Raw genomic sequence first — 57,671 nt, forward strand, 5'->3', positions numbered from 1 at the left:
TAGATATCATCAGATTGTGCGGCTACTGACATAGCCATGCCCGTAGCGAAATAAATAACGAGGAGAAACTTTCGCAATACAATCCTGTTTGAATCCTAAAATTAGGAATTAATTAACACCAATCAATTGAATTTCAAAGATTAAAGGCTCATATGGGCCAACTTTCGCAATGTACGCTGGTACAATTTCAAGATCTATCATCTCGTTGGTCAGAAACGGAGGGATCACTTGAGCACTCTCGCGATAGGCAAGGTAAGATGGCATAATAACTAAAGCCGCTTCCTGAACAGCCATACGTCCTATTCCTATTTCAAAACCAGGGATTGTCTGCTCCTGGCCGTAGAAAAACTCAAACGCATCTGCATTGGGTGCCCTATCAAACACTTCATTGCTCAAAAACCTGCCTTCATAAGTAACCGTGATTAGGCTGTCAGGTGCAGGACGCAGCGAGCCACCCGCACGCAATCGCTTGAATACCATTCCATTAGGAAGTAATTCTGGCTGATTTAAGGGATTAGCTACAGTATCTCTCAATGCCTCCGTGCTGATGTACGAGTTGATCCGATCCAATTCATCATCAAGGATGTCTTCCTCCGACAGTATTTCCAATAGCTCAATATCTACCCGAACTATGGCATTTTCCGGAATGAGGCTGGAATAAGAAAAAGCACCAAATGCTATGCGCGATGGTAGAATAAAACCCCACTTCTCTCCTTCCTTCAGATAACTCAACGCATAGTCAACTCCTACTGGATAGATGGCATTGGCTCCTTGTTTGACCATCAGGGTGTCTGCATCAAGGGAATCGTAGCTATCGATGATGGTACTATCCAATAAAGACATCTGATAAAAGAACCTTAGCACTTTACCTTCGGCCTGGCTTTTACCTCCTGGATTGAGTGTGATTGGATAAGCATATAAGCCGGACGTATCCTGACCTACTATGGCCGATAACCCAGCTTCATCCAGATAGGCCTCTATCTGGTTAGCTTCCTGATCGTCTATAAGTATCTCAGGATCCTTTTTGCAGGAGAGAACGCATACAATAAGTCCAAATAATACAAGCGGTGAAAATCGATTCATTGAGGCTTTAACGATGCAATCATCAAAAGATTATACCGCAAAATTAGGCCTTTTGATCAAAGGTCTTGCAAAACATCTGGAATATTGGCAGCTTATCAATACCGATTTGTTCACCAATTTTTAGCATTTGCAAGTATTCGTTTCTGCCGATATGCCTGTTGATGCTGATGATTTCCTCATCGTTTTCCAAAAAGAATGAAGCTATAAATCGGATCAAGATGTAAGGAGTGTTGAGTACCGCTCTTCTATATTCTTCATCAGTTACCTCCTTATCGGAATCAAATTTGGTTTTTTCAAGAGCATCCATATCAAACGACGCGTGCATGGCTACATTCAATACATGGAAGAACTTGTCCGACCAAATATCATATTTCTTCAGGAGAAATTTCATGGCATAAACCACCGGGTCCTTTTTCATGAAATAACCTCCTTTGGAGAGTTTTCGAGCCTTTTTATTTAGGGCCAATTCCTCGAAAAGGCTCACTGTTCCATCAGCCAGGGCCACACCCACAGTCGGGGACATCATGATCAGGGAAAAGAAATCATGTTCACTTATTTCAAGATACGGAGCTTCCGTTTTACAAAAATCTTTTCTTAAGGCTTGAGTCGCTTCTAACACTTCAGGTAGCGCAACCATGGTTTCTATTTCGTATTCTGTGAACATCTATGCTTTCAGTTAGGATGATTGCCTGAAAATAAGTAAAAAGATCTAGTAATGAAAAAGGGCCGGAGTGATCCGGCCCTTTTTCCTGATGTATGGTACTATGATCAGACGATTATGACTCCTGATTCAAAGCCAAACCACCTTTAATTTCATCATATCTAGCCTTGAGGTCCGCATCAGAACTTAAAGCAGCCTTGATTGATTTGTACACTTTACCACCATCTCCCAGCATCTTAGTGGCTAGTGTGGTATTGACCGATTTCAAAGCTTCAATGCGCTCATTTTTTTCATCTTCTACCAGCGACAAAAATTTCTTTTCGAATTCGTTCGCATCCAGTTCAGCCAGCTTAGCTTCATCACCTTTAGCTTTCGACAATTCTACATACCTTTTGCCATCAATTCCTTCTTGATTTTTGATCATATCATTAACGACACTGCTGATTTCCGCCTTCATTTCATCCACCACAGTTTCCAACAGTGCATACTTGTAAAGCTGCTCATCCGTGATATCCTGTGCTTGTGTAAATGATGTGAAGCCTAGAAAAAGCACCAAGGCCATTAAAACAGTTTTTCTCATTGTATTCGAATTTTTGTTATGAATAATTTCATTAATAACTCGCAATACTATCATCCGTTTGAAAAAAACGCAAGAAAATTGTGTTTATCTCTCTGTTTCGAGGGAATGGTACATATGAAACACCGTTTCATTCCTACTCACTTCAAAAGTGAAATCGGTCACAGCTGTGCTGCCTCGTGGACCGATCGTCTTCAGGCTTACCTGGTTCACACCCACACTCATGGGCACTCTGGAGTAGTAAATACTGTGTGGAATGGTCTGCCAGTTGCGGGTATCCGCCTTTTCTGTAGCTGCATTTACCACTCCCATTAGGAAGGACAATCCTTCGCGAATAGCCTCTTCCTGCTGTTCTTCTTTGGATTGTTTTTCATCACTATCACTCTGCGAACCTCTTATAGCAGCTTCCACAGCTTTTTTGGTGGCTGCTCTCAGCAATCCTTTGCCGAACTCCTGAATCATTCGCTCATCCAGTGTCTTATGTGCAATGGCGTTAACATCTTCCCCCAGCTGCAGGTTGTACCTTTGATTGCCAGCTTCAAGAACAGCACGGTTAAAATAGGCTCCCCGATCCTGATATTTAGGAAATGCTACTCGGAAAAAACGCAAATCTGTCAACTGGCTCTTTTCATCGCTACTGGAGATTTGATATGGAAAGCTAAAGTCGTACTCATCGTTGACAAAGGTGACAAATCCATCGCCTCCATCCATGGCCGTAAAATTCACGGACCACTCGTCCTTAACCGGTCCTAGTCCATTGTGCCAAAAGAAAACCAATTCTTCAGAGTTTGCTGATTTTGGGTTATACCTTAAGTCAAACTGCCGTTCATAGAAATCCAGCTCTGTGTCAAATCCATTGAGGTATGCAGTACGCAACAGATCATGCTTCAACTGCAGCGGCACTTCCAGACCAAACAGCTCCTGATAGTCATCTTGGTAGATGGTTAATGCATTGCGGTAAGCGATAAAGGCATTATTTACATCACCAGAAGCTTCATAGATAATCCCCATGAGGTTGTTGACAAAGGCATCTCTTTTATACTTTTTGTCGCCCTTATACTTATCACTGAGTTCGTTGAGACGCAGGTTCAATCTGCGGCATTCTACCAATGCTGCGGAGTAATCATTGAGTTTTAAATAATTAAGCGCTTTGTAATACAGTAGAAGTAATTGTTCGTGATCTTCTCCCTGATAGGTAATAGTGGTTGGGTTTACCAAAAAGGATGCGGCAATATTGGCATAGTTTTTTTGATAGTCCTCACCAAACAGGTAAGCCTTTTCCAGCCATTCATTACTCTTCTCGTAATTACCCAGCATGGTATTGACCACACCTTGATTGGCAAAATAGAGAAACTGAGCTTTCTTTCGGGCTTGCTTCTTATTCTGATCCAGGATTTTTTTGGCTGCCTCAATACTGCCACTCTCGAAATCCTGATTGAATTCTGAGTTGACCTGATAATAGGTAGCACACGAAAATGAAAAGAATATCAACAGGCCAATAGCAGAACTATTGACCCATTTGCGATTCCAATACAAGATGGTAGGTGTTTTTAGTTTTTGATGTATTTCTTGATCTCCTTGTCGCCAATCCACACTTTTTCGTTGGTCTCCAGGTTAGCCAACTCCAGATTGACTTTGTAGTTTACAACCTTCTCTTTCTTGTAGGAGTCGGTTACTGAAGTGATCACACCAAACATCATGAAATCAGCGCCAAGTTCTCTACCCCATTTGGATTGAGTTTCCGGTGACGCAAATTCATTTTGGTCAGCTCTCTCCTCTCGCAGCTTCTCACGAAACACGGAGTTTTGCACTACACGAACCATTCCAGAGTTGATGAACTCACGCTCCACATCTTTAATGAAAGTCTCAGGCTCTATGTGCTCGGTTGTCTTATTTTGGATCATACCGACGATCACCACTGGCTTCTCTCCTGTAGCTCGATAAAAATCATCTCTCCATGGACGAGACAGTACATCGTTGATCATTTCTTCAGCTACAAGTTTGGAATCGGTATCATTCCAACGACCACTCAAATCGATCTGCTGGTCAGGACTCACTCGAGTCACAGTTCTATTGGCACATGCTGTGGCTAATAAGATAACTACAGCAAAAGTGAAGGCGTTTGATAGTTTTTTCATTTTTCAATTTGTATTCAAGGTTTTACAATCAGACTTAGACGGATTTGAATGTCTAAAGTTCTGCTGAAATTTTAATATTCAAAAACCTTGCCGATAATGAATTGGGGATAGCAAACTGCGCTCCATAGACATCCTCAATCCAGGTGTAAGAGAGCGTGTTATCCGCAGCCAGCGCATTAAGCACCTCGGCTCTTAGCCAAATGTGCGTGAAGAAATTGTTGATATTCAGGTCAAACTTCTTACTCAAGCCTAAATCAGCACGGTAGTATTCGTCCCCGCTAAAGGCATTGCGCAAGTCTGGCCTATTCGGTGGACCAAATGGATATCCCGATCCAAAAACGAGATTGAGGTAAACTCTGAGTGTGGGATCTCTCGGCATGTGATCCTCAAAGTAAGCAGCAATATTGATTCGCTGGTCCATGGGTCTTCGGATGTAGCCCTGAGCATCACCAGTCACATCTTCCTTCGTCTGTAAAAAACCTACACTAAACCATGACTGGGTTCCTTTGACAAACTCTCCATGCACCCGAAAGTCAATCCCCTGAGCAAAGCCCTTACCTGACTGATCAGGATAATACCGCAAACGCACATTGTCAATGTCATAAGGAATAATATCATAAAGCTGCTTTCTGTACACATCAGAGGTGAACAAAAATGGTCGCCCCCACATGTAAAACAAGCGAGTGCTTCCAAAAATAAAATGTAGGGAACGCTGGGCATTGACATCCGTACGAAGTGTACCGTCATAACCTCTCAACTCTCGATAAAACGGTGGCTGCTGATACATCCCAACCGAAAACTTAAACGTGGTGATCTTGTCCCACTTGGGCGCAAGTCGATATGAAACACGAGGACTTACCAATAACTGATTGTTATAATCCCATAGCGTAACTCTTCCTCCAATGTTGATAGCATGAATGGAGTCTTTCCAAAGTATCGTTGACTGAGCATAAGCATAGTACTGGTTGGCATTGAGACTCAAGTCATTGAAAATAGAGCTTTCTAGCTGCACATAGTCCGCCGAGTCTACATAGCTATATTCGTTGATATGATCATCGATGCTCTGAATGGTGACTCCTACTCCTGCTTCGAGTACGTGGTTGGTATTGAGCAAATACTCCCAACGGCTCTCAGCAGTATATAAGTCGGCCTCCAGGCTGTTTCGTCCATAGTCATAGTTGGTGCCAATTCCGCGTTCAATCACGCACTGATCAAAAGACGATTCGCTAGGGTTGGTGTTGACATCACAGAGTCGGTAGAAACCTTCCACATCAAACTGCTCCTTTTCAAAGGTGAACAATGAGGATCCAATGAAGTGCGTTCTTAAACGCTGATTGAATCGGTGTGTCAAGCGGAAACCAGCTTGATACGTATCGTATCGCATGATCTCCGCTCCTTCAAATGCGGTTTGCAGTCGAAAGTTTTTCTGTACCGATCCAAAATCTGTAGACTGAGAAACGGGTTCGGTCATGTAGCGATTGCGACCGTATGAGGCGAGAATGTTCAACTTGGTCTTGTTAATGTAGACTGATTTGTCCGAAGTAAGATCAAAGGTCAAAAAAGCCTGCACATCCGTGTAAGTCGGAAAGTACTGCCCTTTGGTTTCTAATGTGTTCAGCAAGTAACGGGAATCACGGTGTCTTGCTCCTATAAGGTAAGAAAGCTTATTTGTCTTCCCGCCGGTGTAAGCTGTACCACCAAGTAGTCCTAAAGTCACAGCAGCCTCAATACTGTCTGGTTCTTTGTACTCAATGTTCAGGCTGCTACTTAGTTTATCGCCATACTTGGCCTCCCAACCACCAGCATAAAACTCAATGTCGCTAACCATGTCTGGATTGACAAAGCTGAGCCCTTCCTGACGGCCTGCATTGGCTAAAAAAGGTCGGTACACTGGAATGTCATTGACATAGACTAAGTTTTCATCAAAGTTCCCACCCCGAACAGAGTAGGCAGAACTCAACTCATTGTTGCTGGAAACTCCAGGTAGTGTGACCAATACCTTGTTAAAATCTCCAAAAGTAGATGGCAGACTTTTGGCTGATTTGGCACTGATGCGCTGTACCGTATTGACCTGTTCATCCAGAATAGAGCGATCACTTATCTCCACATCCTGTAGCTGTGTGGTGGCCTCTTGAAGGATGATATTCCATTGGTAGTCTTCGGTAAGCGTGTGAGATTCCTGCAGCGCTTTGTATTGTACATGGGAAAAAGAAAGCGTCACCACACCAGACGGTACTCTTAGTTTAAAACTTCCTTCATTGTTTGTAATAGTGCCCTGCTGCGTTCCCTTTAGCAGTATGGAAACCCCGGGAATTGGTTGATTGGATTCATCGCTAACCACACCTGAAATCAGGATCGTCTCCTGGGCAAACGCATGAAAGGATAAGAGGAATAAAAGAAGGAAATAGGCCGGTTTGAATTGCATTCCGGTAATCAAACGTTTTTCAGTGCAGATATTGTCTCAGCCGGGTTTTCAGATTTGAAAACAAAGCTTCCGGCAACCAGTAAATTTGCTCCTTTTTGTACCAGCTCTCCGGCATTCTCGGAGGTCACTCCTCCATCCACCTCTATCAACAGATCAGGGTTAACATTAGCCGCCATACTGGCCAGTTTCTCCACTTTGGAGAAGGTATGCGGAATGAACTTCTGGCCTCCGAACCCTGGATTTACACTCATGATCAATACCAGATCAATATCCGATAAGATCTCTGAAAGCAATTCTACCGGTGTATGTGGATTTAAGGCCACACCAGCCTTCATCCCCAAATCTTTGATTGCAGATATGGTGCGATGCAGGTGATTGCAAGCCTCATAATGTACTGATACGATTGCTGCACCACTTGCCTTGCATTGCTCCAGATAAGGATCTGCATCCTGAATCATCAAATGAAAATCCAATGGCTTTTTGGCATGCCTGGCTATGGCTTCAGTGACTGGAAACCCAAACGAAATATTTGGAACAAAAACACCGTCCATGATATCGATATGGATGTAATCAGCCTCGCTTTGATTCAGCATTTCCACATCTCGTTGGATGTTGGCAAAATCAGAAGCCAACATAGACGGAGACACCAGACACTTTTTCATTGAATTTAGATTTTGATCAGTTTGACTGTTTTATTGAATCGCTTGGAACGCAAGATTAAATAATACACGCCATTTCCTGTAGGTCGAAAGCTGATTTCTAATGTAGAAGGGATTTTTGACCCATCCAATTGCCCTTCAAATAGTTTTTTTCCATTGCCATCTTGCACCAGGATCTCCATCTTACCGCGAATCACCATTCCGTCAAAATCCAGTGTGATCTTGTCGTCAGAGAATGGGTTGGGATACACTTTAAGTTTATCATCCAGCACATCTATTGCATCAATAGTGGCTCCATTCACGGCTAGCTGGTATTTAGGAACTCCGTAACCAAGTAGCGTGTCTGGCTGCAACGAACTGGTTCCTGACAACTTCAAGGACTCAATGACCTCTAAATTGGTCCAATGTGGATTGGCCTGCCAGATACCCGCCGCAAAACCTGCAATCTGCGGAGACGAAAAACTTGTTCCATTCCCCGTAGTGATCCGACCCCCTACTGCTTCTCCCCCTGAAAGACTGGTAGAAAAAATGGATGCCATAGTACCCATCGCACATACATCTGGTTTGATACGTCCATCGGCCGTTGGGCCAATAGAACTGAAGCCAGACTTGCTGTAGCCAGAGGTCACACTGCCCACTGTCAGGATGTTTTCGGCATCTGCGGGACTGGTGATGTATTTCCAGGAGCCATTTCCTTCGTTACCGGCACTTACTACTACGAGTATTCCCCGGTCAGATGCCATTTTGGCTGCTTGACTAACCACAGTCGTATGACCGTCTAAATCTTCGTAGCTGTAGTTCATTTCTGAGTCACTGAAAGTGGAGTAACCAAGGGAGCCATTGATGATGTCTACACCAATGCTATCGGCGAATTCTGCTGCAAACAACCAGTTGTATTCTTCTATGCGGTACTCATTGGATACATCTTCGGTTACACAGAGCACATAGGAGGCCTTTGGTGCCGTACCGATGACCTTGTTGTAGTCTGAGGCAATGTTGGAAAGAACCGAAGTGCCGTGGGTGTGGTACTGGAACACATCTCCCGAGTTTCTGATGAAATCTTTAGTTGCCACCAGACGCTCCTCTTCAAAGATGTGCTCGAATGGTTTGTACTTGTTTACTCCAGGAAATCCACTATCAAAAACGGCAATGATCATGCCCTCACCACGATAGCCATCCTCATGCATGTCATCAGCACCCAGCATGAGCAATTGCAGTCTGGTGTCACTATTGACGTTATCTGGCTCTTCAAAGGTCTCCGCAATGCTGTAGGTGCCGGGACTGCTAGTTAGCTTGGCGCCGGCGGCCACATAATCCACTCGGTCTACAAAAGACAGATTAGCCACCTGAGTCGCTTGAGCGCTGGTCATTTCAGCCAAAACACCATTGAACCATTTGGAGGTAAAAAAAACTTCCGCCCCAGAATCGGCCACCTGGTTAATATAACTCTGATCAACGGGCAAATCCATCTCAGTGATGGGAATGTCCATGCGATCACGACGATCAATTGCTCGCTGTGAAAGGAACGCCTCCGGCGCATCGATTGTAAATGGAACGTTATCCTTATCGGTAAAGAATACCATGTATCGATCCTGAGCAAAAGTGCTCAGAGAGATCAACCAAACGACTGCACTAAAAACGATTCTACTCCTTACCATATCTGATCAACTCCTGTAGCAGGATTTTTCCTTTTTCGATTTCTCCAACCTCGGATCCTTTGCCTTCACAATTGACCGTGCAAAACGACAACTGAACGTAGTTTTTTAGAGCAAGCCCGACATTTCTTAAATATACTTCAGAACGCTCGTCCTGACTGACCAAATTTCGTTCAACGTCCGCTATTATTACTCGAATGGTATGATCTGTATCAAAAACCTCACCATTTAGCTCATAATTGTCATCTTGCTGGAAAGTGTATAATTGCTCTTCCGAAGTGTTGTACGCATTGCCATCCCATGAGGTGTTGTCCTCCACCGGGAAGACCAGCTTCACATAATCCCGGTTGTTTTCCGAACGGATCACCGAACGATCTGTCTTTCTTACTGCCCAGATCGAATCAAGTGTGAGTGCAGTGCTGTCCTCACCCTTGTAGCGATTGATCAGATACTTGACACTGCCATCACCGGATACCAACGAATCGGAAACTACTTCCCTAAGGTAGTAGGTAGCAGTATCCGGTTCAAATACCTCATAAGTGATCTCCTGAACCTGGTAGAGGTGGTACTGCCCAATCTCCAATGGATAGAAGTCATATCCAGGGTCCAATTCCAACTCATTGATCTCATCAGAGCAGGAAATCCCCGTTAACCATACCAGGCAGATGATTGCGCGTTTCATAACCTTAAATCTCGCTTATTTTGATTTAATAGCTGGCATTCCGGCATAGGCTGGTTGCTGATGTTGATGGAAGCTGGACTTGATCCATCCACCACCAATCACGTCATTGCCTTCGTAGAAAACGGCTGCTTGCCCAGGAGCAATTGCACTCACTCCATTGCCAAAGAATACCTTCATAGTGTCTCCTACCTGCTCGATGACTGCTGGTGTACCTGAGTCGTTGTAACGCACTTTGGTAACGGTGTCTTTACGTTCCCCTTCTATAGAGGCATATTTCTGCATGGTGAGGTTTTTCACATACATACCGTCTCTGGACAGCTCATCAAAAGTACCCAACACCACACGGTTTTTGTCTTTCTGGATTTCGGTCACATACACTGGATAACCCAATGCAATACCCAGACCTTTTCGCTGACCTACTGTGTAAAATGGATACCCTTCGTGCGTTCCTACAACGGTACCATCTTCCAAGACAAACTCGCCTCCAGCTACCTGCTCTTCCAGTCCATCCACTCTCCTTTTCAAGAAGCCGCGGTAATCATTGTCCGGTACAAAGCAGATCTCGTAAGATTCTGACTTGGTCACCAACTCATGGAAACCACGCTCGGTGGCCATTTCCCGGATTTCAGATTTGTGCAGGTTACCCAATGGATAGCGCGTCCTGCTCAAGCTCTCCTGCGAGATGCCCCAGAGTGCATACGATTGGTCTTTGTTTTCGTCTTTGCCTTTGGAGATGACAAAGCGGTCGTTTTCTTCCCGCACATTGGCATAGTGACCTGTAGCGATGAACTCACAATCCAGCTTATCTGCACGTCGTAGCAAGGAATCCCACTTGATGTGCGTATTGCAGAGGACACATGGATTGGGTGTGCGACCATCCAGGTATTCGTTGGTGAAGTGATCGATCACATAGTCACCAAACTCTTCTCTGATATCAACAATAAAATGAGGAAAACCGAGACTCACGGCGATGTTCCGTGCGTCGTTGATGGAGTCAAGGCTACAGCAGCCTGTTTCTTTTTTGGACCCTCCTGAAGTCTGGTAATCCCATGTTTTCATGGTCATCCCGATCACTTCGTATCCTTCTTCGTGTAGCATCACTGCAGCCAGTGAGCTGTCAATGCCACCACTCATGGCGACAAGTACTCTTCCGTGTTTACTCATAATTTCGCTTCGCGAGGTTCAAAGCCTCGTTTACGTTCGACATAATTTCGTTGTGTCTCTTTCTATTCTGATAACTATTGGAATAGGATGACACTGTTCCGAATGATCGGAAAACAAAAAAAACGAGATACCCTCTCGTTGTGCGTGCAAAGGTATTTTAAATAGTTTGAAAGTCAATCACTTAGAAAGGCCATTCTTATCCATGCGATGGTCGAGTTCTTTGATCTTCTCATATATCAAATCCAGTTCCTCATCCTGCACTGCTTTTAATTCCTCGAATGCCTGGTCCAATAACCTGGAATGATCTCTCAAATACTGAAGCTTTGCATCAGTAACGACACGAATTCGCTCGATTTTCTTATTTAATTCTTCTATAGTCATTTCTAATGGATACAATTGAATTAACCAATATAATGAATCAGTGGTTCAAATCCATCACTTTCGAAAGTGTTGCAAGTGTTGCTCCCTTACATGAACTCTAATTATGGAAAGCATAGAGATACATCTGTCCGTCTCCCAGCAACCAGTTATTCTCTCGGACATAGATACTTTTTCGCCAATAGTTACACTCAGAGTGATAAACCAATTTGGTGGTGATCTTGAATTGTTCATTCACCTCAATGGTAACTTTATAGAGGCCTTCCTCCTTTTGCTTGACCTTTTTGAGTTCGATCTGATCTAAAGGCTGTACCAACAGGTCGTCTTTATAGAATTCAATTTGGTGATCCGATGTGATCTTTACCTTATCAAAATCCACGAATTTGGATAAGTACTTGGTTACTGAACTGTCTTCGGCGATTAGCTGAAGGGCCTGGTATTGATCAGTATTTGTCTGCTGAGCATGAAGCGAAAGGCCGACAAAAACGACGATAATAAAGGTATAAATGGTACGCATAGTTTCTGAGGTTTTTTAATTAGATGCAGCAGTAAAGTAAACGGTTGCAAGAGGTGAAGAAATCCTACCTACTTTGGCATGTTCATTTCAAATGATGGTTTAAGTTGTTTGAGAAAAGTTAAAAGGGTGTTTTCTTGATTATTAAACTCTACATTCGAAAGCTGTCGAGTAGAACAATCTTCCAAAGCTTCTGGATTTGCTTCCATTTAGTCGAAATAATGCAAAATAGGTTAAAACGAAAAAGACGAATTAAACCATAAAAAATGAATTGGATCTATTTAATAATTGCCGGACTCTTTGAAGTCGCCTTTGCTGCTTGCCTGGGAAAAGCGAAAGTGGCTTCTGGAACAGAATCAACGTATTGGTATGTTGGATTTTTGGTTTGTTTGGCCGTAAGTATGCTACTACTAATGAAAGCAACTCAAGTGTTGCCGATCGGAACAGCTTATGCAGTTTGGACGGGAATCGGAGCTGTTGGTACAGTTCTCATTGGAATCTTTGTTTTTAAAGAACCAGCAACCTTTTGGCGACTATTTTTCCTCACAACCTTAATTGCTTCAATTATCGGACTGAAGGTGGTCTCGCATTAAAGAAAAGGCCTAAATTGAAAAACAAAGTGTCAATCGAGTTTGAGCCGAAGTGAGATCATTACTCACTGGTGTGTCTTGGATCGCCAGCTGGTCCAGAATTCCAACTCTCCCGCTCGTAATCATCTTTATTGCACGCGATAACCCCTCCCTTAAATTTGTGGATTAATACAATCTTCGAATGCATACGGTTCCGCAAGCAGGCACATACGGTTCCGCAGGCCAATACATACGGTTCCGCAGACTGATGGAACCGTATGTGTTTTGACGAAGCCTTCATACCGAATGAAATAGTGATTCAAGAGCTCAAAATCAAAATGAATCATACGCTTTCCCCGCCCTTATCGTCGGGACTCAGATACCACCAAGAAAATGCTCGTTGGTAGTCAAGGACAAGACCAATTGCAAAAGGTCTTAGTAACAGATACTTTTGAGATATGTGAAAAGCTGAGCCGACAGAGCCTAGTGAGATGTTAATTTAATTTGTCATAACCAACTTGTCATGAATAACCGCAGAACCTTTCTTCAAAAACTAGGCGTTTTCTCGACCCTATGCCTTACAGGTAATCACAATTCACTGGAAGCAAACAATGTGCTAAAAGATTCGGATGGACTTATAATAAAAGCTGATGAAGGAGAAGTTAGATTCATAGGAAATACCCGTAAAGCGAAGGTGAACATTAAGGTTTCAAAAACACCTGATTATACTCCTGAAATATCTCTACTTACTGAGTTAATAACTCCACAAGATGGAATACCCAACCATAAACATCTCAATGAAGATGAATTCCTATTTATTCAGAAAGGAACTGTAGATATTACATTGGGTGATGCTATTCAAACGGGTGAACCGGGTGACCTTATTTATGTCCCAAAAAACACCTGGCATGGATTTAAGAATAATTGCGAAGAAGATGTGATCATGTTTTTTGGCTATTCACCATCGGGTTTTGAAGACTATTTCAGACAAATTGGAACAATCCGAATCGATGAGGAACTAGGTTTTACAAGTGAAGATTGGGCACGAACTAACAAAAAATATGGAGTGGTTTACAGAAGTTAACTGTCACTTAAGTAATCTTTAAATGAACCATTTCAGCAACCATTCCATCTTTGAGTATCTCCAAATGAATACTCATTTTGAGCGTTTTCATAACAGATGATGGAGTGAGTTGTCTGGTACGGGTGAAAAGTGTATTTTGAGGAAACTAAACCCTACAACTGAAGGCACTCAAGTGGATCCCAAAACTTCTGGAATGTGCTATATACGGTTGTACGACAGCATAAATCAACGAGAAACGACTATTATGAACGAATTACCTTTTGAATACTGGAATAAACTTTCAAGTCAATTCATATTAATCTCCGTTTTTCTGGGTGGATTCTCAATAGCCATAACGGCCAACTTACTCATTAATCAATCTGAAAAGCGACTTTACAATATCATTTTAAAGCTGGCAACTACTTCATCAGCTGGATTTCTAACTACTGTTTTTTCTATGACAAGTATTGTGCTGGCTACTACGGATGGGTCTCCCATCGGAGCTACTCAAAGTGATTTGAATACACCAAGGATTATTGGTTTCGTAGGATATCTGGTTGGCGTTTTGTCACTCCTCACCATTCTTGGTTTGTCTGGTTGGACTAAGTCCAAAGGAACAGGGTTTTTTACAACTGTAGTAAGTGTAATTACCTTGATTCTTTTTGCTGTGTCTGGGATATCCTAGTAGTACAGGGTACAAAGGTCGTTGGTAGGCTGCAGTTAACTAGCTTCTTGTTTCTGTCTAAACAACGTTGACGCTGAAGGTGCCCTGAACAAACCCTCCATTCACAATGATCTAAATGATCATATGTGGAACGAACTATCTTGGCAGTCTGAATGTACTTACACCGGAGTAAGCAATTTTATTAGTAAACACCTTCAACATGCTAAACAATCTTTATTTCGATGAGAACGCAACAAAACTGCAATCATTTGATTCCGGCCTTTATGCCACACCTGTATCTTCCCTGCCGTATATTAGTAATGTCCTGGTACGCTCTTATTTATTAGTACGCCCTAATGGAAACATTATTATTTATAACTCATTAGGTATTGATCAAGCGTCGGATGAAATAGCCAAAATTGGGGCATCTGTTGGTCTATTCATGAATCACCATCATGAAGCTATGTATGGAAAACCAAACCTGGATTTGCCCATCTGGATTAATGAACTGGATGAATCAAAAGCTAATTTACCAATCACAACTACCTATTCTGAGGAAAAAATCATTGGCGATGACCTGAAAATCATACCAACACCTGGTCATACACAGGGAACTACTTCATTTCTTTGGGACAATGGCCAGCATCGCTTTCTTTTCCCCGGGGATTCCATTTGGTTTCAAAATGGTGAATGGAAAGCCGTAGTACTTGGAGATAGTGATCGGTCTGCATACCTTGATAGCCTTGAAACCATGAAAAAATTGGATTTTGATTTCATGATGCCCTGGGGAGTAGAAAAGGGTTCACCTGCGGGCTATGCCATCTCAAGAGATCAAAAAATTGAAATCTTCGATAAGATTATTGAGCGTTTGGAAGCTGGTAAAAATTATTAAAACTCAATTCTTACTCCCTACTTCTTCGTCTGCCCGGAAAATCTCAAATCGCTTCCCCTGCTCCCTAGTCTCTTGCTCAGGTAAAATCTCGCAGTTGTCCCAGAGGCCGTCACCAAGCGTTTTGGCATAGGACGCTGGCAGGTTGTTTTCCCTCATTAAGGTGGCGGCAGTTTCATGGTCGTACTCGAAAGACTGATGTGTAAATGAAACGCCATTGGTATCGTCGAGGATCATGTACCATACGCGGGTCGTTCCGTCATTAGCTGGCATTCCTATTACTCCTGCATTGAGCCAGTGCTTCCCCTCTTTGGAATCACCAAATGGAAGACCGCAGTGTCCTGCCAGGATCACGTCGGCATCTGTCGCCTCGAAGTTTTTTTGTTTGGTTTCCCAGGGTGTAGATCGAAAAATAAACTCTGAAGTGTCTAAAAAACTTCCATGCAGGACAATCACTGATTTCCCGGCATAGTCGAATCGTAAAAAGTCAGGCCAGCTATTCAGCCACTGTTTGGTTGCTTCATTCACATGTGCCAGCGCATAGGGATACCACTGTTTGGAAAACAGGTCGCAGCGCGACTCTTCATTGAAGTTGCAGCCACAGTCTTCTTTGTCATCGCGGACCTGCATTTCCACATTCCCAGCGATGGAATGAATGCCCCACGTTCGGACCAGATCAAGGCACTCTTGTGGCTGAGCACAGTAGCCCACCACATCGCCCGTGTTGATCACGTTTTGTGCGGAAATTCCCTGCTCTTCAGCTATGTTTTTTAGTTGCTTCAATGCCTGAAGGTTGCTGTAAGCTCCTCCGAAGACCAGCACCTTACCGCTAAGGCTTCCAATGTGTTTAGACTTTCCTTCCATGAATAAACGATGATACGACAAACACGACAAAACAAGCAACTGTTCCCAGAATATTCGCAGAAAGCAATGCTCCATAGTTGGTATTCCAGAACACTAACTCATTGGGGTAAATACCTGCTGCATAAGCCATTCCAAATAAGGCACCCGTAACAACCACCCAAGCGAACGTAGCACGAGGCACCGGACGGCTCCAAAACAGAAAGACCGGGGCCAAGCCAATGACCATCGTTCCAGAGATGGTAGTGGCTGACAGAATCGTTGGATTTAAAAACACCGGAAGTGTCCCTACTACTGCCATGACGATCATAATGAGACGCCCAGAGTTAATGGACATTTCAAATAAACCAAGATCAATATTCACCAGTTTGGAAAAGGATGCAAAAGCTGAATCCAACGTAGACGCTGCAGACGTGATCATGATGAAATTGATCACCAACATAGCCACTACTCCCAGAGTCTTACTTACTTCTACCGCAGCCTGTCCAGTCATCCCCTGCTGTGCGGCATAGACTCCCACCAAACTAAACAATACAATGGCCACAAAGCCAAATGGCACTGCGATGGCAAAGGCTTTCAGGGTGGTTTTAGGGTCCGTTAAAAATCCCCGATCGGTCATCACCGGATCATGAAACGGATAACTGAACACCTGAATAAGGGCGACCAGCAACAGGTCGACTCCTCCAGCTAAGCTCCACTCTCCCGAACCAAGCAAGCTTCCCATTCCATTCGAATCAGGTAGTACCATCACAAGGATCACCACCAATAATACACCGAAGAAAATCATTTGAACGGCGTCTGTCATCATGGAGCTTTTGAGACCCCCACGAAGTGAATAAAACAACGTGAGCCCTGTGAATCCAATGATCGCCAGGTAGTATGGACTGCTTCCGATTTCACCAAAGTATGAGCCAATGACCATGGTATTGGACCACACCTCATTGAACAATCGGAAACCAATCAACACCGAAAAGAGTACCACAGCCAAACGGCCAAACTTGCTCATCAGAAAGTGATGAATGCTTTCGTAACCGCCTTTGGTTCTAAGTCGGTAAATGATGATCCCGGCATATAAAAACGAAAAATAATACATCGCATAAGCTACTCCTCCTACAATCCCATAGGTCAGGCCAAGGTTGGCGGCATTGGTAATCGACTTGGCAAAAATCCACGAAATGACCAGACTGCTGATCAGCAGCCACTGACCGGGAGATTTTCCCGCATTGGTTTTTGCCTGATAAAAAGTGGTCCAATGCCTGGCTACCGGTGAGAGTACGACCATCAAGATCATGAATCCACCTAGTAGCAGCCATTGTAAGGTTGTAGTGTTCACTTAAGTTGGTTTGGTTAGCTATGCTAATGCTCTGTCCCAGGCATAGCCTTTTGTTTTCATGTTACATTTCATCCCACCAAACTGGGAAGTTGATACTATTACCGTCAGTTCTGCCTGAGGCATCATCGTAATTGGACGCATTCAAAGCTTCTTCACTCGTTGGATAAGGCATTCGCACGGGTATCAGTCCGTTATTCAAACTCGCCGCAACTTGTTTGAATGCAGGATAACCTGTTCGGCGATATTCGATCCAGCCTTCATAACCGTTGATCAGATTGGCCAACCATTTTTGGGTGATGATCTGCTCCAGCGGATCTGTACCATTGATCCCATAAGCTGCATCTCCTGTAATCAAGTAATCGGAAGGCATCTCCGTATTCCAATAGGCAAATGCCTGCTCCACACCTTGCTCATAATAAGTCTGTGCGTTTTGCGTGATCAGTCCTCTTTCGGCAGCTTCCGCCAACAAAAAATTCGTCTCCCAACAAGTCATAAAGTTGGCATCCAACAAGTCTGTTTGCTCTCTGAAGATGACACCCGGCAGGCTAAAGTTCTTCAACGTCACCGGATTGCTGGACACATCCTGCCCGTTTAGCAAGCCACGATACCGTGAGTCCACAAAGGCACTGTCTGATGGCCTAAAAAACACTTCAATACGTGGGTCATCGAAATTTTTGAGCACTTCCTCAATCGTTTCAGACATCACAAACGAGTTAAAATCCCCTTCCCTGAGGTTGGCCATGCGGAAGTTATTTGGTCTACTTGCCGTAAAATCAAACGCCGCATTCTGTTCATTACTTAGTATATAGTTGCCAGCATCCGCTAGTGACTGTAGTTCGGATCGCACATCTACCTGATTTGAAATACGAACCAGGCTCTTAATGAGCAATGAATTGGCAAACCGTTTCCAGTTTTCCAAATGACCGTCCAGCAAATAATCACCATCAAGTGGCTGCACACCTGAGTAGGTCTCAATGGCTGCTATTCCTTGTCTCAAGTTATCCAGAACACCTCCTGCTCCGGTATAGATCGCTTCCTGGCGATCGTAAGCAGGGGTTGTTATTCCACCCGTCTTTCCCTTAAAAGCATTGCTGTACGGCACATCTCCATAAAAATCCGTCAGAGCTGCAGTCATGTACGCCTTCAATATCAGTGCAGGACCTTCATAGACTGCATAGATTTCATTCTCACGTGACAGGTTCAGCAAGATTTCATTATCCCTCAAGTTGGTGTAAAAGATTGGCCATGGGTTTCCACCCAGCTGTGGTGAGTACAGGTCTCCGCGATCAAACAGGTTAAAATCTGTGCCTGTAAAATACTGGCCCAAAAAACTCCCTGCGGTGAAACCTTCATAAGACATTTGCTCACCATAATCGAAAATAACTTTGCGGAGCAAGCTGGAAGCCGGAACCTCTGTAGGTGCATTGGGATTGGTATTGATTTCTTGAAAGTCCTCAGTACATGCCGACAGCAGCAACACGACCAGGCTTATTTTTAGATAATTCTTCATGTTAGTCATTGTCGTGCTGATTAGAAGTTGAGACCAATTTTGATTCCGTAACTACGTGTGGTAGCATAAGACATGTCTTCTACTCCACTCACAAACTGATTGCCCTGGACAGCCAGTTGCTCGGGATCGAAATGCGGAATTTCGCTTAGCGCAAACAGGTTGCGGCCAATGAGTGAAATGGACAACTGCACATCCTGTGAAAAGAAGTCTCCTCCCAAGCGATCAAAGGAATAGCCAATAGCCAGTTGGCGCAATTTCACATAACTGGCATTGTAGGTATTGTTTTCCTCGTGGTTTCGATCATAATATTGCCTATAGTAGGTTTCTGGATTGATGGCCTTGGTATTTGCCGTCCAGATTGGGTTTTCGGTTGTCCCGGTGTTGACCACTCCCTCAGCCACAATGCCACTTTCCGGTCGGTATGCTGTTTCTTCCAGCTGGCCAGCTACACCAGCCAGAGCCAGTGTTCGGGAAACCAACACTCCACCCTGTCGCCAGTCAAAAAGAAAGCTGGCATTCCAGTTTTTGTAACTCAACTCATTGTTCCATCCGACGATGAAATCGGGGTTGTAATTTCCGAGCAACTGTAAGTCATTGTTAACGATATACTGGCCATTTCCATTGATGACAACATCACCATTTTCATTTTTCAGATAACCTGTTCCATACATATCACCGATACGTCCACCCTCTTCCACCTGATAATAAACTGCCTGATTTGGGTTATCGTAAACACTGGAATAAGCCAATGTAATCCGGCCAGCATTGTCTGGAAGCGTTTCCACGGTGGTCACATTGCGGCTAAAGTTGATCTGTGTTCTCCAGGTAATGTTATTTCTAAAGACAGGAACCGCTGAGACAATAGCTTCTACTCCCTGAGATCTTACCTCTCCGCCATTGATCACCTCTTCGTTGTATCCTGAAGTAATCGAAATGGGTAAAGAAATGATCTGATTCTCCGTCAAGGCATTGTAGTAGGTGACATCAAAGCTCAGGCGATCATCAAAAAACCGAATATCAGTTCCCAATTCGATGGCTGTGGTTTGCTCAGGCAACAGATTGGCATTGGCAATGGTGCTCGCATCAGTAAAGGTTGGCAAAGATTCAACGGGTGTAGAAGGTGTGTACGTACTTGCTGTCTGATACGGATTGGTGTCATTTCCTACCTCTGCCCAGCTTGCTCGCAGTTTAGCGAAAGAGATTTGTCGAGGCAACATGAACTGATTCGACAAAATATAAGTGGCTGCTACGGATGGATAAAAGAAGCTTGGATCCGGCAAAGAGCTAGACCAATCATTTCGTCCAGTCACTTCAACAAAAACCAGGTCTCTAAATCCAATTTTGGCTAATCCATAAGCACTATTGATGCGCTTCCGGAAGGTGTTTTGGAAAATCTCAATCGGTGATGCTCCATTGGACAAGTTGAATACTCCTGGCACCGCTAACGTCAATACCTGAGATTGTATGCTCGAAAAGGTCTGATCCATCCGATTAGCACCCAGGCTTACATCCAGCGAAATGGCACCAAAGCGTTCATTGTAATTGAGCAACACATCTGAGTTGATCTCTCTAAACTCCACACCTTGCTCGGCATAAGCTCCCTGTTTGAATCGGTTGCTACTAAAATGCCTTCTAAACTGTCTATCTTCATTGGAGTAGTCCATTCCGGTCCTAACTGCCAGGCTCAGTTGATCGGTGAATTGGTATTGAGCTCTTACATTTCCAAACAGCCGATCGCGATCAAAGGAATTACGGTTTTCCTTTAATATGAAATAGGGATTGTCAAAATAGGCATAATTGAAGGTAAACTGTTCTTCATTTTCCAAACCTGGTTGCCAGTATTCTTTTAGCGCAGCAATATCTAGCGATCTTGGTCCCCAAGCCACCAGTGAGTAGTTTACATTCTCAGAGCCATAGCCATTGGACGGCCGGTTATCGCTTTGAGAGTTCACATAATTAATGCTTGTATTCAATTGAAATCGATCTGCTGGCTTGAAGTTCAGACGTGCCGATACGTTCTTACGATCAAGGTTCACTCCTGGAATGATCGACTCACTCTGCATGTCGGAAACAGAAAAACGATAGGAACCTCTGCTGAAGCCAGATCCGATCGATAAGTTATTGATGGTAGTGATACCCGTTTCATAGAAGTTTTTCAGATTGTCTGGATAAGCCTGAAATGCTGTAGGTGTAATCTCTAATCCATCGTAGAGCGCCAAATCAGCAGCTCGAACCACAGAACCATCTGGCAAGGTCACGGGACTGTTAAACTGTGGAATCAATCCTGCTTCACTAAACTTTGGTCCCCAGCTGTAAGACAGCAGGTCATTGGTACCACCGCCATTACCATCCACAAAGGCAAATTCTCCGGAATTACCCTGACCGTATTCGTTTTGGAATTTGGGTAGTTTGAACGCCTGCTCCACGTATAGCGAACTATTAAAACTAACACCCAACCCACGAGATCTTGATCCATCTTTGGTGGTGACAATGATCACTCCATTAGAAGCCCTTGTTCCATACAAGGCAGCAGCTCCCGGGCCTTTAAGCACGGAAAGAGACGCAATGTCGTCTGCACTGAGCTCCATCCCTCCATTTCCAAAATCAACTTCCTGAAATCCAGCTGCTGCGGCATCAGTGAAGTTGAGATTTGTATTGTTATTGATCGGTGTGCCATCCACGACAAATAATGGATTGTTGTTGGTAAATGACGCCTCACCACGAATAACAATCTTGGAGGTGGACCCCACTCCCGTTGCCCCCTGACTAATGGTAACTCCCGCTAGCTTTCCTGCCAGATTGTCTATGAAGTTGGGTGTTTTGACTTCTACCAGATCATCGGGATTTAATCGCTGCACAGGATACCCAAGATCCTTCGTTTGTCGCTCCATTCCCAATGCCGTGACCACCACTTCGTCCAACTGACTAGGTTTCTCGCTCAATTGAATGTCTATCGATTGACCACTCTGAATAGTAAACTCCTTCGATTCGTATCCCACAAAAGACACGATGAGTTCGGCACCTTCTGCTGCATTAATTTTGAAATCGCCATTATAATCAGAAATGGTACCTGAGTCGGTTCCCTTGATCAGAATGGAAGCGCCAGGGATAGGTTCGCCATTTGGGTCAGTTATTTTGCCACTCCAGATAGATTGAGCCAAGGCGATCACCCCGCTCAACTGCAGCAAAAGTACTAGGTAGAGTTTTTTCATTTTCGTTGTTTTGATGAGTTAAGCTTAAAGGGCTGATGCCATGCGATGAACCCGAGCGTCAGGTAGTCGTTCCCCCACAGCTACTTCCAGCTCCGGCAGTACAGCCATAGCAATGTTGATTGATGATGATTTCGCGACTCTCGAGTTTTTCCTGATCAAAATCCTTGATATGCTGAGGACCATTTTTGACTTTTAGCTCCAGCATCTGATTGAAGTCACAGTCATAGACATAACCGTCCCACCCAATACTTACCGTATTGCGACACATCACCCCTTCTGCTGCTGCAGGATTGAATGCGTTGACCAACTCATCCATGTAATCCTCGTATTTTTCGGACTTGACCAGATACTCCAGAAAGCGACTGATCGGAAGGTTTGTGATACAGAACAGGTCGTTGAACACGATATCATATTCGAGTAGTTTTCGCTTAAACTGGCTAGTCAGGGCATTTTGATCTCCCGGCAAGAATGCGCCTGCTGGGTTATATACCAAATCTAGTTTTAAACCAGTGTCCTCTTTGCCGTATCCCACCGTATTGAGCATCTGCAAAGCCTTGATCGACTTTTCAAAAACGCCATCGCCACGCTGCGCATCAGTCCGCTTGGCTGTGAAGTACGGTAAACTGGAAACGACATTCACCTTATGTTTCTTAAAGAATTCAGGCAAGTCATTGTACTTCGGATTGGCCAGGATGATTGTGAGGTTACACCGTACAATGACCTGCTTACCCAATTTACTTAGCTCTTCTACAAACCACCTGAAGTGAGGATTCATCTCTGGCGCACCACCTGTTAGATCAACGGTAGAAATATCCGTTCCCTCCAAAGCATCCAGACACTGCTGCATGGTTTCTCTGGTCATGATCTCCTTACGATCCGGTCCGGCATCCACATGACAGTGCGCACAGACCTGATTGCACATCTTACCCACATTGATCTGAAAAATATCTATGTGAGTGGGTTTTAGAGGAGAATGACCAATCTCTGTCATCTTTTGATCAAATGATGGGATTCCAATGGAATCGGCATCATCCAGGACCTCTAACTGTCCCTCTGGTGTTGCTAGTTTGTGTTTTTGTCTCTGAAGTGATTTTAGCATCATTACATTAATTTATCTTTCACTTGATTCATCATTTGCACGCCGTGTACCAGTGAAGCGCCACCTCTAATGGCGGCAGCTACATGCACCGCTTCCATCATTTGCTCTTCATCCACACCTTTTTTTAACGTGTCAGAAGTATACGCGTCGATGCAGTAAGGACATTGAATGGCATGGGCTACGGCCAATGCAATCAGTGACTTTTCTCGAGCGGTTAGCGCTCCTTCCTGGAAGACCTCTCCGTAGTAGTCGAAAAACTTGTCACCAAGCTTTTCCTGCCATTCGGTGATCTTTCCAAACTTCTTTAAATCGGCTGCTTTGTAATATGAATCGTCTTTCATTTTGTAGTTATTATCTGATTGAATAAATAAAATGCACATACCTCTGGTTCTACTCAGAGTATGCTTATTGGATGAAAAAGAATGTTGGTAATGAAGAATAGGTAGCTCCCAGAGCTGGAACTTAGCACAGTAGCGGTGGCGCTCTGAGAGACCTGGAAGTAGGCGCAATTAGAGCGTTAATGGACAAATGAATACGGTCATTGACCGACTGATTCCTAAATATACTTTTGAGAATTTTATACAGCCACCCCGTACATTCACTGACGGTTTTTCTCAAATCCTGAAAAGTATTGAGATCTCGCAATTCAGGAAGGAAGGTTGTGGCTGACGAGCAGTAATTGCTCAATGCTTCGAGTAATTGTCGCTTTTGCCACGGTAGTTTGACAAACTGCTGATAGTCAAAACTACTCCTAGACAGCCCAATCAGGTAAGCACCTTTTCGTTTGGTAGGACCAATGACACAATGACCTGCTAGAAGCTGATTGATCACCGGTGCAAAATCCATTTCCAACAAACCCGGAGCATCGTTTCCAATAGAAATGACTCCTTCAAACCCTAGATCATAGACGGTCTGATAAGCATTGGCTAAACGTTCACCAAACGAACAGCCAACTTGATTCGCTTCACTGAAATGAAAAACTGGTAGCTCCAGTTTTTCCAACATGCTCTTGGTCTGGTCTATGAGCGCACCCGTTAGTAATTGATTTGAACGCTGATAACTAACGAGCCGTTTGCTTCTGGACTCGCTCGTTACCGATCGACTGAAGAAGAGAATTGCTATACGGTGTTGTTGGCTCAAGAATATATTTCCGTCAAGTTCAAAGCTAAGCTACTGGATATGGAGAACAACCAATTGTTATCCTGCATGTTTCGTCTTACCTACGACAAATATTCAGCCATTGGATTTTAATCAAATGAAGAAAGAGTTTTCGTAGAGTAATCATTTACTAGGTCTAGCAATTATAGAGCTTCAATGAGACCAAGGAGAACACGTCAATTATCTAAAAAAGACCTGTAATGATTGACTAGTTCAACTTGGAGATCAACTCCACTACGGCGTCTTCCTTGCTCCCTGCAAAACCTTCCACTAACTCGCCATTCTTAAAAATAGCGAAATAAGGCAGATTGGTCACTTCTCCCGCTTTGCGCGCGTCTGGATTCTTCTCCGCGTTAACATCCAAAAAAGTGATTCCTTCAAATCGCTCATCACCTGAGAGTCGTTTGTACTTGGGTGCAAACAACCGACAGTTACCACACCAGTCCGCAAAATACTTAACCACTACCTTATCCTCCGACTTGAGCTTTTCATTAAAAGCTTCATCCGTCACTATTTCTACTGCCATTTTGATTCTGATTTTTTGAAAAATTAGACAAGTTAAAAACTCAGTTTTGGGTTACTTTGTCGAATCAAAATTACAAAAGGATGAGCTTAAAGACTTTCGTGAAGATTGGAAAAATTAACAACCTGTCAGATGCCAGATACTGCGCGGGTATGATGGTGGATATTTTGGGTTTCAACCTCCAGGAAGGCACTGAAGGATATGTAGACCCCAGTACGTTCAAGGAAATATCAGATTGGGTGGCTGGTGTATCTTTCTGTGGGGAATTTGTCAATGCACTTCCTGCAGAAATCAAACTTGCCACTACCAATTATCCCATCGATTTTGTGGAGGTGCAGGATGTAACCATTCTGGAAGAGCTGAGTGAGGTGGACGTCCAGATTATTTTTAAGTACCTCGTGGAGGATAAGGCCTCCCTATCTCAACTAGCGGCTCAACTTGAACTGGCAGCAGAGCATGCAGCTTACATCATTGTCAGTAGCACTAAACCTGAGTTCAGCAATGAAATACAGCAGAAGCTCACGGAAATCGATTTGGATGTACCTGTCCTGAGGGGCTATGATCTAAGTGTTGCGAATACACCGGCAATTGCTGAGGATGAGGTATTTGGTGGTATCGAATTAGAAGGCAGCCCGGAAGATCGTCCGGGCTACAAAGATTACGGCCTGGTAATGGATATACTGGAAGTATTGGACGAGGATTAGATCCGATCCAAAGCCTGACTGAGATCAGACCAGATATCTTCTACATTTTCGACCCCTACAGATAATCGAATCATCTTTTCGCTAAGTCCCAGTTCATTTTTAAGCTCACAGTCTACGTCTGCGTGGGTCATACTGTATGGATGCTGAGCGAGGCTCTCTGTGCTTCCTAAAGAAACAGCTAGCTTGACTAGTTTCATGCCATTCAGTACCTTGAAGGCTTCCTTCTCTCCGCCCTTTACATCAAAGGAAAGCATTGCTCCGGGAGAGCTATATTGTCTCTTGTAGATGTTGTAATCCTCACTTCCTTCCTTGAGCAATCCGAGATAATAGACCTTTTCTACGTTGGGGTGCTCTACCAGTCGCTGTGCCAGGATTTCTGCATTATTTGCTTGCTGATCCATACGTACTTTGAGGGTTTCCAAACTTCGCATTAGCAACCAGGAAGTCCATGGACCGGCCATGTTTCCCACGAAGGTTCGGAAACCCTTCACCCGAGCTATCAATTCTTTACTTCCCAAACAAGCTCCAGCCACCACATCACTGTGACCTCCGATATACTTAGTAGCTGAATAGAGTACCAAATCGGCGCCATGTTTCAATGGATGCGACCAGAGCGGCCCCATGTAGGTGTTGTCCACAGCAAGCAGTACCTGGTTCTCTGAAGAGTGCTCATTAGCCAATCGCTTACACATTTCTATGTCAATTAAAGCATTGGTTGGATTTGCTGGTGTCTCGAGGTAGATCATTTTCAGATTACCCTCGGCATTGGCAATGATCTCACGGATTTCAGTTTCGGTATGATTCGGTCGGAATTCTGCAGTTTTAATGCCGTACTGAGTGAGAATCTTCCGAATGAAATGGTCGGTACCACCATAAACCGGAGCGCTATGCAACAGCAAGTCACCTGGCTTCAGAAACTCGAAAAGTGTAGAAGTAATAGCCGACATGCCACTCTCAAAAACCGCACAGTCACCTGCTTCATCCCATAGAGATAATCTATTTTCAAGAATTTCAAGGTCGGGGTTATTCAAACGGGAATAAATAAGTCCCAACTCTTCGTTTTCTTCTTTTTCTCTAAGTCCATAGGCCACTTCAAAAAATGCCTTTCCTTCTTCTGCATTTTTGAAAACGAAAGTGGAGGTTTGAAAAATCGGGCATTTAACGGCTCCTTCTGATAGTTCAGGCTTGTAGCCATAGGACATCATCAAACTTTCGGGTCTCATAAGCAATGTGGTTTATTGAATAACAAAGCTATGGATTAAGTAAATATTTTCTTAATAAGTCACACAATTCAGAAATGGTATCTATTATTATAAAATTCATAGAATATATTACTTTTCATCACCCAATTTCAGTACATAAATAGAAAAATAATCCATGGACGCGAAAGACAAATCCATATTAGAACTACTCCAGAGCAATAGCCGATTGACCAATAAGGAAATAGCTGATAAAACAGGTTTAACGATCACTCCAGTTCACGAGCGGATCAAGCGGTTAGAAAAATCTGGCGTCATTCAGAACTACGTAGCCTTACTCGATCACGAGCAACTCAACTTATCGTTGATCGCCTTCACCAACATATCGCTAAAGGAGCACTCTAAGGAGTACATCAAGAAATTCGAACGAGAGATCACCAAGATAGAATCGGTGGTAGAATGTTATCACATAGCAGGTCAATTCGACTACCTACTTAAAATTGTGATTAAAGACATGAAGGCCTACCAGTCAGTGGTTATTGACCAGCTGGCCTCCATGGAAAATATCGCTAATGTGAACAGCTCTTTCGTAATGACCGAAGTGAAACGGTCCACTAAAGTGCCTATTGCTTAACTACTTAACTGTATTAAGCTTCACTTCAAAAATCAAAGTAGAATACCCAGGAATCGTATTGCTACCAGTAGCTCCATAGGCATATTTTGAAGGTATGAACATCTGGATAGTTCCACCTTCCTTTACGTAGGGCATTAAAATCTGCCACCCAGCAATAAGATTGCGTAAACTATTTTCAAAACCTGCACCGTTTTGAAGAGGCTCCTCTTCACCTAAAATAGTCAGCTTGTAATCCACATTTACTGTAGAGTTGGGTGCTGGATAGTCTCCAGTTCCCTCTTCGGTAATGATGTATCGCAGATTCTTAGTGGTATCAATTTCCGCTTCCAATCCATTTTCAGCCAGGTAATTATCGATCTTCTGCTGCTCGTAATCAAACTGTGTCAAAGCATCATGGAGTGTTACATCCAGAATCACCGTACTGTTCTTTGGCAATAGACCATCAAAGGCTGCACTATTTCCATAAGCAAAATAAGAAGGTAAATACATGCTCATACTTCCACCTTCATTCAGGTAAGGAGTAAGTACGTAATACCCGAGCAGCCAATTATTAATCGGAATATAAATACTGTCTTCGTTGATGAATTCTACGCCATCAAGCCTGGTCCCTTTGATATCTACCAGAGTCCAATCATCTAACTTGGGTTTACTACCATCTCCTTGCTCATGAATGACATAGCGCAGGTCGTAACCTGTTGTATCTATTTTGGCTTCTATCCCATTCTCATCCAAATAAGCATCAATGCGATCCTGCTCCTTTTCCAATTGTTCAATAGGATCTACAACATCATTGTCATTTAAACAGGACGTCAGAGCCACCAAACTACCTATGGCGATCAGCCAACTTGTTTTCATTACTTTCTTCATTACGAATTAAACCTAAATTTCATGTACTTAATCTTTTCACCTTTATCCGTCCAAATCTTTTCGTATTTGGTTTTGATCCCATGATGATCCTTCATCAGCTCCGGATCATTGTACAAGTCATGGGTAAACACCAGATCTTCTACAGGAAACTCACTTGCCAACACCTCCAGGGTGTAATCAAACAACGGAGTGTTGTCAGTTTTAAATTTAAACCAACCTCCAGGCACACAAAGTTTCCTATAGACGTTTAAAAATCGCGGATGCGAAAGTCTTCTTTTCTCATCCCGATCTTTTGGTCTGGGATCTGGAAATGTCAACCAAAACTCATCAATCTCCCCTTCTTCAAAGAAGTTTTCGATTTGATGGACCTTAGTACGCAAGAATGCAACATGACCCAGCTGGTTTTCAATGGCCTGAGTACTTCCCTGATACAAGCGATCCCCTTTAATATCCACTCCAATGTAATTTCTCTCGTCATTAACCTCTGCCAGGCCTACGCTATACTCCCCATCACCACATCCCAACTCAACGGTAATAGGACGCTCATTTTTAAAATATAGTTGGTTCCAGTTCCCTTTTATTTTATCGTAAAATGGTTTTCCTGGCTCGATGATGTTGGCACGTTTTGCATTTTCTGCAAAGCGGAATAACTTCTTTCTCACAATCCTTCAATTTCTGCGACTACAAAAGTACTACCACAAACTAATATGAGGTCAGAACTTCTGGCATTCTTTCTTGCTTCATCAATCGCCAGATTGACATTTTTGAAAGCACCACCACTAACACCAGCCTCACCCGCCATCCGCTGGAGATCCTCAGATGATAGCGATCTGGGCACGTCAGACTGAGTAAAGTAATAATGAGCATCTGGAGGTAGAATCTGCAGTACTTTCTTGACGTCCTTATCTTTAACCATACCGATGATCAGGTGAAGACTACCCGATGTATGCGCCTGAATTTGGTCCAGCAATACCGATAATCCTGGTTCGTTGTGACTCACGTCAGCAATCGTTAAAGGTGATTCACTTAGTATTTGCCACCTTCCTTTCAAACCCGTGGTTCTTTTGACCTGACTCAGTCCTATGCGAAACTGCTCATCTGAAATGCTGAACCCATTCCTATTGAGCACTTCTATGCTTTCATAAATCCCTGGAAGATTCTTCAGAAAATAACGTGCTGTAATGTCGGTCTTAAGGCTTTTTAAATCTTCTTGCTGATCTCTTTTGATATCAAAAACCTGTTCCAGTAATGATTCGCTGACGGACTTCACTCGCGTAGTAGCAAACTGTATCGGAGCCTCTACCTGAGCTGCCTTATTTCTGAAGACGTGCTGAAGATCAGGTTGATCAGCGCCAATGATCACCGGTATGTTTGGCTTGATAATACCGGCCTTTTCAGCAGCAATTTTCTCAAGAGTGTCTCCCAGCATATCTGCATGATCAAAACCAATCATGGTAATCAATGATAGCACCGGAGTGATGACATTGGTGCTATCCAATCGGCCTCCCAGCCCGGTTTCAATCACTGCAATATCCACCTGTTGATCAGCGAAATAGCTAAAGGAAAGTGCCACTGTCACTTCGAAAAAAGAAGGATTGATTTGCTCAATCAATTCTGTGTTACGGGTCACAAATGAGGCCACATAGTCCTGATTGACTTCCTCACCATTGATGCGAACTCTTTCTGTGAATGACTTTAAATGCGGTGAGGTGTAAAGGCCAGTTTTGTATCCAGCCGCTTGCAATATAGAAGCCATGGCATGGGCAGAAGAACCTTTCCCGTTTGTTCCAGCGATATGAATAGATTTAAATCGATGATGAGGATTTCCAAGTGCCTCCAGCAAGGCAATGGTGTTGGTCAGGTCTTTTTTGAAAGCCACTTTGCCCTGGCGCTGAAACATGGGCAGCCGCTCATAGAGGTAAGTTAATACCTGCTCGTAGTTCATTATTTAGCCTTGATGATAAATGTGATAGTTCCAGATGAAGTAGGTGCTGGACGGTATTCATTGGTTTTAGAAAACGATAGCCTCTCAATAGACTGTTTATAAAATCGCTCTACAGTTGGGGACACAGTAGATGAAACCAGATCAATTCCAATGATGTAACCGTCCTGATCCACTTTGATCTTATAAACTATTTTCCCTTCCTCCGATGAGTTGTCCTTCGGCTCAGGTTTAAAATCCCAAACCCATCCTGACATCTGTAAACTAGCTCCCGTTGAAGAGCCCTGCTCACCCATTAGCGCTCGTCCATCAATGGTGCCTTCTTCTTTACCTTCTCTGCCATCTTTGTCATTTTGACCGCTGCTATCGTTAACTTCTCCTTTTTCGGCCTTAGGCATCACAGCCTCTTGATTCACTTCTGCACTCTTTTCCTTTACAGGCTCTGGTTTTTTAACCTGCTCGGTTGGTTTCGGTTTTGGTTCTTCTTTCGGCTTCTCTTTTACTTCTTCTGCTTTTTCCACCACATCAGGACTGGACGTATCCGTCAGAGGGACTTCTTCTGTGCTTTCCTCTGGCGAAGACTCTTCTACTGGCTCAGTGGTCTCCACTTCCTCTGATTGCTCTACATTTTCCTCATTGGATTCATCCGTTTGCTCCTCTACGGCATCTTCTGATTCAATAGGATCCGGGTTGGTAACTGGTTGTGAGCTAGAGCCCACATTCTCCACTCCAAAGCTCAGTTCGATTCCATAAGAAGGAATGGGTGGAAAGGGTTCCTTCCAGGCTATCAGGAAATAAAACAACAGCAACAGCACCAATTGGATTCCAATGGAGGTAGCCAGGCTAATGCGTCGATATTTCTTTTCCTTTTCCTCAGACATGTTGGTATCAATTTGGCTTGGTAGCAATGCTTACACGTGCTTCTAATGCTGTAGCAATTCCGGCCACAGCCACTACATGCTCCACCGGTACCGATTTATCACAGTGAAGCACTACTACGCCTTCCTTACCGGAAAAAGCATCTCGAAGCACAGGCTCCAGTTGATTGAATGTCACTTTGCGGTCGTCCACATAATACTGTAAGTCATCAGTTATTGTTACACTGACTTTCTGAATAACGATCTCAGAACTTTTGCTGGAAGGTAAGTTGACTGGCAACCCTGATGGTGTAATGAACGAAGCTGTTAACATGAAAAAGATCAGCAACAAAAAAATCACATCCGTCATGGACGACATGCTGAAGGCTGCTTCAATTTTATGTTTGGAGTTTAAGTTCATTTCTGTGGTTCTTGTAGTAAGTCAACGAAATCGATGGCTGTATATTCCATTTTGTGCACCAGCTTTTGAACTCTTGATACCAGGTAATTGTAACCCAAATAGGCTAGAATACCCACGAACAAACCAGCTGCTGTGGTCACCATGGCCTCATAAATACCGCTGGAAAGTAGCTTCGGACTGACAGCTCCTTCTTCCTGAGCGATAGCTATGAAGGCTTGAATCATACCCGTAACGGTACCTAAAAACCCAATCATCGGTGCAGCACCACTGATGGTAGCCAACATACTCAGGTTCTTTTCCAGCCTGTAAATCTCTATTTTGCCAGTGTTTTCGATACTCACCTCAATGTTTTTTAATGGACTGCCAATCCTTGATATGCCTTTTTCAATCATCCGGGCTACAGGTGTATCTGTTTGTGCACAGAGCATTCTAGCACCTTTTACATTCCCCTCCAACACCATATTTCGGATTTGATCCTTAAAATCTGCAGGTGTCTTAGATGCATTCTTGATGATCAACAATCGCTCCACAAAAATATAAATGGCCCCAATCCACAATAAAATGATCGGAATCATCATGACGCCTCCATTCATGAGTAGTTCAAGAACAGAGATAGTCTCAAGTCCTTCGGAAGGTTCTAACTGTAACAGTATCATGTAGTTATAATAGTGTATAAACAAAAAAATCGTTTAATCTCGCAAGACTCAACGCGAGATTAAACGATAGATTGTTTGAATAGTTTGATTAATATCTTAAAGGCCAGATGTCATCACCATACTCTCCTTTGAGCGCTTCCAGACCAGCTTGTGCATCTTTAAAGCTATCGTACTCAGCGATGGCTACACGAACAAATTTGGAGTCTCTAAACGGAGGAATAATGATCGGACTTTTACCATCTGCCGATAGCTCCTTGGCAAAATCCATGGCCAAATCATCATCGAAGAAACTACCAATGACAATGTAAGTCTTACCTGTCCGCTCAGACATGGTAGTGATCTCACCAGCTGGCTTAGTATTGGCCGGCTTTGTTGTTGGCTTAGGCTCTGGCTTCTTAGCAGCAGGCTTAGGTTCCTCTTTTTTAGGCTCAGGCTGCGTCTCTGCTGGCTTTTCTACTGATTTCTCCTCAGGTTTTTTGGCAGGTGCCTTTTTCTCTGTTTTGGCTACTTGCTTTTTAGGCTCATCGGAACCGCTGTTCCATACGAGAAGAAATACAAAAGCAATCACTGCAATGACCAATGTACCAATGACTACAGTACGAACAAACTTGCCCCGATTAGAGCCACTATCATCGTAGTTGTATGATTGGACTGGAGGTGTGGTACCTCCTCCATGAGAACTAGCGGCTTTCTCAGCTTTTGGTTCATCCGCATATTCGATACCAGCATCAAAGTCAGAATCATCGTCCGAGTCAAATACAGAAGCTGAAGGTTCTGAACTATCATCATCTGCATCGCTACCGATTTCTTCAGTGGCTTCAAAATCCTCAAATGATTCCTCTTCATAGAAGGCTCCAGAATCACCTTCTGCCTTGAGTTCTTCCTCAAGCTCTTTTTCCAATTCCTTCTCCCAGTCTTCGGTCTCAGCATCATCAAAATCGCCAAGATCCTCCTCAGAGATCTCTTCATCCAGGATTTCTTCGCCAACTGGCTCAGGAGTTGCTTCGGGCTCTGTAGGTTCTTCAGGGGTGAATTCTTCAGGAGTTTCTTCCTCTTCTATTTCATCGTCGAAAGGCTCTTCATCCATTGGCTCATCGCCATCGTCATCGAGCTCATCATATTCTAGATCAGGTAAACCAAAATCCTCATCATCATCAAAATGATCGTTGTTTTCTTCTTCCGGATCTTCGTTTTTGTTTTTATCGTCTGCCATTAGAATTGATTTAGTCAAAACCAAGATAGCAAAAACTTCATTATTCCAAAACAATGAATTTTGCTTTTACCTGCGAAGATGTCATTTATACCTAAATAAAACAACAAAATTACTTGTTTATAAAGGCATCCTAAAGATCCTAAATTAGCACTTTTTTGAGATGAGACCGGCCCTATTGCCTATTGTCATCAGTACTTCAACTTGCTGCACAAAGGTTTTCTCGATGATGCATCAGAATTAATCCTTGTTAGATATTTCTTTAAAACCGATAAATAACTCCAGCTTTAATCGTAAATCCTCGTGTAGGATAGTTGAGGTATCGTTCATATTTGGTTCCCAAGACATTATTCATCCGTAAAAAACCAGACCAGTTTTTATTGAATGAATAGGTACCCTCCAAACTCAAATCAAGTATGGTGGGCAGCTCTACGATACTTCCATCTGTAGGTGAAGGAGCTTTGATCCCTTGCAAGACTGTCAGATCAGACTGCACAGTAAACTTTTTACTCAGCTGCTGACTGTAAGACACCTGTAGCTCAGTAGTAGGAAGATACCAGGCCTCATCAAACAGATCGACCTGATAGGAATAGATGATCATTCGTCCCAACAAACTCGAACGGTTATTGATCCAACGGACTGTAGCTCCGAAACTGGTGGTGCCAAGACCATCGGAAGCATAAGCCACTCTAAACCGTGAGCTATCCGTTACTGAGTGATAGAATAATGGCTGATAGATGGAAAATGAGTACCCAACAAAAGGTTCAAGAGACAAGTCGGAACGTAAGGCGTAGTTGACCCCTGCAGTGAGCTTGATTTGATTATTTTGATTCAGCAGCGTGAGTGAATCATCCAGGTAACGATTTTGGAGCCGGAGATCGTTTATATTGGTGGAGTAAAGCCCTCCTGCTGCATCTACAAAAATGCTGAGCTGATCTGTTGCCATGAAATCAATAGCCACATCAGGATATACGTTAACAGCATTGGTACTATCATCCTTCCCTACTGTCACGAGAGCACCAGCCTTGATGCTGAACTGATCCGTGCTAAACCGAACGCCCGGATTGATATCGAAGACAGTACGTGTGGAAGAAAAGCCACTAGTGTATTGCCAGTTCGTCAGGTTGAGTCGGGTGAAAGCAGACCATTGATCACTTAGCTGGTAAGTACCTGTCCCTTCCAAAGCCACACCTATATCTTGATTGAAAGTGCTTCCTCCACTGCCCATCCCTACTGCCTGAAAGGACGGCTTGAAACTAAATAACCAATCGTCTGAAGGTGAAAGGTCTATCGGGACAGCCAGGTAGAAATGATTCAAATTCACACGATCCGTAATCTCAGCCGAATCGCCATCAGCCCTACCATAATAGTAAAAGGACTCATTTTCAAAAGAAATCACAGGAGCCAGGGACATGGTCTCTTGACTCAACCTTCCTGTCAACCCCACCAACGTATTGGCATAAGCGCTCTCCTCTTTTCTCACAGGACCTGTGGCAAATGATTCATGGTAGAAATAGGCTCCAGCACTGGTTTGCTCATTGATGTCCCAACCACCATATCCTTGTAGCAAAGGGGAAAGGTAATTTCCAAATCCTCCTTTGAAGTAATTCCAATTGTCAGTCTCTTCGCCTGCCACTTGATAGGTCTTAATGACTGGCTGAAAAGGTGTGGTTGCCAAACTGACCTGGGGTCTGGATAGGTTATAACTTAAAGAAACGGTATCCTGACTCACAGGACGCAGCTGTGACTTCAGGTATATTCTGGAAGCCTTAGGAAGCGTAAGGGGTTTGTCTTTCTCGATGATGATCTGCGCATCCTCTATTTCACCTGCAGGTGGTTCGTCCTGAGCCTGCACCCGAAGTGAGGCGAAAACTAGAAGTGATAGGTATAGTAGATACTTCATTACTTAATAGAGTCTTGCTGATTGTCTGATACGATTGCCTGTTCTGCTTGTTTTTGAATGGCTGCCAGCTTCTGCTGTGCCTCCTTTTTTATCTCAGGAATCGTTGCATTATCGATGATGGATTTGGCGGTAGCCTCAGCCTGTAGCAACTCTCCCATCTTCAGGTAATTGTCCGCAATGAGTAAGAAAGACTTACCCACCCAAAAAGGATAGGAACCATAATTTCTGTTGAGATCAAACAACACCTCCAGGGACCTTTTGTACTGCTGCTGATCATGATATATTCTACCAATTAAGTATTTAGCCTCAGCACCTTTTTCATTTTGAGCATCATTGGCAACCTTGATAAATTCATCCATAGCTGGGCCATAGTTCTTTTGCTTGTGGAATATTCTTCCTTTGATCAGCCAGGTTTCCGCCTCCACATCACCTGGCTTCCAGTCTCCGGCAAGTATTTGATCTGCATAATACATGGCACTATCCAGGGAGTTATTGGCATAATGAGCTGTCAGAAGTCCCTCCTGTGCCAGGTAGAGTTCTTTTCTGTTACCTGCCCTGGCATACAAGACCTGATAATTGGCAATAGCTTGATCATATTGCTTACTGCTCAACAAGGCCTTACCTTTCTTGTCTAGAGAGCGGATCAGATAGGATGAGTTTCCATCTGCTATTACCTCATCAAAACTACTTACTGCTTCAGTCCATCGCTCTAGCCGGTAATAGGAATCCGCGAGGAAATAGTTAGCATCTAGCTCAAATCCGCTTTCAGGATACTTGGTATTGAATTGAATCAACTTGCGAATGGCCTGCTCATAGGACTGATTGTAATAGCTGGCTTTGGCATCCTCGAATGCCACTACTTCCAGGCTGCCATCATCCGGGTTGCTGGCTTGAAACTTATCCATATACCCTTCAAAATCGTCCACAGCAACTCCTTTTTTCATTACCTCCTGTAGTCCAAGTAATGCATCATTGGCAATTTCGTGGTTCATGTAGTTATCCAGTACCTCTTGATAGGCATCTCTGGATTTATCCAATTCATTTAGATTAAAGTAGCAGAGCGCCAAATCTGTCTTGGCATAAGGCGCTAGATTACTCTCCGGAAATGTCGATAGCAGTCCCATGTAGGTAGTTGCTGCTTTTTGAAAATTCCCCTGAGAAACATAGACCTTACCTTTCTGAAAAAAAGCATTATCCGCATAGGAAGATCGGGTATCAGCAATAGTCTGATCAAAAGCAGCAATGGCTATCTGAGGCTCACCTTTGAGCTGATAGGCCAAACCCAACTGATAGTTAATATAGGACTGATACTCCGGTTGATTTACTTCTTTGTATTGTCGGATCGCTCGATCGTAAGACTTTTGTACGTAGTAGCAATCCGCTAGTCTTAACCGTGCATCCACTGTCAACTCATCTCGTTTGAAACTATTTTGGATGAAGTCCTGAAAATACCGCTCGGCCACCCCGTAATCTTTTTCGTTGTAGCTGATGTATCCCAGTCCGTAGCGTGATTTGTTGGTCCACTCATCGATCCCCTGACTCATACTTTTACTATAAGCTTCACGTGCTCTTGAGAAATCATTCATCACGGATAGGCATTCGCCTTTTAGATAGTATGCCTGAGCTGCAATCTCCTTGTCCATGGCATAGATAGATGCTTTGTCAAAGTACTCAGCAGCACGCTGAAACTTGCTATCGTTAAACAAAAGCTGCCCTTTCTGGAAAGCCACTTTCTGATAAGCTTTTTTGAGTGGTGTTGATTTATTGGGGATGGACTCAAGATGCGATAACGCTTGATCATAATTAGAACTCTTGAGATAGGACTGGGCCAGTAGCTCATTGGCTTCCAACTTCCATCGACTGTTGGGGTACTGTGATAAAAATGCATTGAAATCATCCACAGCTTCAGCAAATTGATTTCGCTGGTAGTTAATCTTTCCCAATGTCACATATGACTCCTCCACCATCTCAGGGTTACTGTTGGTTTCTGTCACCTTTTTAAAAGCACTATAGGCGTAGTTGAGGTTGGACTCTTTCATGTAGAGCTGACCAAGGTAAAAACTACTCAATTGCCCAAGCTCTCCTTTTTCCAAACCTGCAAGCTTGAAATGTTCTATTGCATTCTGATTCTGACCTGTTTCAAAGTAACAAAGAGCTAGCTTGTAATGAGTGGCTGCTGTCGTGCGTCGATTGAGGTCGACATAGCGCTGTAAATAAGGTGCTGCTTTTTCATAGTTCTTTTGGCTGTAATAGGCTTCACCTAATAACCTGTTCAATTCCTTTTGCCCATCATTTTTCACGGTTTTCAGCTTATTCTCTCCATATGCATAGAGACGGTTATAAGCTCGGGTTTCGAAATAACAACTGGCAATTAACAACGCTACTTCATCTCTGTATTTGGCATCTGCTTGATCGATGGGTTCCAACGCCGTTAGTGCACTGGAGTAGTCGCGCTCATTGAAATACAGTGAGCCTAGATAATACGAAGCGTCCTCATAGAAGTCCCCTCGGTAATCGATCACTTGTATGAACTGCTCTTTTGCTTTTTCGAATTCTTCGTTAGACAGATGGGAATACCCCAGACGAAACAACCATCTTTCCTGATCGTGTACGGACAGCTGGCTCTTTCTGACCAGCTCATAGTACCTGACCGCCTCCTCAAAATCCTGCTGCTCGAAAAAATGATTACCAATGATAAAATTGGCACTTCCTGCAAGAGGATGTCCCGGGTAATCAGTGATAAACTGACGGATGCCTGTCAATCCGGTGCGGTCCCCACTCTTTAGTTTGGATATGGCCAGATAGTAATTAGCCTCCACTCTATCTGCATCAGTCAAGGACGTATATCTTTCAAATAGTCTTGCAGCAGCCGCATAGCTACCTTGTTGATAGCTAGTGATTGCTTGATTATACATAGATTGAGCTCCTTCCCCAACTAATGACTGCTGAGCCTGAAGTCCCAAACAGGATAATCCAAACAAGAAAATAAGAATTCGCTGCATGTATTGCGTTTTTGATTTACCGTATGAACGTAAGAATTCGTCCAATTGTATTTAATGCATCAGTTTAAAAATGAGCTCTTTGAGGATGTCACCCTCTTTCATCGGGCCGAAACCAATTCCTTTGGACTGTAGATCTGCCTGATGGATCATTTCGATGTTTCTAACGACGACCTGCACTGGATAGTTTTTGGCAGCCATCACATATTCCCCTGCAAAAAATGGGTTGACACCAATCGCTCTGGCAGCCGCATTTTTCTCATAAGCATTTTGATCATGAAGTATGAGCAATTTGGAAAAATAGGAGAACAAATTGGCGATGATGAGAATCAGTGGATTGCTGGAAGGATTCGCCGCAAAATAGTTGATGATCTTCACAGCTTTCACCTCGTCTCTAAGCGAAATCGCCTTCTGTAGTTCGAAAGCATTGTAGTCTTTACTGATCCCAACATATTTCTCCACCGCCTTATCATCTATCTGCTGACCATCGGGCACGTTGAGCTTCAACTTATCCAGCTCATTCGCTAGTCGCTGGAGGTTATTCCCAATATTCTCTGTGAGAATCATAATGGCCTTGTCAGTAATGTTAGCGCCAGAGGCTTTGGCATAGGAACTCACCCAGCCGGGTACCTTGTCATCGTAAATCCGCTTAGAGTCAAGAAAAACAGCGTTCTTAGCGAGTGATTTGGCAATTTTAGTTCGTTTGTCAAGGCTCTTATACTTGTGTCCAAAAACTAAAATGGTCGTAGGTAAAGGATTCTCAAGGTAAGCGGCCAACATGGTTTGTGCATCTTCCTTCTTCCAATCGCGAATGTCCTGAGCTTCTTTGATAATGACTACCTGTCGCTCACCCATCATCGGGTATTTACGAGCTACATTGAGCACATCGGTAAAGTTGATTTCCTTACCATACAGGACATACTGATTGAAGCTCTTCTGTGTTTCATCCAGTGCATTGCGCTCGATATGCGCAATGATGTTATCGATAAAAAAGGGCTCGTCACCTTGTAAAAAGTAAACAGGAGCATATTTACCATTCTGAAGATCCTTGACGATCTCTACATATTCAGCCATGGGGTAAAGTTAATTGGTCTCAGGAGATGAGAAAGTAGTGCAATGAAATTTAGTGATCCAGCCTCTCACACTTCCTCAATGCAAAATTTATAAAATGAATCAATCATCTTATCAGATCATCAATCATATTGATATATAAATCAATATTATTTTAAAATATTGATAATTGAAGGTGTTATATGATGTTAATTTCTTAATTTATTGAAGCAATTAAGACATCATCAAACTATCGACCGTGCTTTTTGATCAATACTTACCCTCCGAACATTTCGATGAGATGTTCGATCAGCAGAATTGCCGCACACCGTATGCGGAATTCAAGAATCACTTACAGCGCTTCTCCAAAAAGAAGCTCGTTCAACTACAAGACTCAGCAGATAAGGCTCAAATGTCTATGGGCATGACCTTCAATGTCTACCATGATAATCAAGGTATCGAGAAAATCCTACATCTGGACCTTATACCCAGGATCATCTCTGGAAGTGAGTGGCAGATTATTGAAAAAGGACTGATTCAGCGAATTACTGCGCTCAATAAATTCATTGATGACCTTTATCACGATCGGGCTATTCTAAAAGCGGGTATCATTCCAGAAGAGTTAGTCCTTTCGAGTAGTGACTACCTCCAACCGTGCATCGGACTAAAACCTCCGAAGGACATTTGGTGTCATATCACGGGTAGCGACATAGTAAGAGACAAGTCCGGTAAGTTCTATGTGCTGGAGGACAATTTAAGATGTCCATCTGGAGTCTCCTATTTGTTGGAAAATCGTGAAATCATCAAGCAGGCTTTTCCACAGCTATTTTCAGACCTGGGAGTGCGTCCAGTTTCTAACTACTCTGGAATGCTACTCAACATGCTGCAGCACCTGTCAGACAAACCTAACCCAACCGTGGTGGTGCTTACACCTGGCATCTATAACTCCGCTTATTTCGAGCATTCCTACCTTGCGCAGCAAATGGGTGTAGAACTGGTAACCGGGCAGGACCTCATTATCAAAGACAAACGCGTCTACATGCAGACGACCAAGGGATTGCGTCAGGTTGATGTGATTTATAGACGAATCGATGACACCTTTCTTGACCCACTTACCTTTAACCCCGGCTCAATGCTAGGAGTGCCTGGAATATTCGAAGCTTACAAGGCAGGAAATGTGGCACTGGCCAACGCACCAGGCACAGGTGTGGCAGATGACAAAGCCATCTACACCTATGTGCCAAGAATCATTGAATTTTATCTCAAAGAAGACCCAATCATTGAAAATGTGCCTACCTACCTCTGCTCGGAAAAAGAGGATCTGCAATACGTCATCGACAACATAGAAGAGTTGGTGGTAAAAGAAACCAATGCAGCCGGTGGCTATGGAATGATGATTGGACCTAAAGCCTCCAAAGATGAGCACGATAAATTCAGAAAGCTTGTAAAAGCTGACCCGAGAAAATACATCGCACAGCCCACACTTTCACTATCAACAGTTCCTACCATTACCGAAAAAGGAATAGCGCCAAGGCATGTAGATCTAAGACCATACATCCTTTACGGAGAAGAAATAAAAGTACTACCTGGAGCTCTCACACGAGTGGCACTGGTAGAAGGTTCACTGGTAGTAAATTCATCACAAGGTGGTGGAAGCAAAGATACCTGGGTTTTATTTGATTAATCTTTAAGCAATACGAGATGTTAAGCAGAGTCGCAGATTCACTGTTTTGGTTGGGACGATATACCGAAAGGGCCGAGAACTATTCCCGATTCATCGATGTAAACTTCAACTTGTCTATGGACCTACCGCCGGGTATGTCTGAGCAGTGGCAACCGCTGGTGGCTGCTACTGGAGATGAAATGCAGTTTACTGAACGGTACAGTGAATACACCCGAGAGAATTCTATTCGTTTTCTGGCGTTTGATCCGGAAAATCACAACTCCATCCTGTCTTCAGTGACCAAGGCTCGTGAAAATGCCCGTCAGGTGCGAGAAAGTATTTCTAAGGAAGTATGGGAAGTACTCAATGACCTGTATCATTTCATGAACAATGCAGTGAAACGAAAAGCCTGGAAAGTACAGGATCCAGAGCAATTCAAACAAATCAAATACAAACTTCAGCTTCTTCAAGGTATAGGCTATGATACCGCACCGAGGACTCAAGGCTGGTACTTCAACAAGCTTGGACAGTTTCTGGAACGTGCCGATAAGACGTCTCGAATTTTGGATGTTAAGTACCATTTCTTATTGCCCTCAGTAGAGGAAGTTGGCTCTCCGTTAGACTTCCTACATTGGAATGCCTTACTCAAATCGGTGAGCGGATTCAACGCCTACAAAAAACTATATGGAAAAATAGAACCCGTCAATATCGTAGAATACCTGGTTTTGAATGCTTATTTCCCTCGATCCATCTTCTACTGCCTTACCCGAGCAGAAAAATGCCTGCATGAAATCTCCGATTCCAAACGTGGCTATTCAAATCCTGCGGAAAAGGCTATGGGTACCCTCCGTTCTGAACTCGAATATGCGGACATTAATGACGTATTCAAATACGGCCTTCACGAGTACCTGGATCAATTGCAGCGAAGAATCAACGATATTTCATCAGCAGTATATGAGCAATATTTCAAGATTCAGCCTAATTTCGCCTTACAAGCTCAGGATCAGTAAGAAATGACATATTGTTTAGGCATATTGAGTAAGGAAGGTGTAGCTGGACTAGCCGACACACGTATCACCTCAGGTAACGACACCACCACTGCCAAAAAGATCTACACGGTACAGCGTGATAAGCACTCCTTTTTCATTATGACCTCTGGATTGCGATCGGTTAGAGACAAGGCCATTACTTATTTTGGAGAAGTCATCGAAGCACAGGATCAGAAGTTTACCAAACTATACAAGGCAGTCAATCAATTCGGGGAACAGGTAAAGCGAGTTGCTCTCGAGGACAAACGCGTACTCGAAGAAGCCGGATTGCAGTTCAATTTATTTTCCATCGTTGGTGGACAATTAGAAGAAGACAGGGAACCCAAATTATACCTGCTTTATCCTCAGGGCAATTGGATTGAAGTGGGTCCGGGAACTCCTTACGTGATCATTGGCAATACAGGATTTGGCAACCCAATACTAAAGAGATCGCTCACTCACGACTCCTCATTGGAGTTTGGCTTGAAAAGCGGATTTCTATCCTTTGACGCTACACGTATTTCTGCCAATGATGTGGATTACCCCATTGACACAGTGGTCTTGCGCAAGGATGAATACCATCTGATTGAACATCGGTTTGAAGAAAAGGAACTGGGTCATATCTCTGAATTCTGGAACACCCGACTAAGAGATGGCATTGATAAATTACCGGCAGTGGCGCTCTCACGAGCTTTTACCCCAAATGAACAAATGTCTCTGCTTGAGTGAAACTACGGATCAAACACATCACAGAATATCAGTATAGTGAAGCTGTTGTACTACAGCCCCACCACCTGTACTTCTACCCTGCCCATCGCAGCTACCTGAAGACACTGGATTTTAATTTGAATGTTTCTCCAGATCCGTCCGGGTTTTCTTTTCGTATGGATTTGGAGAATAATGCCTTTCATCAGTGCTGGTTCAACGAGCCACATGAGTCGCTCAGATTGACTGCAGAAATGCTGGTGGAAACTCACGAAATCAACCCGTTTGACTTCATCGTGGAATCAACGCCTGACGCATGGCCAACCTCTTTTGATCCGTACCTCGAAGGCCAACCACTACCCAAAGACATAGCGGATTGGATCGATAGTGTTACTGCTCCAGCTGGTAACAACCTGGTCACTTTACTCACATTCCTAAATAGAGAAATGTTTAGCGATTGGGAACACACCACCCGCTACGAACCAACATTGCTCTCCTTACAAGAATGCTTTTCCAGTAAAAAAGGCTCTTGTCGCGACTTGAGTTGGTTGATGATCCAGATGTTACGGAGCATTCGAATTCCGGCTCGTTTTGTCAGTGGTTATGCATTCAATCCTGAGCTAGGCCGTGGACATGAGTTACACGCCTGGGTGGAGGCCTATCTACCTGGAGCTGGATGGATTGGACTTGATCCTAATGCAGGCTTATTGGCTACAGATCATTACATTCCGGTGGTTGCCAGTCATGATCCAGCCAATACCTTTCCGGTGCAGGGGCACTACGCAGGAACTGCCTCTTCCGAGTTGAGTTTTGAAGTGACTATAGAGCAAATCGACTAGGGCTCATACAAAATAGCCGTTTGGCTTGTGTCCTTTATAACCATCCTTCTATTTTTGCGGCTCACTAATTAGATAAGATTTAACCAGAACCGATGAAAGATTTCGTAGCAGAGCTGAAATGGAGAGGCATGATCCAAGACATCATGCCTGAGACTGACCAACACCTAATGGAAGAAATGCGAGCTGCGTATGTGGGAATAGACCCTACTGCGGATTCTCTTCACATTGGTCACCTGGTGGGTGTGATGATGCTCAAGCACTTTCAGGAGTGTGGTCACAAACCCTATGCGCTAATTGGTGGAGCAACTGGGATGATCGGAGACCCATCTGGCAAATCGTCTGAAAGAAATCTACTGGATGAGGAAACCCTTCGACACAATCAAAACGCCATCAAAGAACAGCTTTCCCGGTTCCTGGAATTTGATTCGGATGCTCCCAATGCTGCCAAACTCGTCAACAACTACGATTGGATGAAGGAATTCTCCTTCCTTGGATTCATACGAGATGTGGGCAAGCACATTACCGTCAACTACATGATGGCCAAGGATTCCGTGAAGAAAAGATTATCCTCTGAAGCCTCAGAAGGAATGAGCTTCACGGAGTTTACTTACCAGCTCGTACAGGGATATGACTTTTTGCACCTTTACAAGGAAGCTAACTGCACCCTCCAAATGGGTGGTAGCGATCAATGGGGCAACATCACCACCGGAACCGAACTCATCAGAAGAATTGGTGGAGGGAAAGCCTATGCCATGACCTGTCCACTGATCACTAAAGCTGACGGAACCAAGTTTGGCAAGACCGAAGGTGGTAATATTTGGCTGGATGCCGAGCGAACTTCTCCGTACCAATTTTACCAATACTGGCTGAATACCTCAGACGAGGACGCGGAAAAGTACATCAAGATATTCACCTTTCTTGGAAAGGAAGAAATCGAAGAGCTAATCGCTGTACATAGAGAGGCACCACACCAGCGAGCGTTGCAAAACAGACTGGCTGATGAAATTACCACCATGGTTCATTCTGCAGAAGAGCTGGACAAAGCCAAAAAAGCTTCCGCTATCTTATTTGGCAAGTCTACCACGGAGGATTTAGCAGGTTTGGATGAGCGTACTTTATTGCAAGTGTTTGACGGAGTACCACAAACGGAAATTACCAAAGCACAATTAGCTGAAGCTGCAAACGTTACGGATTTACTGAGTGAAATCACTAATGGGATCGTATTCCCATCCAAAGGAGAAGCCAGAAGAATGATCAAAGGTGGAGGCGTGAGCATCAACAAGCAAAAGTTGGCCTCTGCTGAGGATGAAGTAAAATTTGACCTGCTTCAAGGCAAGTATTTGCTCGCTCAGAAGGGTAAAAAGAACTACTACCTCATTAGTGTAGTCTAAGGAGAATTAATTGTACTATTTTTACAATTGACGACAATCCAGCTAGTTATGAAATCAATTAAGCTACCCCTACTTCTGATAATGATGTTCTTCGGTATGTTTTGGGCTACAGCCCAAGACACCGACAAGGAAGATCCATACTCTGATTACTCCTATTTGTGGGAAGACTCTAAAGCCAAAGCTAAAGAAGAAAAACGTAAGGCCAAGGAGGAGAAAAAACGACAGAAGGAATTGGAGAAACTCCGAAAGAAAGGACTTCTTCCTGACTCCACAATTGTCAAGGATTCTACTATTGCACTGGATTCTATCCCTTCAGACAGTATCCCTTCAGATAGTATTGCAGCTGACAGCAGCCAATTTATTCAGAAAGAACCTGTAATGAAAAGCCACGTCATTAAAGACAGTGCCGAGCTGGGAGCTGATCACTATCCGATTTTTGATGACACGCCAGCTGACACACTGAAAAAGCCTGTTGAGGAGCCAGTAATTGAGGAAGAAGAATCCGAAGATGATGGTTTTGATCTCGAAGAACTGGATGATCAGGCTAAAGAGAAAAAACGCCTCGAAGGCAAACCAATCAATGACTTTAGAGGTGGCATGGGCGGTCCTCCATCTGGTGGGTCATTCAATGGAGGATTTACCTTCACTCAGATTGATGACCAGTATTTTGTTGGGTTAACCCTGAATCCTGATTTCGCTATAGGCAAAGTCGGCGTTGGATTGAACATCCCAATCCTCTATGGTCTTGATGATCAAAAGATCCGCACAGAAATCTTCGAGGATGGAGTCGGTGCTGCACGTCTCATCACCTACATCAGATACGGCGTTCAGAAAAAAGACCATGTTTATGTGAAGGTTGGTCAGCTGGATAACACGATGGTGGGCTATGGGGGTTTGATTAACAACTACACCAACACCACTAGCTTTGAAAAGCGTAAGCTTGGACTGCACTATGACCTCAACTGGCGCTATCTGATTGGAATTGAAGGACTTTACAGTGACTTTGATCCTGGTTCGGCCAACTTATTTGCCATCAGACCATATCTGCGTCCTTTAGGCTGGATGGATGTGCCGATCATTAATACACTCGAAATTGGTACTTCTATTGTTCGAGATAATGACCAAACCAAAATCATTACTAGCGACAGTACTTCTACTACCTATCAATTCACTAAAGACGGAGTTGGTGGTTTTGGAATCGATGCAGGCATCACTCTGCTACGGGTTCCTTTCATTCAAATCGATTTGTTTGCTCAATATTCGAAACTGAATGCGAGCTCTCCAGCATTAGTTGATTCATTAGAAACCAGCTATTCAGTGTTAGGGGAACCATCGGCCATGTCCGATGGCTATGAAGATGGTTCTGGACAGAGTGTTGGATTGAACTTCCGATTCAATTTCATTGCCAACCTGCTAGCGACAGATGTACGAATCGAACGATTGAGTTATTCTCAGCATTACCTACCACAGTTCTTCGATGCAACTTATGAGATCAACAAAGACGCTCGCATTTATTCATTGGGTGCAGCTGAAGAAATGAGTGGCATTTATGGAAGTCTCACCGGACATATACTTCAGAAGGTGCAGCTTGGCGGTAGCTTAATGCTACCAGATAACATCAGCGAAGAAACACCAGCGACCGTTCGCGTGAATGCAGATATCGATCGACTTGGTGATAAAGTCTCCATGCATGCGAGCTACATCAAAGGTAACCTCAGCACTCTGGAAGATGCTTTTACATTTGATGAGCGCTCCCTAGCCAAGATTCGATTCATTTATCATATGAACAAGTTCCTGGCCGTGGGTATGGATTATTTCTGGGCCTTCACTCCCACCGCTGATGGTGGCTACAAGGCTACTAAATACGTTTCGCCGTACTTTGGATTGAGTATCGCCTTTTAAGGATTACTTCATTTGGTAATAGATTCCCAGACTGAAGTTTGGAGATGCAAGTTGGTTTCGTCCAGATGCGGCGAAACCAGCTGATGCACTCAACCCCAAAGTTTCTGAAAAGTTGTAATCCACTTCTGGCGTAATGGAGAAATACTCTATGTTGTTGCCAAAGAAGGTATTGGCTGCATCCGCATCACCTCCACCGTTATATAAAGATTCTACACTTTTGATCTTTAGGATGAGGTAGAGCTTTTCGGAAGTATATCCAACTTCTGCCCCGTATCGAAATTCCTCCGAGAAGTTGTTGGTTCTGTTGTTAAACCCAACAAATCCTGTGACATAAAAAGGCTTTGGATAAAATGAATGACTGGCTTCCAATTTGATCAACTGATTAAATTCTCCATCCCCGGTTTGTAAACTTCCCTCTGGTTTATTTTGTCCAGATGGAATTCCTAAAATCAGACTCGCAGCAAAAACGACCGGACCTTTCTGGTTAAATCCATACTTGATCCCGACATCCGCATCTCCAAAAGAGTTGAGTTCAAATCCTTCATTCTCCAACCCACTCTGATTGAATACTTGCTTATTCTGAGTAGCTCTCACAAAAAATGGAACATAGGCAATCACGTTCCAGTTATCGCCCAGTCCATACTCCACATAAAGGTTGGTGGTGTAAAGACTGGTGGTAGGGATATCTATGACTTCTCCATCACCATCAAAAAAGTATGGGGATCGGATCATGTTTTCGGCTAGTTTGAAGTAACCTTGATTTTTGCCATATACCCAGCCACCTCCGGCATAACTGGAATAAACACCTATTATCAGAATGGTAAAAATGATGATTCTTTTCATGCTTGGTTAGTTGAGGTCAGCATATCCAAAAGTGATACTGGCAGGTTTACAGAGGATAATCACATAGCGGTAATCGTCTAACTCTATACTTGCATCGATTTCACTGACATTAAAAAACTTGGCTCCATTAGACGTGATTTCACCGAGCTCCACTCCTTGCGCTCTTACAGCAGCTCCATCGGTCGTATTGGCTAAATAGACGAAAGTACCCAATGCAAAGCTGGTGGTGAAATTGTCACTAAAAGTGAGGGTCAGATCATCATTATCGGCCACCTCCAGGATGCATGTTCCTATTGCCTGATAACTTCCAACACCCTGAAAAGTGCCTGTACGTGCCTGCATGCCAACCATGATCGGTAAGGGTTCGCTCAAAACCCCATCTACACTGGCAGTTACATTCACCTGACCATCAGACAAACCTGTGAGTAGACCTTCTTGCGTAATACTAGCTACGCTCGCATCACTTACACTCCACAGCGTGTCTCCTGTACCGGCATAAGGATCACCGGCCAGGTTGTACACTTCCAGTGATAGTTGAGTAGTACCACCTACATCTATTGAACTGGTAGAAGATGCGATGAGGACTTCCGCCACATCATTGAAATCAGTGACTACTGTAATACCAACACGCACCGTATCTTCTTCAGGATAAATAATCACGATTTGTGTTTGACCTTTGCCCGTTCCTGTGACCAAACCATTCTGATCCACAGTTGCTACGTCAGGGTTGTTGCTTCGCCAAAATAACACGGCACTTTCATCAGCCACCCACATATTGTAATAATACGTGGCCTCCACCTGAAATGTCCCTCCTATTTCTAGACTAGCAGAGGTTACATTGGTGAGTATGGCTGGATCTTTAGGATCATCCAGGTAATCCGTCCCAATACAGGATGTGGCTAGGATGGAGATGATACAAATGATTGAGTTTTTCACAGCAATAGCGTTTTCACCAATTTACCCTCATCTTATAGCTTGTGTTACCTCAATCAATTAAAAATAAGCACTTTGGTCCACTCCACGACAAACGATTTGGATACTTATCAGTACTACCTATAGAACCAAAAGGTAATTAAAATGAAAGTACTAATCATAGGCGCAAATGGTAAGATAGGTCAGAAATTGGCTAAAAAACTCAAATCAAGTAATCATCACCCAGTAGCGATGGTTCGAAAAAAAGGTCAGGTATCTCAATTTGAAACCATGAACATTGATACCGTGGTAGCCGATTTAGAATCTGAGTTCGAACATGCATACGACGGCATCAATGCGGTCGTATTTACTGCTGGCTCTGGAGGACATACCGGACCAGACAAAACCCACCTGGTTGATCGATTGGGCGCAAAAAAGGCCATTGATCTCGCTGTTAAAAATAACATGGATCAATTCATCATGGTCAGTGCGCTTGGTGCGGATTATTCGCCTGAAAAATGGCCTGAAAGCATGAAACACTACTATGAAGCCAAAGCTGATGCGGATAAGCACCTCATGCAAACTTCTTTAAACTATACGATTCTGAAACCGGGTAAGCTAACTGATGAAGACGGCAGCAACAACATCTTGATTGGTGATGAAATTGACCAAACCAATAGGGAAATACCTCGCACAGATGTGGCTACAGTTATTGAAAAGAGTATAGGCAATGCCAGCACCTACAAAAAATCATTGGAAGTACTCACTGGTAACACTCCTATTGATCAGGCTATCAATAGCTTATAAATAAGCAATATGAGCCGGCTGTATTGTTTATCCGGCCATTCTTCCAGTTATGTAAATGGACTCAAGTCAATGCAGATTATTCTGTAAGTTTATTACACACTAACAAACCCCTTATGCGTAGAATACTACTAACATTACTCATTTCCATCCCTGCGTTGACTATCGGTCAAAAACTGGACATGGACCTTATCAAAGGAATAAAACCGAGAAGTATTGGGCCCGCTGGAATGGCAGGTCGTGTGACAACTATAGACGCAGTGAATTCTCGTCCTGAAGTTATTTATGTCGGTACTGCTTCTGGAGGATTATGGAAATCAGAAAGTGGCGGTATCGCCTGGAAACCAATTTTTGATGACCAGACGACCGCTTCCATTGGTGCCGTGGCTATACAGCAATCCAACCCATCAGTAATTTGGGTGGGAACTGGAGAAGGAAACCCTCGAAACTCCCTCAATGGTGGAGACGGCATTTACAAATCTTTGGATGCTGGAAAGACCTGGAATAAAATGGGTCTGGAAAAGACACGTCACATCCATCGAATCATCGTAGACCCAATGAATCCCAACACAGTATATGTGGCAGCTATTGGCTCTCCCTGGGGTATTCACTCCGAACGTGGAGTTTTCAAAACCACCGATGGAGGAAAGACCTGGAATAAAATACTTTATGTAAATGACAAAACGGGAGCTGCTGACCTGGTGATGGATCCAAACAATCCAAACAAACTAATTGTGGCGATGTGGGAGCACTATCGTCAGCCATGGTTCTTTACCTCAGGTGGAGAAGGTTCTGGAATGTACATCACGCACGATGGTGGTGAAAACTGGGTGAAAAGAACAGATGAAGATGGTCTTCCAAAAGGTAATCTGGGTAGAATGGGACTGGCGATCGCTCCCAGCAATCCAGATATCATATATGCGCTGATTGAATCGAAAAAGAATGCTTTGTATAAAAGTACTGATGGTGGATTTAAGTGGTCCATGGTCAGCGATAAATCAGAGATAGGTAATAGACCATTCTACTACAGTGACCTATTTGTAGACCCGGCAAATGAGAATCGATTGTACTCTGTATTTACCTATGTGAACGTGAGCAACGATGGCGGTAAATCCTTTGATCAACTCATGCCTGCATATGGCACTTCTAATGGTGTACACCCTGATCATCATGCGTTTTGGGTACATCCAGAAGACCCCAATTACCTGATAGAAGGAAACGACGGTGGTCTGAATATCTCAAGAGACCGAGGACAAACCTGGAGATTCGTTGAGAATATTCCAGTTGCTCAGTTTTACCACATAGCAGTAGATAATGAATATCCATACAATGTATACGGTGGCATGCAAGACAATGGCTCGTGGGCTGGTCCTGCCTATGTATGGAAAGCACAAGGCATTCGCAACAGCTATTGGCAAGAGATTTCGTTTGGTGATGGGTTTGATGTGATTCCCGATCCAGACAACAGTCGTTACGGGTATAGTATGTCCCAGGAAGGCTTTGTAGCCATCTATGACCGAGTGACCGGGTACAATGAGTACATCCGCCCTACTGCTCCCGATCGTGAAGAAAAGCTACGATTTAACTGGAATTCGGCCATTGCGCAAGATCCTTTTGACAACAGCACCATTTACTTCGGCAGTCAGTTTGTACACAAAAGCACTGACAAAGGGGTAACCTGGAAAATCATTTCTCCGGACCTAACCACCAATGACAAAAGTAAGCAAAAACAAGACGAGTCAGGTGGCTTGACCATGGATGCAACTGGTGCTGAGAATTATTGTACCGTAATCGCTATTGAACCAAGCTCAGTAGAAAAAGGCGTCATTTGGGCAACTACAGATGATGGAAAAGTGCAGCTGACAAGAGATGGTGGTAGCACCTGGACAGATGTGAGCCAAAACATCAAAAACCTTCCCAAGTTCATTTGGATCCCGCAGGTAAAAGCTTCTAACAAAAACGCAGGAGAAGCACTGGTCGTAGCTAATAACTACAGGAACTTCGATTACACTCCTTATGCGTATCGTACCACTGATTATGGTAAAACCTGGGAGCGTATCCTGGATGCGAGTGATGTAACCAGCTACACGCTTTCCATTTTACAAGATCCTGTAGAGCCAAAACTCTACTACCTGGGTACAGATGATGGCTTGTACATTTCAATTGATGGGGCGGCATCCTGGACCAAATGGAAAAACGATTACCCAACCGTGAATACCATGGATTTGGTCATCCATCCCCGAGAACAGGATCTGGTGATAGGAACCTTCGGTCGGGCTGCCTGGGTGATTGATGACATTCGTCCATTGAGAGCAATCGCTTCATCGGGAGGAAAGGTCCTTTCCAAAACGGTTCATTTATTCGAACCACCAACCGCCTACCAAGCCATGTACCAGCAACCGACTGGAACTCGATTTGGTGCAGATGCGATGTATAATGGAGACAATCGTGAAGGTGGGGCTATGCTTTCTTTTGTCGTTAATGCACCAGAATCGGAAGAAAAGGAGGAAAATAAAAAAGATGAGAAAGAAGACGAAGATAAGGTGAGTTACGATTCGCTGACATTGGAAATCTACAATACCAGCGGTGACTTAATTAGAACACTGAAGCAAAAAGCACCTAAAGAGAAAGGAATCAACCGCATGTACTGGAGGTTAGATGAGAAAGGTGTGAACAGACTCACCAAAAGAGAACTGAATAATGATCGGGAACCAGGTGGAGCGGAAGTGCTGCCAGGCACTTATCAGTTGAAACTGATCTTTGGAGACCAATCGTCAGAGGCTTCGATTGAGGTTAAAGGTGACCCTAGACGTACACTCAGCATGGATGTGCTCAAAGCTAAATACGACGCTATAAAAGCTTTAGAAGCCAATCAGGAGTTAGCTGTCGGTCATGTAGAGCAACTCAAGGAGAAACTAAAAATCGTAGAGACCCTCACCGAACGCATGAAAGCCAAAGATGAAAAAGGCTTTGAAGAGCAAATCAAGCTGAGTAATGACATGAAAGACACACTCAATAGCTTTATGGCTTTGTATTTTGGCAAAGAAGATGATCGACAGGGAATTACTGCAGATCAACCAAACACCATTGACAACTATTTGGGTAATGCCAACTTCTACCTGACCAATGCCTTACATTCACCATCCAGCACTGAAGAAGCACTTATGAAGAAGTTTAAAGACGAAATGACTTCAGCCAATGACACAGTGGACAACTTCTTAAGTAGTGAATGGCCTAAATATAAAGAGCAAATGGAATCTTTGGATTTGAGTCCATTTAAAGATTAATTATTTGCATTTATCGTATCGTTTATCGTATTTTTGTTTCATACGATAAACGATACGATTATGAAGGTTACAGCTATTATTGATGATGCACTCATCGATGAGGTAAAGTCTGTCACGGGCGGTAAAAACATCACCGAAAGCATCACCATCGCTTTGAAAGAGTACTTGCGAGTCAAAAAGCTCGATAAGGTTTTTGAAGAGCTAGATCGTGAGCCTTTTCAGTTCAATGAGGATTTCCAGCCTTATGGCCTTCGTGATCAAAACCGGAAAAGATGATTTTGGTAGACACTTCTGTCTGGATCTCCTTTCTTAAAAAAGATGACCAGGACCTGGTAGACATCCTTAAAAGTTATCTCAAAAGGCAAGAAGCCTTCACTGTTTCAGCTGTATTTGGGGAATTGCTTCAAGGTGTGAAAAACAAACGGGAACGTGATGTGCTGGAGATGCTTTGGGAAAGCCTACCTAAAGTCTCAGAAGAGCATTTGTTTCTTGAAGCTGGAGCGTTATCCAACAAGCACAAGTTCTATGCTCATGGAGTTGGGCTGATTGACTGCTACATCCTTTCGGCTGCCATCAGGCACAATCTGGCACTTTGGACATTGGATAAAAAACTGGGAAAGGCAGCTGCAAGTTTGTTGAGCTGATATTACGTATTAAATAAAAAATCCCTGACATGACCTGCCAGGGATTTTCTTTTAGTACTCTATAAGCATATCAACCTGTATTTCGCATTGCTGAGGCAATACCGTTGATAGTTAACATCAATTGCACCTGGGTCACTTCAGCTGCTGGATCGTTTTTAGCTTTTTCTTCACGCCACTTTTTCAGCAACATCACCTGTTCTTTATGCAAAGTTTCCATCAGTGACGCACGTAGCTGATTCGAATAGAAGTGATTTCTTCTTCGCTCTTCAATTCCCTTTTCTAACAGATCCATGAGCATTTCCCTTGTTAGGCTCAACTCATCCAGAAACATCTTCCCAAATTTCTCTCGAACATCATCCTCTTTGACCAGTGAGATATACTGCTTGATGATCTTTTCATCTGTAGCTGCCAGACTGGTGTCCACATTCGTCAACACATAACGAATAAAAGCATCATGCTTGAGTGCTTTTTTAAACTCTTCATACTGCTCTGGACTTTCATCTTTGAGATCCTTCAATGCCGACCCGATTCCATACCAACTGGTCATGTTAAACCTGGACTGACTCCATGAAAACACCCACGGAATAGCTCTCAGATCTTCCAGAGAGTTAGCGCCTGTTCTTTTGGCTGGGCGAGAGCCAATCTTACTGGTCTCTATGGCATCAATTGGAGTGGCCTGACGGAAAAACGGAATAAAGCCTTCTTCATGCATCAGTTTCTCGTAGTGACTCTTACTTTTATCTGCCAGTTTCTGCAGCACATCAGCTTGAGGATGTGGTTTTCGTTCAGTAAAGTGACTGGTCACCGCCTTAGCAGCCGTGCTAGCTACTAACAACTCTATGTTGTACTCTGCATTGACCTTATTTGCATACTTCTGAGCGATGGTCTCCCCTTGCTCAGTGAGTCTCAAATCCCCAGCTATAGTCGAATGCGGCAATGCACTGATAAAGTAATGCGTAGGACCTGCTCCTCTGCTAATAGAGCCTCCTTTACCGTGGAAAAATCTGATTTTTACCTCAAACTGCTTACCAGTTTCGTACAACCTGCTTTGTGCTTTGAACAGGTTCCATTGGCTGGCCATAATTCCTCCATCTTTATTGCTATCACTATAGCCGACCATTATTTGTTGCACGGGCATTGGAGTTTCATCTTTTTCCTGGATGTACTTGATGCTTCGCTGAGTAAATGGATGGGAAAGAAACCCTTTCATTATGTCAGGGCCATTTTCGAGATCTTCTATGGTTTCCAAAAGAGGTACAACAGGAAGCATACATACCAGTCCCTCCTTGGTCTGAATATTTAGCCCTGCCTCTCTCGCCAGGATATAAACCGCCAGTAAGTCCGAAACTGAACGTGTCATGGAGACAATCAACGAACCGATTGCTGCAGTGTCATATTTGGCAATATGCGCCTCTAAGACCCGGTAACACTTCACCACTGCCTCTGCATTGGGGCCCAGTTTGGTGTTTTGATGAGTAAATGGTCTGTTGGACTTAAGCTCTTCGTTTAAAAATGCCAGCCGCTCTTCCTCACTCCAATTTGGATAATCGGTCTTTTCAAAGCCTGCGGCCTCTAACAGCTGCTGCATCGCTTTATCATGAAAGGCACTATTTTGTCTTACGTCCACCTTAGCCAGGTAGAAGCCAAAGGTCTCTACCGCGCGGATAGCAGAATGTATGTCATCTCTGGCTATTGTTTTAGCACCGTAGGCGAGCATAGCCTTTTGAAGAAGTTTGAGGTCTGCCAGGAGTTCCTTGGAGTTGATATAGCAGCCTGGATACTCCATGATCTCAGTAGCGTGTCCTCTTTTGGTGTCCACAGGCAGCTTGGTCACTACCAGGTTAATGAACTGACGGAACGCTTCTCCTCTATTTCTGCTGTAAGCCTCTTCACCTCTGGCACCCAATTCATTCTTTAGCTCGTGTAGTCGTTCTTTAAGTTCTTTATCCACTGTCTCAGAGCTTGCAGTGAAACTCAGGTGTTTGATCAGATCAATTAACTTACGTCGAATCACTACAATCGCATTCAGCCTTAAAGACTTCAGAGTCTCTGCTGTCACCTCGTCAGTTACCAGCGGGTGACCATCCCGGTCACCACCTACCCAATCACCAAACGAAACCTTCGGCCAGGCCTCCAAATCATAAATGATCTGCTTATCAAACCCAAGATCTTCCCATGCCTGAAGCATTCTACGGTCAAGTACCGGAATGACTTCTGGAAACACATTGATGAGGTAATGCATGATGTTTCTAAGCTCAGAAGGCACATCAGGTTTTTCCAGGAAGATTTCGCCAGTCTTCCACAACCGGTAAAGGGTCTGCTTGATGTTGTGACGAATGTTATCCTTCTCTTTGCCAGTATACATGGAGTTTTCTCGCTGGACCAGTAGCAGGTAAAGCTCTCTGTGGTGCTCCAATACAGTAGCTCGTTTCGCTTCCGTTGGGTGAGCGGTGAGTACCGGCTCTACCCTAATATCTTTCAAGCGAACTGCGATATCCTTTTCGCTAATGCCCTGATCTTTTAGCTTCTTGAAGTTATTGGCCCAAAGCCCATTGACAGAGCTGAGATCCTTGTCTTCCAGCGATCGCCTGTTTTGAACAGCACCATTGATTTCCACCATATTGACTAGCTGAAACACAAGAGAATACAACTGGACGTGTTTCTCCGTCAGCTCCTGATGCTCCAGCTCTGGAATGAACTTGATCCAGGGAATCTGATTGGCCATCTCCTCTTCCCCATTCTCGATTAGTATTTCTTTCAGTGCAACAAGCAGAAACTCAAGGTCTTCGTAAGGTTTTCCAAGTGTCTCCTGTAATAATTTTAGCGTAGATTTCATCAAAAATTGATTTATAAACCGGACTATTATTTGGTCAGATTGCAATAAAAGCTAAAATAATTTGGAAAATCAATAATTGAGCCGATCAATATAGAATAATCATTTATTTCCCCTCCCGATTGTTAACTTTACGCTCCTAATCCTAAAAAACTTACAACATGGACAACAGAAAATACCTCATTCCAATAGTCGTCATCGCCATTGCAGCGATTGTTGTTATATCGCTTTCTAGCAGTATCTTTTTCCGAATAGAAGCATCAGAAAGAGCCGTACTATTCAAGACAATCAGCGGTAAGTTGGAAAAGGAAAACATCATTGGTCCTGGATGGCATGTGAAGGCACCATGGAACGAAAAGTATGTTTACAACGTAGCTGAACAGAGCATCGATGAGACCATGAACGTACTGGATAAAAACGGTCTGAGAATAGATGTGGATGTGACGGTGAGGTTTCACCCTAGATACGATCAAATTGGTATTATCCATGAAAAATTCAGAGGTGAGTACATTACTGTACTGGTGATCCCAGAAGTAAGGTCCACCGTAAGAAGAGTGATGGGTAGATATACTGCCGAAGAAATCTATTCAACCAAAAGAGGTGAAGTGGAAAACGCAATCAAGGATGAAACTGGAGAAATCCTGGGTGCGACTGGAAATGAGATTGAAATGGTAAGTATGCCAATCAGGTCAATTAACCTTCCAGAACAAATCAAAAACTCCATCGAAAACAAGCAAAAACAAGAGCAAGAAGCTCAAGCTTACCAGTATCGATTGGAGAAAGAAAAAAGTGAAGCCGAACGTAAGCGGATTGCTGCTGAAGGTGAGGCCACGGCCAACAAAATCATCAACAGTAGCTTAACGCCAGAACTGCTCAAAATGAGAGGTATTGAAGCCACAAAAGAGTTGGTACAATCACCAAACTCAAAAGTGATAGTCATTGGTGGAGGTGATGATGGTCTTCCGCTCATTTTAGGAGGAAATTAAAATCAAAGTCAGGCCCAACACTTTTAAAAATCAATAGTTAAATCATCATAAATAATTAATTTACACCCAATTCTAGCAATTTTTAAAAAGTAACATAACAGATGTCGAATACAGCCGAGATTAAAGTAGATGGTAAAAGCTACGAGCTTCCTCTGATTGAGGGTACAGAACAGGAAAAAGCGATTGATATTAGTAAGCTAAGAGGTGAATCTGGTGTGATCACAATTGACCCGGGTTTTAAGAACACTGGCTCTACTAAAAGCGCAATTACTTTTCTGGATGGTGAACAAGGGATCTTGAGATATCGTGGATATCCGATTGAGCAGTTGGCAGAGAAGTCTACCTTTTTGGAAGTGGCCTACCTACTGATCTACGGCGAGCTTCCAAATGCTGCGACATTTGACAAATTTAAGTCCGACATCACCAATCACACATTGGTGCATGAAGACATCAAAAAACTACTGGATGGTTTTCCATCTACTGCTCACCCGATGGGTGTTCTATCTTCTTTGGTTACCTCACTTACTGCGTTTTACCCGCAGAGTTTGGATCCAAACAGACCGGCAGATGATGTA

53 protein-coding genes (2 of these 53 cut by a window edge) are annotated in these 57,671 nt (G+C 43.6%); 18 read left to right on the forward strand and 35 right to left on the reverse strand.

Features of this window, described 5'->3' with window-relative positions:
• The 13 genes from ACO067_RS23840 to ACO067_RS23900 form a co-directional block, all read right to left on the reverse strand.
• On the reverse strand, positions 1 to 77 hold the beginning of the coding sequence (locus ACO067_RS23840; protein WP_421879424.1) for a hypothetical protein. The gene continues 1,009 nt to the left of window position 1, outside the view; the window shows 77 of its 1,086 coding nt (coding positions 1–77); it begins with the start codon at positions 75 to 77; the stop codon falls past the left edge of the window.
• Positions 78 to 108: 31 nt separating this feature from the next.
• Positions 109 to 1,083, reverse strand: coding sequence for an FKBP-type peptidyl-prolyl cis-trans isomerase (locus ACO067_RS23845; protein WP_421879427.1), 975 nt, complete (start codon positions 1,081 to 1,083; stop codon positions 109 to 111).
• 43 nt (positions 1,084 to 1,126) lie between these two features.
• Positions 1,127 to 1,747 (reverse strand): hypothetical protein, encoded by a 621-nt coding sequence (locus tag ACO067_RS23850; RefSeq protein ID WP_421879430.1) that lies wholly within the window; start codon positions 1,745 to 1,747, stop codon positions 1,127 to 1,129.
• Positions 1,748 to 1,859: 112 nt separating this feature from the next.
• On the reverse strand, positions 1,860 to 2,324 hold the full coding sequence (locus ACO067_RS23855) for a hypothetical protein (protein ID WP_421879433.1): 465 nt from the start codon (positions 2,322 to 2,324) through the stop codon (positions 1,860 to 1,862).
• An 84-nt stretch (positions 2,325 to 2,408) separates the two neighbouring features.
• On the reverse strand, positions 2,409 to 3,914 hold the full coding sequence (locus tag ACO067_RS23860) for a COG3014 family protein (protein ID WP_421879437.1): 1,506 nt from the start codon (positions 3,912 to 3,914) through the stop codon (positions 2,409 to 2,411).
• Positions 3,872 to 4,459 (reverse strand): penicillin-binding protein activator LpoB, encoded by a 588-nt coding sequence (locus ACO067_RS23865; RefSeq protein ID WP_421879440.1) that lies wholly within the window; start codon positions 4,457 to 4,459, stop codon positions 3,872 to 3,874. The genes ACO067_RS23860 and ACO067_RS23865 overlap by 43 nt, the downstream gene beginning before the upstream one ends.
• A gap of 52 nt (positions 4,460 to 4,511) precedes the next feature.
• Positions 4,512 to 6,884 carry a TonB-dependent receptor gene (locus ACO067_RS23870; protein WP_421879443.1) on the reverse strand — a complete coding sequence of 791 codons (2,373 nt, stop codon included), beginning with the start codon at positions 6,882 to 6,884 and terminating at the stop codon, positions 4,512 to 4,514.
• An 8-nt stretch (positions 6,885 to 6,892) separates the two neighbouring features.
• Positions 6,893 to 7,546, reverse strand: a complete 654-nt coding sequence (gene rpe / locus ACO067_RS23875; RefSeq protein WP_421879446.1) for a ribulose-phosphate 3-epimerase — start codon at positions 7,544 to 7,546, stop codon at positions 6,893 to 6,895.
• Between the two features lie 5 nt (positions 7,547 to 7,551).
• Entirely contained in the window at positions 7,552 to 9,201 is a 1,650-nt protein-coding gene (locus ACO067_RS23880; RefSeq protein ID WP_421879449.1) for a S8 family serine peptidase, read from the reverse strand.
• Complete coding sequence (locus ACO067_RS23885) at positions 9,188 to 9,880, reverse strand: hypothetical protein (protein WP_421879451.1); 693 nt, start codon at positions 9,878 to 9,880, stop codon at positions 9,188 to 9,190. Before ACO067_RS23885 ends, ACO067_RS23880 begins: the two co-directional genes overlap by 14 nt.
• A gap of 15 nt (positions 9,881 to 9,895) precedes the next feature.
• Positions 9,896 to 11,044: a tRNA 2-thiouridine(34) synthase MnmA gene (mnmA, locus tag ACO067_RS23890; protein WP_421879454.1), complete on the reverse strand. Its 1,149-nt coding sequence runs from the start codon at positions 11,042 to 11,044 to the stop codon at positions 9,896 to 9,898.
• A 177-nt stretch (positions 11,045 to 11,221) separates the two neighbouring features.
• Entirely contained in the window at positions 11,222 to 11,425 is a 204-nt protein-coding gene (locus tag ACO067_RS23895; RefSeq protein WP_421879457.1) for a hypothetical protein, read from the reverse strand.
• A gap of 97 nt (positions 11,426 to 11,522) precedes the next feature.
• Positions 11,523 to 11,939, reverse strand: coding sequence for a hypothetical protein (locus ACO067_RS23900; RefSeq protein ID WP_421879460.1), 417 nt, complete (start codon positions 11,937 to 11,939; stop codon positions 11,523 to 11,525).
• Positions 11,940 to 12,202: 263 nt separating this feature from the next.
• Here ACO067_RS23900 and ACO067_RS23905 point away from each other — a divergent pair, with 263 nt between their 5' ends.
• The 4 genes from ACO067_RS23905 (at position 12,203) to ACO067_RS23920 (ending at position 15,124) form a co-directional block, all read left to right on the forward strand.
• The gene (locus tag ACO067_RS23905; RefSeq protein WP_421879463.1) at positions 12,203 to 12,529 is read left to right on the forward strand and encodes a DMT family transporter; all 327 of its coding nucleotides are present in this window, start codon (positions 12,203 to 12,205) and stop codon (positions 12,527 to 12,529) included.
• A 499-nt stretch (positions 12,530 to 13,028) separates the two neighbouring features.
• Positions 13,029 to 13,589: a cupin domain-containing protein gene (locus tag ACO067_RS23910; protein WP_421879466.1), complete on the forward strand. Its 561-nt coding sequence runs from the start codon at positions 13,029 to 13,031 to the stop codon at positions 13,587 to 13,589.
• A gap of 244 nt (positions 13,590 to 13,833) precedes the next feature.
• The gene (locus ACO067_RS23915) at positions 13,834 to 14,253 is read left to right on the forward strand and encodes a hypothetical protein (protein WP_421879469.1); all 420 of its coding nucleotides are present in this window, start codon (positions 13,834 to 13,836) and stop codon (positions 14,251 to 14,253) included.
• A 199-nt stretch (positions 14,254 to 14,452) separates the two neighbouring features.
• Positions 14,453 to 15,124 carry an MBL fold metallo-hydrolase gene (locus ACO067_RS23920; RefSeq protein WP_421879471.1) on the forward strand — a complete coding sequence of 224 codons (672 nt, stop codon included), beginning with the start codon at positions 14,453 to 14,455 and terminating at the stop codon, positions 15,122 to 15,124.
• Positions 15,125 to 15,127: 3 nt separating this feature from the next.
• Here ACO067_RS23920 and ACO067_RS23925 read toward each other — a convergent pair whose 3' ends face one another.
• The 8 genes from ACO067_RS23925 to ACO067_RS23960 form a co-directional block, all read right to left on the reverse strand.
• Positions 15,128 to 15,985, reverse strand: a complete 858-nt coding sequence (locus ACO067_RS23925; RefSeq protein WP_421879474.1) for a metallophosphoesterase family protein — start codon at positions 15,983 to 15,985, stop codon at positions 15,128 to 15,130.
• Positions 15,969 to 17,315 (reverse strand): sodium:solute symporter, encoded by a 1,347-nt coding sequence (locus ACO067_RS23930; protein ID WP_421879477.1) that lies wholly within the window; start codon positions 17,313 to 17,315, stop codon positions 15,969 to 15,971. Before ACO067_RS23930 ends, ACO067_RS23925 begins: the two co-directional genes overlap by 17 nt.
• A gap of 61 nt (positions 17,316 to 17,376) precedes the next feature.
• The gene (locus tag ACO067_RS23935) at positions 17,377 to 18,825 is read right to left on the reverse strand and encodes a SusD/RagB family nutrient-binding outer membrane lipoprotein (RefSeq protein WP_421879479.1); all 1,449 of its coding nucleotides are present in this window, start codon (positions 18,823 to 18,825) and stop codon (positions 17,377 to 17,379) included.
• 20 nt (positions 18,826 to 18,845) lie between these two features.
• Entirely contained in the window at positions 18,846 to 22,037 is a 3,192-nt protein-coding gene (locus ACO067_RS23940; protein WP_421879481.1) for a SusC/RagA family TonB-linked outer membrane protein, read from the reverse strand.
• 58 nt (positions 22,038 to 22,095) lie between these two features.
• Positions 22,096 to 23,139, reverse strand: a complete 1,044-nt coding sequence (gene arsS, locus ACO067_RS23945) for an arsenosugar biosynthesis radical SAM (seleno)protein ArsS (RefSeq protein ID WP_421879484.1) — start codon at positions 23,137 to 23,139, stop codon at positions 22,096 to 22,098.
• On the reverse strand, positions 23,139 to 23,477 hold the full coding sequence (locus ACO067_RS23950) for an arsenosugar biosynthesis-associated peroxidase-like protein (RefSeq protein ID WP_421879488.1): 339 nt from the start codon (positions 23,475 to 23,477) through the stop codon (positions 23,139 to 23,141). The genes arsS and ACO067_RS23950 overlap by 1 nt, the downstream gene beginning before the upstream one ends.
• Positions 23,478 to 23,598: 121 nt before the next feature.
• Positions 23,599 to 24,276 (reverse strand): DUF2064 domain-containing protein, encoded by a 678-nt coding sequence (locus ACO067_RS23955; protein ID WP_421879492.1) that lies wholly within the window; start codon positions 24,274 to 24,276, stop codon positions 23,599 to 23,601.
• A 226-nt stretch (positions 24,277 to 24,502) separates the two neighbouring features.
• Positions 24,503 to 24,820 (reverse strand): thioredoxin family protein, encoded by a 318-nt coding sequence (locus ACO067_RS23960; protein WP_421879496.1) that lies wholly within the window; start codon positions 24,818 to 24,820, stop codon positions 24,503 to 24,505.
• 80 nt (positions 24,821 to 24,900) lie between these two features.
• Between ACO067_RS23960 and ACO067_RS23965 the strand changes: the two genes are divergently transcribed.
• Positions 24,901 to 25,521 carry a hypothetical protein gene (locus ACO067_RS23965; RefSeq protein WP_421879499.1) on the forward strand — a complete coding sequence of 207 codons (621 nt, stop codon included), beginning with the start codon at positions 24,901 to 24,903 and terminating at the stop codon, positions 25,519 to 25,521.
• On the opposite strand, the gene ACO067_RS23970 is transcribed toward ACO067_RS23965, so the two are convergent.
• A complete protein-coding gene (locus ACO067_RS23970; RefSeq protein WP_421879501.1) occupies positions 25,518 to 26,744 on the reverse strand; it encodes a cystathionine gamma-synthase family protein in 1,227 nt (408 codons plus the stop codon). The two genes, ACO067_RS23965 and ACO067_RS23970, sit on opposite strands and share 4 nt — an antisense overlap.
• 154 nt (positions 26,745 to 26,898) lie before the next feature.
• Here ACO067_RS23970 and ACO067_RS23975 point away from each other — a divergent pair, with 154 nt between their 5' ends.
• A complete protein-coding gene (locus tag ACO067_RS23975) occupies positions 26,899 to 27,354 on the forward strand; it encodes an Lrp/AsnC family transcriptional regulator (RefSeq protein WP_421879504.1) in 456 nt (151 codons plus the stop codon).
• On the opposite strand, the gene ACO067_RS23980 is transcribed toward ACO067_RS23975, so the two are convergent.
• The 10 genes from ACO067_RS23980 to holA all read right to left on the reverse strand — a co-directional run bounded on the left by ACO067_RS23980 (position 27,355) and on the right by holA (position 39,283).
• The gene (locus ACO067_RS23980) at positions 27,355 to 28,221 is read right to left on the reverse strand and encodes an FKBP-type peptidyl-prolyl cis-trans isomerase (RefSeq protein WP_421879507.1); all 867 of its coding nucleotides are present in this window, start codon (positions 28,219 to 28,221) and stop codon (positions 27,355 to 27,357) included.
• The gene (trmB, locus tag ACO067_RS23985; RefSeq protein ID WP_421879510.1) at positions 28,221 to 28,883 is read right to left on the reverse strand and encodes a tRNA (guanosine(46)-N7)-methyltransferase TrmB; all 663 of its coding nucleotides are present in this window, start codon (positions 28,881 to 28,883) and stop codon (positions 28,221 to 28,223) included. The genes ACO067_RS23980 and trmB overlap by 1 nt, the downstream gene beginning before the upstream one ends.
• Positions 28,880 to 30,166: a bifunctional folylpolyglutamate synthase/dihydrofolate synthase gene (locus tag ACO067_RS23990; protein ID WP_421879513.1), complete on the reverse strand. Its 1,287-nt coding sequence runs from the start codon at positions 30,164 to 30,166 to the stop codon at positions 28,880 to 28,882. Before ACO067_RS23990 ends, trmB begins: the two co-directional genes overlap by 4 nt.
• A complete protein-coding gene (locus ACO067_RS23995; protein WP_421879515.1) occupies positions 30,166 to 31,044 on the reverse strand; it encodes a hypothetical protein in 879 nt (292 codons plus the stop codon). Before ACO067_RS23995 ends, ACO067_RS23990 begins: the two co-directional genes overlap by 1 nt.
• Before the next feature lie 7 nt (positions 31,045 to 31,051).
• Positions 31,052 to 31,441 (reverse strand): ExbD/TolR family protein, encoded by a 390-nt coding sequence (locus ACO067_RS24000; protein WP_421879518.1) that lies wholly within the window; start codon positions 31,439 to 31,441, stop codon positions 31,052 to 31,054.
• Entirely contained in the window at positions 31,438 to 32,097 is a 660-nt protein-coding gene (locus tag ACO067_RS24005) for a MotA/TolQ/ExbB proton channel family protein (protein WP_421879520.1), read from the reverse strand. The genes ACO067_RS24000 and ACO067_RS24005 overlap by 4 nt, the downstream gene beginning before the upstream one ends.
• Before the next feature lie 88 nt (positions 32,098 to 32,185).
• A complete protein-coding gene (locus ACO067_RS24010) occupies positions 32,186 to 33,310 on the reverse strand; it encodes an SPOR domain-containing protein (protein ID WP_421879523.1) in 1,125 nt (374 codons plus the stop codon).
• A gap of 259 nt (positions 33,311 to 33,569) precedes the next feature.
• Positions 33,570 to 35,210, reverse strand: a complete 1,641-nt coding sequence (locus ACO067_RS24015) for a hypothetical protein (protein WP_421879526.1) — start codon at positions 35,208 to 35,210, stop codon at positions 33,570 to 33,572.
• Entirely contained in the window at positions 35,210 to 38,212 is a 3,003-nt protein-coding gene (locus ACO067_RS24020; protein ID WP_421879529.1) for a tetratricopeptide repeat protein, read from the reverse strand. Before ACO067_RS24020 ends, ACO067_RS24015 begins: the two co-directional genes overlap by 1 nt.
• Before the next feature lie 51 nt (positions 38,213 to 38,263).
• A complete protein-coding gene (holA, locus tag ACO067_RS24025) occupies positions 38,264 to 39,283 on the reverse strand; it encodes a DNA polymerase III subunit delta (protein WP_421879531.1) in 1,020 nt (339 codons plus the stop codon).
• Between the two features lie 277 nt (positions 39,284 to 39,560).
• Between holA and ACO067_RS24030 the strand changes: the two genes are divergently transcribed.
• The 6 genes from ACO067_RS24030 (at position 39,561) to ACO067_RS24055 (ending at position 46,787) form a co-directional block, all read left to right on the forward strand.
• Positions 39,561 to 40,943 carry a circularly permuted type 2 ATP-grasp protein gene (locus ACO067_RS24030; protein ID WP_421879958.1) on the forward strand — a complete coding sequence of 461 codons (1,383 nt, stop codon included), beginning with the start codon at positions 39,561 to 39,563 and terminating at the stop codon, positions 40,941 to 40,943.
• A 17-nt stretch (positions 40,944 to 40,960) separates the two neighbouring features.
• Positions 40,961 to 41,932, forward strand: coding sequence for an alpha-E domain-containing protein (locus tag ACO067_RS24035; protein WP_421879534.1), 972 nt, complete (start codon positions 40,961 to 40,963; stop codon positions 41,930 to 41,932).
• 3 nt (positions 41,933 to 41,935) lie between these two features.
• Positions 41,936 to 42,679: a peptidase gene (locus tag ACO067_RS24040; protein WP_421879537.1), complete on the forward strand. Its 744-nt coding sequence runs from the start codon at positions 41,936 to 41,938 to the stop codon at positions 42,677 to 42,679.
• The gene (locus ACO067_RS24045) at positions 42,676 to 43,494 is read left to right on the forward strand and encodes a transglutaminase family protein (RefSeq protein ID WP_421879540.1); all 819 of its coding nucleotides are present in this window, start codon (positions 42,676 to 42,678) and stop codon (positions 43,492 to 43,494) included. Before ACO067_RS24040 ends, ACO067_RS24045 begins: the two co-directional genes overlap by 4 nt.
• Before the next feature lie 92 nt (positions 43,495 to 43,586).
• A complete protein-coding gene (tyrS, locus tag ACO067_RS24050; RefSeq protein WP_421879542.1) occupies positions 43,587 to 44,885 on the forward strand; it encodes a tyrosine--tRNA ligase in 1,299 nt (432 codons plus the stop codon).
• Positions 44,886 to 44,933: 48 nt separating this feature from the next.
• Positions 44,934 to 46,787: a hypothetical protein gene (locus tag ACO067_RS24055; RefSeq protein ID WP_421879545.1), complete on the forward strand. Its 1,854-nt coding sequence runs from the start codon at positions 44,934 to 44,936 to the stop codon at positions 46,785 to 46,787.
• A 3-nt stretch (positions 46,788 to 46,790) separates the two neighbouring features.
• On the opposite strand, the gene ACO067_RS24060 is transcribed toward ACO067_RS24055, so the two are convergent.
• Both ACO067_RS24060 and ACO067_RS24065 read right to left on the reverse strand, forming a co-directional pair.
• Positions 46,791 to 47,630: a hypothetical protein gene (locus ACO067_RS24060; protein ID WP_421879548.1), complete on the reverse strand. Its 840-nt coding sequence runs from the start codon at positions 47,628 to 47,630 to the stop codon at positions 46,791 to 46,793.
• 6 nt (positions 47,631 to 47,636) lie between these two features.
• The gene (locus tag ACO067_RS24065; protein ID WP_421879551.1) at positions 47,637 to 48,566 is read right to left on the reverse strand and encodes a DM13 domain-containing protein; all 930 of its coding nucleotides are present in this window, start codon (positions 48,564 to 48,566) and stop codon (positions 47,637 to 47,639) included.
• A gap of 141 nt (positions 48,567 to 48,707) precedes the next feature.
• Between ACO067_RS24065 and ACO067_RS24070 the strand changes: the two genes are divergently transcribed.
• The 4 genes from ACO067_RS24070 to ACO067_RS24085 all read left to right on the forward strand — a co-directional run bounded on the left by ACO067_RS24070 (position 48,708) and on the right by ACO067_RS24085 (position 53,277).
• The gene (locus tag ACO067_RS24070; RefSeq protein ID WP_421879554.1) at positions 48,708 to 49,349 is read left to right on the forward strand and encodes an SDR family oxidoreductase; all 642 of its coding nucleotides are present in this window, start codon (positions 48,708 to 48,710) and stop codon (positions 49,347 to 49,349) included.
• Between the two features lie 113 nt (positions 49,350 to 49,462).
• A complete protein-coding gene (locus tag ACO067_RS24075; RefSeq protein WP_421879557.1) occupies positions 49,463 to 52,633 on the forward strand; it encodes a WD40/YVTN/BNR-like repeat-containing protein in 3,171 nt (1,056 codons plus the stop codon).
• 60 nt (positions 52,634 to 52,693) lie between these two features.
• Entirely contained in the window at positions 52,694 to 52,909 is a 216-nt protein-coding gene (locus tag ACO067_RS24080) for a type II toxin-antitoxin system VapB family antitoxin (protein WP_421879560.1), read from the forward strand.
• Positions 52,906 to 53,277 carry a PIN domain-containing protein gene (locus tag ACO067_RS24085; RefSeq protein WP_421879563.1) on the forward strand — a complete coding sequence of 124 codons (372 nt, stop codon included), beginning with the start codon at positions 52,906 to 52,908 and terminating at the stop codon, positions 53,275 to 53,277. Before ACO067_RS24080 ends, ACO067_RS24085 begins: the two co-directional genes overlap by 4 nt.
• Before the next feature lie 70 nt (positions 53,278 to 53,347).
• Here ACO067_RS24085 and ACO067_RS24090 read toward each other — a convergent pair whose 3' ends face one another.
• A complete protein-coding gene (locus ACO067_RS24090) occupies positions 53,348 to 56,113 on the reverse strand; it encodes a phosphoenolpyruvate carboxylase (protein WP_421879566.1) in 2,766 nt (921 codons plus the stop codon).
• Positions 56,114 to 56,271: 158 nt separating this feature from the next.
• Between ACO067_RS24090 and ACO067_RS24095 the strand changes: the two genes are divergently transcribed.
• Together ACO067_RS24095 and ACO067_RS24100 are read left to right on the forward strand one after the other, a co-directional pair.
• Positions 56,272 to 57,096 (forward strand): prohibitin family protein, encoded by an 825-nt coding sequence (locus ACO067_RS24095; protein WP_421879570.1) that lies wholly within the window; start codon positions 56,272 to 56,274, stop codon positions 57,094 to 57,096.
• A gap of 101 nt (positions 57,097 to 57,197) precedes the next feature.
• A protein-coding gene (locus ACO067_RS24100) for a citrate synthase (RefSeq protein WP_421879573.1) crosses the window boundary here: on the forward strand, positions 57,198 to 57,671 show its start. The gene runs 813 nt beyond the window's last position; 474 of the gene's 1,287 nt are visible here — the first part of the coding sequence; the start codon lies at positions 57,198 to 57,200; its stop codon lies off the right edge, out of view.

The sequence above is a fragment of the Marinoscillum sp. genome (genome assembly GCF_965229915.1).
In the GTDB taxonomy this organism is placed as follows: Bacteria; Bacteroidota; Bacteroidia; order Cytophagales; family Cyclobacteriaceae; genus Marinoscillum.

What these genes read in the sequence shown, in the direction of transcription:
- rpe (WP_421879446.1), bottom strand. Translation starts at nt 7,546, where the DNA reads ATGAAAAAGTGTCTGGTGTCTCCGTCTATGTTGGCTTCTGATTTTGCC.
- ACO067_RS24095 (WP_421879570.1), top strand. Translation starts at nt 56,272, where the DNA reads ATGGACAACAGAAAATACCTCATTCCAATAGTCGTCATCGCCATTGCA.
- ACO067_RS23970 (WP_421879501.1), bottom strand. Translation starts at nt 26,744, where the DNA reads ATGAGACCCGAAAGTTTGATGATGTCCTATGGCTACAAGCCTGAACTA.
- ACO067_RS24020 (WP_421879529.1), bottom strand. Translation starts at nt 38,212, where the DNA reads ATGCAGCGAATTCTTATTTTCTTGTTTGGATTATCCTGTTTGGGACTT.
- ACO067_RS23935 (WP_421879479.1), bottom strand. Translation starts at nt 18,825, where the DNA reads ATGAAGAATTATCTAAAAATAAGCCTGGTCGTGTTGCTGCTGTCGGCA.
- ACO067_RS23870 (WP_421879443.1), bottom strand. Translation starts at nt 6,884, where the DNA reads ATGCAATTCAAACCGGCCTATTTCCTTCTTTTATTCCTCTTATCCTTT.
- arsS (WP_421879484.1), bottom strand. Translation starts at nt 23,139, where the DNA reads ATGATGCTAAAATCACTTCAGAGACAAAAACACAAACTAGCAACACCA.
- ACO067_RS24035 (WP_421879534.1), top strand. Translation starts at nt 40,961, where the DNA reads ATGTTAAGCAGAGTCGCAGATTCACTGTTTTGGTTGGGACGATATACC.
- ACO067_RS24005 (WP_421879520.1), bottom strand. Translation starts at nt 32,097, where the DNA reads ATGATACTGTTACAGTTAGAACCTTCCGAAGGACTTGAGACTATCTCT.
- ACO067_RS23865 (WP_421879440.1), bottom strand. Translation starts at nt 4,459, where the DNA reads ATGAAAAAACTATCAAACGCCTTCACTTTTGCTGTAGTTATCTTATTA.
- ACO067_RS24015 (WP_421879526.1), bottom strand. Translation starts at nt 35,210, where the DNA reads ATGAAGTATCTACTATACCTATCACTTCTAGTTTTCGCCTCACTTCGG.
- ACO067_RS23880 (WP_421879449.1), bottom strand. Translation starts at nt 9,201, where the DNA reads ATGGTAAGGAGTAGAATCGTTTTTAGTGCAGTCGTTTGGTTGATCTCT.
- ACO067_RS23975 (WP_421879504.1), top strand. Translation starts at nt 26,899, where the DNA reads ATGGACGCGAAAGACAAATCCATATTAGAACTACTCCAGAGCAATAGC.
- ACO067_RS23965 (WP_421879499.1), top strand. Translation starts at nt 24,901, where the DNA reads ATGAGCTTAAAGACTTTCGTGAAGATTGGAAAAATTAACAACCTGTCA.
- ACO067_RS24055 (WP_421879545.1), top strand. Translation starts at nt 44,934, where the DNA reads ATGAAATCAATTAAGCTACCCCTACTTCTGATAATGATGTTCTTCGGT.
- holA (WP_421879531.1), bottom strand. Translation starts at nt 39,283, where the DNA reads ATGGCTGAATATGTAGAGATCGTCAAGGATCTTCAGAATGGTAAATAT.
- ACO067_RS24060 (WP_421879548.1), bottom strand. Translation starts at nt 47,630, where the DNA reads ATGAAAAGAATCATCATTTTTACCATTCTGATAATAGGTGTTTATTCC.
- ACO067_RS24085 (WP_421879563.1), top strand. Translation starts at nt 52,906, where the DNA reads ATGATTTTGGTAGACACTTCTGTCTGGATCTCCTTTCTTAAAAAAGAT.
- ACO067_RS23925 (WP_421879474.1), bottom strand. Translation starts at nt 15,985, where the DNA reads ATGGAAGGAAAGTCTAAACACATTGGAAGCCTTAGCGGTAAGGTGCTG.
- ACO067_RS23950 (WP_421879488.1), bottom strand. Translation starts at nt 23,477, where the DNA reads ATGAAAGACGATTCATATTACAAAGCAGCCGATTTAAAGAAGTTTGGA.
- ACO067_RS23900 (WP_421879460.1), bottom strand. Translation starts at nt 11,939, where the DNA reads ATGCGTACCATTTATACCTTTATTATCGTCGTTTTTGTCGGCCTTTCG.
- ACO067_RS23990 (WP_421879513.1), bottom strand. Translation starts at nt 30,166, where the DNA reads ATGAACTACGAGCAGGTATTAACTTACCTCTATGAGCGGCTGCCCATG.
- ACO067_RS23910 (WP_421879466.1), top strand. Translation starts at nt 13,029, where the DNA reads ATGAATAACCGCAGAACCTTTCTTCAAAAACTAGGCGTTTTCTCGACC.
- ACO067_RS24010 (WP_421879523.1), bottom strand. Translation starts at nt 33,310, where the DNA reads ATGGCAGACGATAAAAACAAAAACGAAGATCCGGAAGAAGAAAACAAC.
- ACO067_RS24070 (WP_421879554.1), top strand. Translation starts at nt 48,708, where the DNA reads ATGAAAGTACTAATCATAGGCGCAAATGGTAAGATAGGTCAGAAATTG.
- ACO067_RS24000 (WP_421879518.1), bottom strand. Translation starts at nt 31,441, where the DNA reads ATGAACTTAAACTCCAAACATAAAATTGAAGCAGCCTTCAGCATGTCG.
- ACO067_RS23895 (WP_421879457.1), bottom strand. Translation starts at nt 11,425, where the DNA reads ATGACTATAGAAGAATTAAATAAGAAAATCGAGCGAATTCGTGTCGTT.
- ACO067_RS24075 (WP_421879557.1), top strand. Translation starts at nt 49,463, where the DNA reads ATGCGTAGAATACTACTAACATTACTCATTTCCATCCCTGCGTTGACT.
- ACO067_RS23960 (WP_421879496.1), bottom strand. Translation starts at nt 24,820, where the DNA reads ATGGCAGTAGAAATAGTGACGGATGAAGCTTTTAATGAAAAGCTCAAG.
- ACO067_RS24090 (WP_421879566.1), bottom strand. Translation starts at nt 56,113, where the DNA reads ATGAAATCTACGCTAAAATTATTACAGGAGACACTTGGAAAACCTTAC.
- ACO067_RS24080 (WP_421879560.1), top strand. Translation starts at nt 52,694, where the DNA reads ATGAAGGTTACAGCTATTATTGATGATGCACTCATCGATGAGGTAAAG.
- tyrS (WP_421879542.1), top strand. Translation starts at nt 43,587, where the DNA reads ATGAAAGATTTCGTAGCAGAGCTGAAATGGAGAGGCATGATCCAAGAC.
- ACO067_RS23845 (WP_421879427.1), bottom strand. Translation starts at nt 1,083, where the DNA reads ATGAATCGATTTTCACCGCTTGTATTATTTGGACTTATTGTATGCGTT.
- ACO067_RS23905 (WP_421879463.1), top strand. Translation starts at nt 12,203, where the DNA reads ATGAATTGGATCTATTTAATAATTGCCGGACTCTTTGAAGTCGCCTTT.
- ACO067_RS23850 (WP_421879430.1), bottom strand. Translation starts at nt 1,747, where the DNA reads ATGTTCACAGAATACGAAATAGAAACCATGGTTGCGCTACCTGAAGTG.
- mnmA (WP_421879454.1), bottom strand. Translation starts at nt 11,044, where the DNA reads ATGAGTAAACACGGAAGAGTACTTGTCGCCATGAGTGGTGGCATTGAC.
- ACO067_RS23885 (WP_421879451.1), bottom strand. Translation starts at nt 9,880, where the DNA reads ATGAAACGCGCAATCATCTGCCTGGTATGGTTAACGGGGATTTCCTGC.
- ACO067_RS23915 (WP_421879469.1), top strand. Translation starts at nt 13,834, where the DNA reads ATGAACGAATTACCTTTTGAATACTGGAATAAACTTTCAAGTCAATTC.
- ACO067_RS23940 (WP_421879481.1), bottom strand. Translation starts at nt 22,037, where the DNA reads ATGAAAAAACTCTACCTAGTACTTTTGCTGCAGTTGAGCGGGGTGATC.
- ACO067_RS24030 (WP_421879958.1), top strand. Translation starts at nt 39,561, where the DNA reads ATGTTCGATCAGCAGAATTGCCGCACACCGTATGCGGAATTCAAGAAT.
- ACO067_RS24040 (WP_421879537.1), top strand. Translation starts at nt 41,936, where the DNA reads ATGACATATTGTTTAGGCATATTGAGTAAGGAAGGTGTAGCTGGACTA.
- ACO067_RS23920 (WP_421879471.1), top strand. Translation starts at nt 14,453, where the DNA reads ATGCTAAACAATCTTTATTTCGATGAGAACGCAACAAAACTGCAATCA.
- ACO067_RS23980 (WP_421879507.1), bottom strand. Translation starts at nt 28,221, where the DNA reads ATGAAGAAAGTAATGAAAACAAGTTGGCTGATCGCCATAGGTAGTTTG.
- ACO067_RS23855 (WP_421879433.1), bottom strand. Translation starts at nt 2,324, where the DNA reads ATGAGAAAAACTGTTTTAATGGCCTTGGTGCTTTTTCTAGGCTTCACA.
- ACO067_RS23995 (WP_421879515.1), bottom strand. Translation starts at nt 31,044, where the DNA reads ATGTCTGAGGAAAAGGAAAAGAAATATCGACGCATTAGCCTGGCTACC.